Origin of the sequence: Microbacterium sp. Mcb102 (assembly GCF_024519805.1) — a bacterium.
In the GTDB taxonomy this organism is placed as follows: Bacteria; Actinomycetota; Actinomycetes; order Actinomycetales; family Microbacteriaceae; genus Microbacterium.
Genome location: NZ_JALJRG010000005.1, coordinates 165103 through 221003, shown reverse-complemented (window position 1 = coordinate 221003; position 55901 = coordinate 165103). Strand labels below are relative to the sequence as shown.

The following is a 55901-nucleotide window of genomic DNA, read 5'->3' as shown; positions in this document are numbered from 1 at the left end:
CGAAGCCGTGGAAGCCGCCGGCCCACACGTGCAGCTCGGCCTGGACTCCGGCCTCCCAGAGCTTCGTGGCGTAGGCGACATCCTCGTCGCGGAACACCTCGGCACTGCCGCAGTCGATGAACGCGGGCGGCAGTCCGCTCAGGTCGGTGGCCCTGGCCGGGGCGGCATAGATCGAGACGTCGTCGGTGCCCTTGCGGTCGCCCAGGAGCGCCGTCCAGCCAGTGATGTTCGATCCGCGGTCCCAGACGCCGATGCCGTCGATCTGACGGGTCGAGACCGACTCGTCGCGGTCATCGAGCATCGGGTAGATGAGCAGCTGCCCGATCAGCTCAGGGCCTCGCCGGTCACGGGCCAGCAGAGCGGTGCCGGCAGCCAGACCGCCGCCCGCGCTCCCGCCGCCGATCATCAGCCGCGACAGGTCGATGCCGAGCTCGCCCGCGTTCTCGGCCGCCCACAGCAGCGCGGCGTAGCAGTCCTCCACCGGGTACGGATCGGGGAACTCGGGGGCGAGCCGGTACTCGACCGTGACGATCACGCCGTTGAAGCGCTCGGCCCAGTCGAGGAAGCCGACGACACCGAGCCAGCGGTTGCCGATGATCATCCCGCCGCCATGGGTGTGGAAGAAGCCGGGACCGGTGCCGGTGCGGCCTTCCTTCTCGATCACGGAGACCACGATCTCGTCACCCCCGTGGCCGGGGATCGACACGTCGCGAAAGGTGAACCCGCGCTCGGCGAGCGCAGCGAAGATCTCCTCCTCGCCGCCGACCGGCGACTGGCGCAGGAACGGGATCATCTCCGGCGTGAGCGTGGACGGCAGTTGGTCGCCCACGAGGGCGAGAGCGGCTTCGAGTTCGGGATCGAAGGGCGGGCGCGCCAGGGTCGTGTCAGTCATCAGAACTCCTTTGTCCTCGGCCGCCATCGCGGCGGCTACCCGCCAGCCTCGTGCACGCCGCATCCGAGGGTAACCCGCCAGCCACGGCGGATCCGACGCCTCCCGTCCGCCGGGTGGCGGGGTCGCGGTTCCGCCGGTGGCGGACTCCCTTGAAGGGGCGTGTCGCCCCGGATAGCCTGGCGCCAGAGGGAAGGAATGCGCATGATCCGAGAACTCGATGAACAGCAGTCCTACGACCTGTTGAGCACCACCACGATCGGACGCATCGGCTTCGTCCATGACGGGCGGGTGCAGATCCACCCGGTGAACTTCGCGGTGTCGGGGCAGGAGCTGCTTCTGAGGACGTCGCCCGATGGCCTCCTGGCCGATCTGACGCAGGCGCCCGTCGACGTCGCGTTCGAGGTGGACTACCACGATCCGATCGGGAGCACGGCGTGGAACGTGCTGCTGCACGGCAGTCTCTCCCGTGCGTCGGAAGAAGAAGCCGCCGGCATCGCCGCTCGTGTGCACCCCTGGGCGGGTGAGGATCGGAGCCTCCCTCTGGTCCTGCACATCGACAGCATCTCCGGTCGCAACGTACGCCGAGAGCCGGCACACCCGAAGATCTGAGACACGGCGGCGGGGTCTGCCGTCGCGCGCGCTCTCACGCCAACGCGAGCCCCGCGGCGAGCGCGAAGCCCAGGACGGTCGCGAGACCCGTCGACTCCTTCGCCTTGGACTGCGCCTCGGGAACCATCGAGTCGACGAGCATCACCAGAAGCGCCCCGGCTGCGAAGCCACTCGACGCGGAACGGAAGGCGTCACCCGTCACGCTCGCCAGCGCGAAGCCCGCGACGGTCGCCGCCGCACAGATCACGGCCACCCCTGCCCACAGCAGCAGCACACGCGACTTCGCCATGCCCCCCTCGAGCAGGTCGGCGGCGGACCCGATCGACTCGGGCAGGTTCGAGACGAGGATGGCCACCACGAGCGCGATGCTCACCGGCTCCCCTGATGCCAGCCCGATGCCGAGCACGAGCTGCTCGGGGATGCCGTCGAGCAGCGCGCCCACGGCGAGCTGGCCACCGCCCGCCTGCGACTTGCTCTTCGCGGCACGGGCATCGAGGATGCGGTCGGCGATGTAATAGCTGATGGCACCGGCCGCGACGCCGACCACCAGCGGGACCGGACCGGCGAGGTCGAGCCCCTCTTCCCAGAGCTCGAAGGCGATCGAGGCCATGAGGGCGCCGGCGCCGAACCCGAGGACGATGCCGAGCCACCGCGGCGGCCACTTCCGGAGCAGAGCGAGCACCGCGCCGATGAACAGCGGCGCCGCCGCGATCACTCCCCACAGGACTGCTTCGCCCATGCCGCACCTCCGTGGGGCCTACTCTCCCACCACTGCGGCACTCTGCCTGCGCGACATCGGCGAAAGCGGAGACGTGTCGCTCGTCCATCGGCACGTCGCGCATCGGCTCCCCCGCACGCGCGCCTCGTTTCACCGCTAGCTCACACTCGACTACGCCATGAAGATGCCGTTCAGTCGGAGTAGTCGGCGTTCGGGGTGACGAACGTCGCCGTAACCGATATGAAGCACCCGCATCACCTCGCGACGCGCCATTCGAATGGTATTCTCATGGCATGAAAGCAACCATGGACAAGGCAGGGCGAATCGTCATCCCCGCTGCGCTCCGCGAGCGCGTCGGATTGATCCCTGGTCCTATCGATCTCATCCTCGACGGCAACGGCATCCGCATCGAGATCGATGCCCCGGACAACCTCATCGAGAAGGACGGGCGTCTCGTCATCGCGTCGTCCGGCATGGCGATCACACCCGACGACATCCGCGAGTTGCGCCTTGCCGACCAGCGCTGACCTCGTCCTCGATACGAGCGCAGCGCTCGCTCTCCTCGTGGAAGACAACACCGCGCACATCGCGGTCCAGAGCGCCTGCGCCGGGGCAATCCTCGGCCTCGCCGGCCACGCCTCAGCAGAGACATACTCCGTGCTGACGCGCCTGCCGGGCCCCAATCGCCTGACCCCTCTGGCAGCGGCGAACGCGATCCGGGCCGCATTCCCCCGGTCGATCTCACTCTCGGAAGAGGACGCGCGCACCGCCGTCGACGTCCTCGCCGATGCTGGAATCGCCGGTGGAGCGGTCTACGACGGCCTGGTCGCGTTGTGCGCCAGAGCCGCCGGGATGACGCTCGTCACATGCGATCGCCGCGCGATAGGAACGTACGCGGCGCTCGGAGTCGATGTGCGCGTGATCTGACGCGGCACGGGGCGACACGCCGCACGCGGATAGACTGGAAAGCATGTCCAAGGTCCTCCAGTCCCTGCCCGTCGGCGAGCGCGTCGGCATCGCCTTCTCCGGAGGACTCGACACCTCCGTCGCCGTCGCGTGGATGCGCGAGAAGGGCGCCGTGCCCTTCACCTACACCGGCGACCTCGGTCAGTACGACGAAGACGACATCGCGTCGATCCCGGGCCGTGCGTTGGAGTACGGCGCCGAGGCCTCGCGCCTGATCGACTGCAAGACCGCCCTGGTCGAAGAAGGCCTCGTCGCCCTCTCCTGCGGCGCCTTCCACATTCGCTCCGGCGGCAAGACGTACTTCAACACCACACCCCTCGGCCGCGCGGTCACGGGCACGCTGCTGGTGCGCGCCATGAAGGAAGACGGCGTCGACATCTGGGGCGACGGCTCCACCTACAAGGGCAACGACATCGAGCGGTTCTACCGCTACGGCCTGCTCGCCAACCCGCGCCTGCGCATCTACAAGCCGTGGCTCGACGCCGACTTCGTCACCGAGCTCGGCGGTCGCAAGGAGATGAGCGACTGGCTCGTCGCCCGCGACTTCCCCTACCGCGACTCCGCCGAAAAGGCCTACTCGACCGACGCGAACATCTGGGGCGCGACGCACGAGGCCAAGACCCTCGAGCACCTGAACGTCTCGCTCGAGACTGTCGACCCGATCATGGGCGTGAAGTTCTGGGACCCGTCCGTCGCGATCGAGACCGAAGACGTCACCGTCACGTTCGAGGCCGGCCGTCCCGTCGCGATCAACGGCGTCGAGTACTCCGACCCGGTCGCCCTGGTCATGGAGGCGAACACGATCGGCGGACGCCACGGCCTCGGCATGAGCGACCAGATCGAGAACCGCATCATCGAGGCGAAGTCGCGCGGCATCTACGAGGCTCCCGCCATGTCGCTGCTGTTCATCGCCTACGAGCGCCTCGTCAACGGCATCCTGAACGAGGACACCCTCGCCACCTACCACGAGCAGGGTCGCCGCCTCGGCCGCCTGATGTACGAGGGCCGCTGGCTCGAGCCGCAGTCGCTCATGCTGCGCGAGTCGATCCAGCGCTGGGTCGGCCTGACGATCTCGGGCACCGTGACGATCCGTCTGCGCCGCGGCGACGACTGGACCATCCTCGACACCATCTCGCCGAACCTGTCCTACGGTCCCGAGAAGCTGTCGATGGAGCGCGTCGGCGACGCCGCCTTCGGCCCGGTCGACCGTATCGGCCAGCTCACGATGCGCAACCTCGACATCGCCGACTCGCGTGCCCGCCTCGAGCAGTACGCGGGCCTGGGCCTCGTGGGTGGCGCGACCGGCGAGCTGGTCGGCCGCGTGACCGCCGGAGAGTCCGCCGAGATCACCGAGTCGGTCCACGGGTCGATCTCCGAAGCCGACGAGAACCTGGCGGATGCCGTCGACACGGCGTCCGAGGGCGCGGCGTTCGACTCCGGCACCGACTGACGTCGTACTGCCGGCGCTGGCAGCCCGGGCTGCCGGCGCCGGACGGGTGCACCCGCTAGGCGGGTGAGTCGCCGGCGCTGCGCCGTTCGTCAGCGGCGTCGAGCTCCTCGGCGCGGTCGATGATGCCCGGCAGCACCTCGTCGAAGAGCGTCACGATGGCAGCACGGGTTCCGGCCGCGTCGCGCTGTCGGATGGCCTCACGGATGGCGACGGTGGATCGCTCGACCGCCACCCAGTCGAACACGCCGCGCGCGTGCTGCGTGAAGCGACGGATCTGCGGGCCGAGGAACTCGATGACGGTCACCCGAGTGGTGTTGCCCTCGATGCGCGCGAACCCGGTCACGATGGCGCGCAACGCTTTACCGAACTCGACGACATCGTGGTCCACGACCGCAGCGGACATGTCCTCGGTGAGATCGACGAGATAGGCGACGTCGTCGGCCTGGATCAGCGGCATCGCGTGGCGTACCGAACCGATCCAGATGTCACCGAAGAGCGCGATCGCGTCTCGGATGCGGTCCAGATCGAGGGGTGCCACACGCGTGTAGCGGTTACGCTGCATCTCGACGAGTCCCCCCTCGGCAAGTCGCGCCAGCGCGTGCCGCACCGGCGTCTTCGACGTCCCGAGATCCGCCGCCAGCTCGTAGTCGCGGATCCGCTCGCCCGGCCGAAGCTCACCGTCGACGATCGCGTCCCGCAGCCGGTGATAGACGTCGTCACTCACCGAACGCCGTTCCAGCGCACCATCCATGCCCACCAAATCACACCCTCCTTCGACCACAGTGGTTCCCCCACCACTTGTTGCGGCCGACATGGCGGCCCGGACGCAATCGCGCCGAGCCTCCGCATCGTCCCCGTTCTGCGCAGAGCGCAACGGGTAACATAACACATTCGTCTGAATGGATGATCCACGAGCGCTCGGGCGGATATGATGCGAAGGCGCGACCCTGAAACGCGCACTGGGGCTCGGTGGGACTGAGTTCCACCTGTCTACCCGAAAGAGTTCTCGACGATGATGACCGATTCGCAGGAGTCCGCCGTATCCACGCGCCCTTCACTGGGCGCCCGGATCGGACGGATCTCCTTCCTCGTTGTGGCCGGGATCGTCGTGATCGCCGTTGCCGCCGCCTTCTTCGTGACCTGGACGATCCAGCGCTCCTTCCCGCAGACCTCGGGAACGGTCGAGCTCGACGGTCTGAAGGCCGAGGTCACGGTGCAGCGCGATGACCGCGGCATCCCGACGATCACGGCCGACTCGACCGACGATCTGTTCTATGCCGAAGGGTTCGTGCACGCGCAGGACCGTTTCTTCGAGATGGACTTCCGCCGCCACGTCACCGCAGGGCGCGTCGCCGAGATGTTCGGAGAGTCCCAGGCGGCGACCGACGCCTTTCTCCGCACACTCGGCTGGCGAACCGTCGCCGAAGCCGAGGTCGAGGCGATGGATGACACCACGCGCGGCTACTACGAGGCCTATGCCGACGGGGTCAACGCCTACCTCGCGACCCGGTCCGGCGCCGAGCTCTCGCTCGAATATGCCGTTCTCGGCATCCAGAACCCGGACTACGCTCCCGAGCCGTGGGAGCCCGCGGATTCGGTCGCCTGGCTCAAGGCGATGGCCTGGGATCTGCGCGGCAACATCGAGGATGAGACCGAGCGCTCGCTCCTGGCCGCCGAGCTGAAGGCCGGTGCGGACGAGGCGGGCGAGGCGGGCGACACCGGGGAAGTACTCGCGAAGCTCTACCCCGACTACCCGTTCGACGAGAACCCGGTGATCGTTCCGAAGATCTCGACGGTGCCCGCACTCGAGACCGGTGCGGAACCCGCCGCGTACACGCCCTCCGAATCCGACGGCGAGATCCAGCAGGCGACCACCACGATCGAGTGGCAGGAGACCTCGAGTGTGATCGAGGCCGCGAGCGAGCTCGTCGGCGATGTCGGCGAGGGCATCGGATCGAACTCCTGGGTCGTCTCGGGGGATCTCACCGAGACCGGGATGCCGCTGCTCGCGAACGACCCGCACCTCGGCGCGTCGCTGCCATCGGTCTGGTACCAGGTGCAGCTGAAGTGCTCGACCGTGAACGACGCGTGCCCGTTCGACGTCGGAGGCTTCTCGTTCTCCGGGCTTCCCGGCATCGTGATCGGTCACAACCAGCACGTCGCCTGGGGGTTCACGAACCTCACCACCGACGTCACCGACCTCTACGTGGAGCGGGTGGTCGGCGACGAGTACTGGCGCGATGGCGCGCTGGTCCCGCTCGAGCAGAGCACCGAGACCATCAAGGTCGCCGGCGGCGAGGATATCGAACTGACGATCCGCTCGACCGTGCACGGGCCCATCATCTCGGGACTCACGGACGACTTCACCGCGATCGCCGATGACCCGGAGCCGGCGCTCGCGGAAGGAACCGAGGCGCCCGCCGCTCCGCCCGTCGGTCAGGACGACGCCGAGTACGCCGTCAGCCTGCGCTGGACGGCGCTCGACCCCGGCACGACCGCGACCGCGATCTTCGCCCTCTCCACCGCGCAGGACTTCGACGACTTCCGCTACGCCGCCTCCCTCTTCGACGTGCCGGCACAGAACCTCATCTACGCCGACACCGAGGGCAACATCGGCTACCAGACACCGGGGCGCCTCCCGATCCGCGGTGCCGGCGACGGATGGATGCCGCAGCCGGGTTGGGACAGCAGTTACGACTGGACGGGCTACATCCCGTTCGACGAGCTGCCCGTCTCGTACAACCCGACCTCGGGGTACATCGTCACCGCGAACAACGCGATCGTGACCGACGACTACGCCTTCTTCCTGTCCCGCGACTGGGACTACGGGTATCGCGCGGCGCGCATCGCCCACCTGATCGAACGACGCGCGGCCGCCGCTCCGCTGACCGCACAGGACATGCGTGACATCCAGATGGACGACGAGATGTGGATCGGCACGCAGCTGGCGACCGCCATGGCCGACGTCGACGTGAGCCGCGCGGACGTCCAGTCGGCCGTGGACCTCCTGCTCCCGTGGGACGGCCAGAACACGGCCTCCTCCCCCGCCGCCGCCTACGCGAACGTGCTCTGGTCGAACCTCGTGCAGAACATCTTCGGCGAGCGCGAGCAGCCCCTGCCGATCGACGGACAGGGTCGCCTGTTCACGGTCGTCGCCGACATGCTCGACGACCCGACCGATCCGCTCTGGAGCAACCCGCAGATCGACATCGACGGGATGGAGGCAATGCTGGCGTTGTCCGCCGAAGAGGCCTATGACGAACTCGTCGCCCTGCAGGGAGACGTCCCGACCCGCTGGAACTGGGGCGACCTGCACGCGATCACCCTCACCAGCGACACCCTCGGCACCTCGGGGATCGCGCCCGTCGAGGCCCTCTTCAACCGCGGGCCGTACCCGGTGGGCGGCGGCGCATCGGTGGTCAACGCGACCGGGTGGGAGCTCGGCGTCTCGTACGCCACCACGACGGTGCCGTCGATGCGCATGGTGATCGATCTCTCCGACTTCGATGCCTCGACCTGGAACCACCTCACCGGCGCGTCGGGTCACGCCTTCCACGAGCACTACACCGACCAGACCGCCGACTGGACGGTCGGGCTGCAGAAGCCGTGGGCGTACTCCGCGAAGGCGGTGGATGCGTCGGAGGTGGACACGCTGATCCTGTCGCCGACCGGCTGATCCGTGGGCTGCGCCGACCTGAAGGGACGGTGCAGGTTGCTCCGCTACCGTGGGGAGGTGCCATCCAGTTACCTCGCCCCGAAGGGCACGACCGTCACGCTCCTCGAGTTCGAGCACGGCGGCGCCACGCTCATCGCCGAGACGTTCGGCGAAGGCCCGCACACGTATCTCCTGCTGCACGGCATCGGGATGGGTCGGAGCGTCTACCTCGACGTCGTGCAGCGGCTCGAGGGTCGGGTGATCGCCCTGGACCTGCCGGGATTCGGCGAGGCGCCGGAGCCGACGCGCACCCTCACCATGGAACGCCACGCCGACCTGGTCGCCGCCTACCTGCAGCAGGTGGATTCGGGCCCGGTCGTCGTGATCGGCCACTCGATGGGCAGCCAGATCGCCGCAGAGCTCGCCGCGCGGCATCCGTCGCTGGTGGAAGGCGTGGTGCTGGCGGGCCCCACGGTGAACAAGGCGGCGCGCAACATCGCGGCACAGGCCCGCTACCTCCTGACCGACCTCGTCGGCGAGCGGCCGTTGGTGATCTGGCGCGGCGCGCGGGAGTATCTCCGGGGCGGCCCGCACCTGATCCGCAAGATCCGTGCCACCGTCGTGCACGAGCCCGAGGACGCCTTCGTGCGCATCGAGTGCCCGGTGCTGGTGCTGCGCGGTGAGGACGACCCGCTCGCGCCGATGAGCTGGTGCCGCGAGATCCTCGACGCGATCCCCGGTGCCGCGCTCGAGGTCATCCCCGACCACGGACACGGCACACTCATCAGCGACTCCGAGCCCGCTGCCCGCCTGATCCACGAGTTCGCCGCCCGCCTCTGACGGCCGGTCGGTCTCGCGGGGGTTCGTCGCGACCGGTGTTCACAACTCCTCAAGAAAGCGCACCGACCTCGCTTTCGCCGGCATCTGGGCTCCCTTACAGCCTATCCTTGAGGAGTCATGAACGAGTCGTGGGCCGAAAGCGCGGTCCCATTACCCGGATGACCTCGGCGACTGCCTGTCGGACGGTCGGATCGTTCCGCAGAATGTCGACCGCAAGGGGCCGGATCGTCACATACCCCTGCATCGCAGCTGCCATATCCCGCCGCCGATCATCGACCTGTTTGGCCCAACCCTCGTGGAACTCCTTGCTGTCGCACTCGATGATGAGCCACCCCTCGACCAGGAAGTCGACCCGGCCGACACCCTCGATCAGCACCTGGGTCTCAAACGCGACCCCGAGCGCTCGCAGAATGAGCCTCATGAAAGTCTCGGGCCCCGACCCCGCCGAGGCATCGATCAGCGCGAGCAACGGACGGAACCGGACAGGCAGTTGAGAGAACATGAGGATCACTTCCTCCCGAGTCATCAATCCGTGGTGCAGCACGCTGTCGACGGTGGCGACAGATGCCCGCGGAGCCTGGCACCGGATGGCCTGCGCGACGGCGTCCGCGAGGGGAGCGACATGGAGAGGGCTCGGTTGCCCCGACCACGACTGCCAGTGCAGGATGGTTCGCCTCGATCGAGGAGGACGAATTCGAGACGACCCTGGAACGACGTGCACATGCAGTGCGTCGACGACATGCACGAATACACCGATCTGGCTCAGAAGCGAGATGCACGACAGGCGCCCGCCGATGCGGACCGCTTCCGCGATATCAGGATCGACGGGTTCGATTGCGTAACGGTCGCGGCGCAGCCGTCGGAGCTGGCCGGAGTCGATGGCTCGCGTGATTGCTCGTCCGGTCATTCGTCGGGCGAGGAGTTCCGCTCGGTCGAGAACGATGCTGCTGTACAGCGCGGCTGCGCGTTCGTTTACGGTCCATGGCCTCATTCGAGCGAGTCTGGGTCCTGGAGAGGACAGCTGAGGGGCGAGGCTCACGAAAGGGAAGGTTCGTCCCGAATCTCGCCTTGGGTAGGAGCAGTGTCGACCCCGTTGGCAGCCATGCGGTGTGCGCAACTCCTCAGAAATCTGGCTTCACGCCGGGATAATCCGCTTCGGTGGCAGAGTCGCGCGGATTCTTGAGGAGTTGTGCACCGACCGTTCACGGCGGCAGCGCGGTCAGCCGGACGAGCTCAGCCGACAGAGCACACCCCGGCGGGTAGCTCAGCCGGCGGCGGGCGGGGTCTGCTTCGACTCGGCGAGCTCGTCCACGACGAGGCCACGCTGTTCGATGGTGCCGTTGCGGTAGGCCTGTCGCCCGACCATGTGCGCAGACAGCGGCGCCGTCGCGAACTGCATGAGCACGACGGGCGCGACGAGCACGAATCCCAGCAGGATGCCGCCGACCGACCGCTGCGACAGGGCGATCGCGATGCAGATCAGCAGCAGCCCGAGCACCTGGGGCTTGGTCGCCGCGTGCAGCCGGGACGGCACGTCGCGGAAGCGCAGCAGCCCGACCGCCGCCGACAGGCAGAGCAGCGCCCCGAGCAGGATCAGCACCAGCACGGCCACGTCGATGACGGGGTCGGGGATCACGAGACCGAGGATGTTCATGAGGTCGTGTTGTCCCTTCTCGCGACGAACCGGGCGACGGAGATCGAGCCGAACACCCCGATCGCGGCGATGATGAGGAGCACGGGGATGTTGCGGGTGTGACCGTTGATGGCCATCTCCGCCCCGAGCACGCACATGACCTCGGTGAGGAGCACGTCGGAGGCGACGGCACGGTCGAGGATCGACGGTCCTCGAACGATGCGGACGAGGGTGAGGATCGCGGCGATACCGAAGACCACCATGATCAGCATCAGCAGGATGTTCATCGGGCACCGCCCTTCGTCGATCCGGTCAGGCCGGCGCGCTGGTCGGCCCTGAGTGCGCGGTACTGCGCGGGGTCGCCCAGCGCCCGGACGACCCGTCGCTCCCAGCGGAGCACTCCGGCGCGCTGCTTCTCGACGTCGGCGCGGTTCCTGACCCCGATCACATGCAGGTACAGGATGCGACGGTCGCGGTCGGTCTCGACCACCAGCGAACCGGGGACGAGCGACGACACGACGGCGACGTGCGTCATGACCAGGTCGTCGGCGTAGCGCAGCGGCACCGCGATGATCGCGGTGCCCGGCTGGCGGCGGAAGTCGAACACCTGCAGAGTCACCGAGATGGCTCCGCTGAGCACCGCGAACAGGAACTGCACCACGAACAGCGCGGCGTAGGCGACATTGATCCGACCCGAGAGCTCGACCGTCGGCAACCGGAACACGCGGGTCACGAAGATCGCGACGACGAGTCCGGACAGGAAAGACAGCACGGTGAACTGCGCCCACAGCAGCATCCACAGCACGACGAGCCAGGCCAGGAAGGGCAGCTGGACCCGGATGTCGCGCCAGAGGTGACGCTTGGTCTGTCGTCTCATCCGCCCACCTCCTCTTCCAGCTGGACGAGGCTGACGGGCTGCAGCAGAGCGGCGCCGATGCGGTCGCAGAGCGCGTACAGGGGTCCGGCGAAGATCGTGAGCGAGACGGTGACGGCGACCATGCCGGCCGTGGCGATCGTCATGATCTTCGGGATGCGGCGACGCTCCTGCTGCTCGTCGGCGGCCGGGGCATTGCCGAGGTACGAGATGCGGCCCTCGGTCTCGGTGGAGTCCTCCTCCTCGCGCCAGAAGGCGAGGTTCCAGGCGCGCATGAGCGCGTACAGGGTGAGCAGCGAAGTGACGATGCCGCCGAAGATCAGCACGATCATGATCGGAGTGCCGACGGAAGCCGCCGCCTCGAAGAGCGCGAACTTGCCGATGAAGCCGGAGAACGGTGGAAGGCCACCCAGGTTGATCGCGGGCACGAAGTAGAGCACGGCGATCACCGGCGCGACCTTGAGCAGCCCCTTGACCCGCAGGATCGACGTGCTGCCGGCTCGACGTTCCACGAGTCCCACCGCGAGGAACAGGGTCGTCTGCACGACGATGTGGTGGACGATGTAGTACACGGTCGCGCCGATCGCGGCCGGCGTGGCTATCGCGAGGCCGAAGATCATGTAGCCGACGTGGCTGACGAGCGTGAACGACAGGATTCGCTTGAGTTCCGCCTGCGCCACGGCGCCGAGCACGCCGACGATCATGGTCGCGAGCGCGATGATCAGCAGCACCGTGTCGATGCTGTTCGAGGCGAAGAGCTGGGTCTCGGTGCGGATCAGCGCGTAGACGCCCACCTTGGTCAGCAGGCCCGCGAACACCGCCGTGACGGGGGCGGGGGCGGTCGGGTACGAGTCGGGCAGCCAGAAGGACACCGGGAAGATGGCGGCCTTGATGCCGAAGGCCACCACCAGCATCAGGTGCAGCACCAGCTGCGTCTCTTGTGGGAGCTCCGACATGCGCTCGGCGATCTGGGCCATGTTCACGGTGCCGAGTGCGCCGTAGATCATGGCGATCGATGCGAGGAACAGGATCGATGAGACCAGCGAGACGACGATGTAGACGGCGCCGGTGCGGATGCGGGACTCGGTGCTCCCGAGGGTGATCAGCACGTACGAGGCGACGAGCAGGATCTCGAAGCCGACGTAGAGGTTGAACAGGTCGCCGGCGATGAAGGCGTTGAAGATACCGGCCGCGAGGATCAGGTACGAGGGGTTGAAGATCGAGATCGGGGTCTCGTCGGTGCCGTCGGCGGCGCCCTGACCGATGGAGAAGAGGAGGACGGCGAGGAGCACGATGCTCGAGATGAGCACGAGGAGTGCGGCGAGCCGGTCCACGTAGAGCACGATGCCGAAGGGCACCGGCCAGCCGCCGACCGAGACGGCGAGCGGGTCGCCGGAATCCACCACGACCAGGAGCACGGCGGCGATCACCGAGACCGCGGCGAGTGTGGCGACGGTCACGACGACCTGGAGCCGCGCGTTCCGGCCGAACACGAGGGTGATGGCGGCGCCGAGGAGCGGGAGCCCGACGAGGAGCGGGACCAGTGCGGTCATGGCCGGCCCTCCTCGTTCTCGTCGTGGTCGTCGGGTTCATCGGGGCGCGCCTGGTCGCCCTCGGCTGAGCGTGAGGAGGGTTCGTCGCCCCACCCCGTCGGCGCGTCGAACGGTGCATCGTCGTGGATGGCGGGGTGGTCGCGCATGTGCAGCACAGTGATCGGTGCGGTCTGCACGCCGACGAAGTCGGTGGTCGCCTCGTCCTCGTCGGTCTCGGACTCGTCGTCCATGAGATCTTCGTCGGCGTCGGTGCGCTCGCGGAGCGCGATGTCAGCCTCGTCGTCCTCGACGGTGTCGGCCTGGCCCAGCTGCCAGGAGCGATAGATCAGAGCCAGGAGGAAGGCCGAGACCGCGAACGTGATCACGATGGCGGTCAGGGTGAGCGCTTGGGGGAGCGGGTCGCTCATCTCGCCCTCGGTGCCGAAGAACGGTGCGTTGCCCGGGACGCCCATCACGATCAGCAGGAGCAGGTTCGTGGCGTTGCCGAGCAGGAGGAAGCCGATCAGCACGCGGGTGAGGCTGCGCTCCAGCATCGCGTACACGCCGCACGCGAAGAGGATGGCCATGATGACGATCAGGGTGAGCGAGACATCCATCAGCTGCTCCCCCTTCCGCGCGAGAGGAAGCCTTCAGGACCGGGGGTCGAGCGCAGAGCCGCCTGCCTGTCGACCTCGGCGCCGAGGCTGCGCAGCACGTCGAGGACGAGCCCGATCACGACCAAGTAGACACCGACGTCGAAGATGGTCGAGGTGACGAACTCCATGTGCCCGATACCGGGGATCTCCCATTCCCAGAACGTGCTCGTCAGCGGCGCGAGCCCGAAGAAGAGCGGGACGACGGCCGTGCCGACGGCGAGGATGAGGCCGGTTCCGAGCAGTCGGCCGGCATCCGTCGGTGCGGCGGCGCCGAGTTCCCAGCGGCCTCCGGCGATGTAGCGCATGACCAGCGCCATGCCGGCGACGAGCCCGCCGGCGAAACCGCCGCCGGGCAGGTTGTGCCCGGCGAAGAGCAGGAAGATCGACACCACGATGATCGTGTGGAACAGGATGCGGACGATGACCTCGAGCAGGATCGACCTGTTCTCGGGCTTCATCTTCTGACCGCCGACGAGCCATGCCCGCGGGCTGCTCTCGTTCTCGGAGTTCTGGAACCGGATGCCCTCGGTCGTCTCGACGAGCGGGCGACTGCGCGCGGCCTTGCGGGTCGCCTTCGGCAGGTTCTTGGTGGCGGCCAGCAGGTCGGCTCGATGGGTGACGAACACCAGCGAGGCCACGCCGGTCGCGGCGAGCACGAGCACCGACAGCTCGCCCATCGTGTCCCAGCCACGCAGGTCGACCAGGGCCACGTTGACGACGTTCTTGCCGTGACCGATCTCGTACGCGAGCTGCGGGAACACCTCCGAGATCGGATCCGCGATGCGGGATTGCGTGGCGACGACCGCGACGAAGGCCATGGTGACGCCGACGCCGATCGCGAGGAGCGCCCGGGGGACACGCCCCACCGAGGCGTTGTGTTCCCCCATCCGCGCGGGCAGGCGGCGAAGCACCAGAGCGAACGTCACCATCGTGACGGTCTCGACCAGGATCTGCGTGAGCGCCAGGTCGGGTGCACCGCTCGTCGCGAACAGCACGACCATCCCGAGCCCGGTGACCGAGACGAGGACGACGCCTGTGTAACGCTTCTGGGCACGCACCGCGAACACTCCGGCGATCGCCATGATCGGCGCGACGACGATCTGCGCCGGCGTGTGCCAGGCGGAGAGGTTGTAACGATCGATGTCGCTGGCGATGAGCGCGGTGACCTCAGCGGCGACGAACACCACGAAGATGGTGCCGACGTACACCGGCAGCGAGCCGCGCTGCGTGAGGGTGGTACTGAGCACGGAGAGACGGTCGATGCCGCGCATGACGAGGTAATAGACATCGGCGGCGGTGAAGCGCAGCAGGCGGGGCTTGCGGTCCCAGCCGGTCCGGCGGGTGAGCAGGAAGAGGCCGATACCCACCAGGATCGACGCGATTGAGATGCCCAGGGCGGGCTCGAGGCCGTGCCACAGCGCGAGGTGCCCCGGGCCTTCGACGGTTTCGCCCGCGTGGTCGAGCCCGGGAGTCGCGGTGACGGCGTAGCCCTGCAGGGCCACGTCGAGCGCGGGCGCCCCGATACCCGCGGCGAGCGTGACGCCGGCGAGGATGATCGGCGCCGAGAGGAACCCGACCGGCGGATCGGGCCAGGCGGTGTCGGGCAGCTGGCCCTGCTCGTCGCGCTTCTTCCAGAAGGCTCCCCAGAGGAATCGTGCTCCATATGCCGCAGTGAGCATGGAACCGAGGACGACGCCGATGAGCGCCACCAGACCCCAGGGAGAACCCCCCAGGGCGTCGTCGAGCAGAGCCGTGAGCGTGGACTCCTTGGCGACGAACCCGATGGTCGGAGCGATGCCCGCCATCGATGCCACCGAGATGAATGCCGCCGTCGCCATGACCGGAGCCTGCCGCCCGACACCGGAGAGCTCGGTGATGTCACGGGTCGACAGCTGCCGATCGATGACGCCGACGATCAGGAAGAGGGCCGACTTGAACAGGGCGTGGCCGATCACCAGCGCGAGTCCGGCCAGTGCTGCGGCCTGCGTGCCGTAGCCGACGACGATCGCGAAGAACCCGAGCTGACTGACCGTGCCGAACGCGAGGATGCGCTTGAGGTCGGTCTCGCGCAGCGCCTGGATGCCGCCGATGAGCATCGTGAGGATGCCGAGGGTGATGACGATCGGGCGCCAGGGGGCGCTGAACGCGAAGATCGGCGCGAACCGGGCGATCAGATAGATGCCGGCTTTGACCATCGCCGCGGCATGCAGATACGCGCTCACCGGGGTGGGTGCTGCCATCGCACCGGGGAGCCAGAAGTGGAACGGGAACAGGGCCGACTTGCTGATCGCGCCGATCAGGAGCATGACGATCGCTGCATCCACCGCAGGGCCCGTCGGTGCGATCTCGAGGATCTCGCGGATGCTCGACGTTCCGGTGTCGACGACGAGGATCACGACGCCGACGAACATCACGAGTCCGCCGAGGGTGGTCACGAGCAGGGCCTGCAGTGCCGCACGTCGGCTGGCGGCGCGGCGGCGGTAGTGGCCGATGAGGAGGTACGAGAGGATGCTCGTCACCTCCCAGAACATGACCAGCATGACGAGGTCGTCCGTCAGCACGAGGCCGTACATCGCGCCGGCGAATCCGAGAAGGACGCCCGCGAACTGGCCGACGCCGGCCGAGTCCTCGTAGAAGTACCACCGGCAGTAGAGGAGCACGAGGGCGCCGACGCCGGTCACGATCAGGGTGAGCACCCAGCCGAGCACGTCCATGTTCATGGACAGGTTCAGTCCGAGCTGCGGGATCCACTCGACCGACTCGTACGGGACCGGGCCGTCGAGCACCTGCGGCGTCATGACGAGCGCGTGCACGAAAGCCGCTGCGGGGACGAGTGCGGCGATGGCGAAGGCCTGAGCTCCGAGCCAGCGCACCAGAACGGGCATCAACAGCGACCCGAGCAGGAACACGGCGAGGAGCGTCAGCATATACGCGGCTCCCTCGAGGGTCGTCGGCCTTGCGGCCAGGCGGGGGGTGTCATAAGTAGTTTACCCGGGCGAAGACTCCACTCGGTCCGCAGGAGTGTGATCGTGCAAGAGTGGTCGCATGCGGCGGGTCTGGGTGCGGGAGCTGGCCGGGTGGTTCGGCGCCCTGGCGATCGCGGTGATGACCGCCGCGCAGGTCGCATCCTCGGCGCGCTCCGACCTGCTGTTCCGCGACGGGGATTCCCTGATCGTGGCCATGTTCGGGCAGTCGGCGCTTTCCGGTGAGCCGCTGGACTGGGCGATGTCGAGCGTGCTCTTCCTCCCCGAATCCGCGGTGTTCGCGGGGCTCGACCTGCTCCTTCCGGTCGATGTGAACAGCCTGCTCGCGATCAATGCCGTGATCAACATGCTCGCCCTCTACGGAGCACTTCGGCTCGTGGCCGGTCGGCGGAGAGAGGACCGTGCACCCGTCGCGTGGGCTCTTCTCGGACTCGCGGCCTTCTGCGCCCTCGCCGTGACCGAGGTCTCCGCATCGCGCGATGCGCTCGAGCTCGCGTCCCTGCAACTCACGACGACCTACTACTCGGCGACCGTGGTCGCGGTCGCGCTCTCGGTCGGTCTGGTGCGTCGCGCGCTCGACCGCGCGTCCGGGATCGTCGGTCTCCTGGTCGCGCTCGGCGCCACGGCGGCCCTGTCGACCCTGTCGAATCCGTTGTACGCGGCGTGGGCGGCGGTTCCGATCGCGGTGCTGCTCGCACTGCTGACCATCCGCTCGCGGCAGCGGTCGCGCTTGACCCTGCTCCTCGGTGTGCTCCTGATCGGCACGGCTCTCGGCTTCGTCGGACGCATTCCACTTCGGGCATGGATCGCCAACACGGGCGCCGGCTACGTGCAGCCGGCGCGATGGGCCGATTCACTCGGCTACTACGGCGGACTCGCGGCAGACCGCCTCTCGACCCCCGGCGGGGTGTTCGGCTGCCTGATCGTGCTGGTACTCATCGTGCTCGCGGTCGTCCGCACGACACGCGCCGCGAGTGAGGGTTCGCGCTTCGTCGCCGCCGTCGCCTGGCTGATGCCCGTTCTCGTCGTGATCGGCGCGATCGCGCTCGGCACCCACGCGGCCCGCTACCTGCAGCCTGTGGTGTTCGCGCCCGTTCTGGCCCTGGTCGCCCTGCCGCGCGCGGGGTGGATGCCGCTCCGCCCCCGGTCGCTCGTCGCCGCGATCGCCGCGGTGCTGCTCGCGCTCGGCGGCATCCTGAGCATCCCGCGCCTCGCTGCGGCCGCCGAGGTCGCCGACCCCGACCTCACCTGCGTGACCGACTGGGTCGACGCGTCCGGCCGCACCGGGGCCGGTCAATTCTGGACCGTACGCCTGCCGAAACTGCACCTCGACGATCCTGCGCAGCTCGTGCAGGTCGATCATGAGCTGCGCGGCTATGCCTGGTTGGTGAACCGTCGTGACTTCGACGTCGGAGAGGTGACGTTCCTCGTGGAGGATGCGCAGACGGTTCCCTGGAACCTGCCCGCACCGGCCATTCCCGACGAGGTGATCGACTGCGGCCGCTACCGCATCCTCGATCTCGGCGACACGGCGCTTCCGCTCGGCCCGCAGCGCAGCTGACTGTGGCCGCCGCCGGGGCGGAGGGCGGAGCTCAGCGTGAGGCCGGGCCGGTGGTGGTGCCGACGCGGAACCGACAGGTGAGATGCTGCGTGATCCCCGGTTCGCCTCGCAGCATGCGGGCGACCTGCTCCCCCGCCGCGCGGCCCTTCTCGACGGCCGGCTGCACGCTCGTCGTGAGGGTGAGGTCGCCGAGACCGTCCAGCGCGATACCGTCGAAACCCGCGACGGAGAGGTCTTCGGGGACGCGGAGTCCCTTCTCCTCGGCCGCGCGGATGACCCCGACGGCCAGCAGGTCGCTCTGGGCGAGCACCGCGGTCGGCCGGGTGGCGGGGTCCGCGAGCAGCATCCTGCCGACGCGCACGCCTTCGTCGATGAGGCTGCCGGATGCCGAGATCGCCGGGGCGTCGGGGAACACCTCCCGGGTGCCGGCCAACCGGTGGACCGTGACGTCGACGGTCGCGTTGGCGAGACGTTCCGGTGTGACGGCTGCACGCTCGCGGTCGCTGTCGAGCGGCAGGGTGACCAGGGCGACATCGCGGTGGCCGAGGTCGCGCACGTGCTTCGCGATGTCGGCGGAGGCCGCCGCGTTGTCGAGCGTGACGCGCGGGATCGCCTCTCCGGCGTCGCCTTCGATCACGACGACCGGGAGCCCCCGGCCGACGACCACCTCGAGGGATGCCCGTGTGCGTCCGGAGCAGCCGATCAGCACGACCGCGTCGACGGGGGCATCGGCGATCGCCGTGCCCTCCCCCGGCTCGTCGCGCATCAGCAGGATGCCGGCGCTGAGTTCGGCGAGTCCGTCGGTGAGGCCGTCCATCATGGCCGTCGTCACGGGGTCGAGGAACGCCGCACGCAGATGTCCTTCGAGCACGACGGCGACGATGCCGCTGCGACCGCGGCGCAGGGAGGCGGCGCGGGGATCCGGTCCGGCGTAGCCGAGCTCGGCGGCCGCGGCGAGTACGCGCTCGCGCGTCGCGGGGGCCACCTTGGCCTTGCCGCTGAAGACGACCGAGGCGGTGGACGTGGCCACGCCCGCCTCGCGTGCGACGTCGGCGATCGTGGGCCGACGCGGCGTCTCCTGACTGCTCATGCTTCGAGGATAGCTCGCTTCCGCTCCCCCGGGTCGAATCGATTCGATAGGCTGTCCGGCATGGAAGCAGTCCTGACCCGTTCGCAGTTCGTCCGCTGGCGCGCCGCGATCTTCGCCATCTTCCTGGCGAGCGGCCTCTCGATCGCGACCTGGGCGTCGCGCGTGCCGGGGATCAAGCAGGCGCTCGAGCTCGACAACGCGCAGGTCGGGATGCTGCTTCTCGGCATGGGTGTCGCCTCGATCATCGGCATCTCGACGAGCCCCGCGGTGATGGCGCGCACCGGCGCCCGCCGCGGCATGCTGGCGGCGATGCTCCTGTTCGCGCTGGGCATCGCACTCGTGGGCCTCGGCGCGACGGTGTTCGGCTCGGTGGCCGTCGTCCTCCTCGGCATGGCCCTGTTCGGATTCGGCAACGGCTGCGTCGACGTGATGATGAACGTCGAGGCCACCGCGATCGAGCAGCAGATGGGCCGCACGATCCTCCCCGTCTTCCACGCCTTCTTCAGCTTCGGAACCGTCCTCGGCGCCGGCATCGGCGCCCTCGCCGCCCACCTCGCGATCGATGTCGCGACACATGCGGTGACCATGGGCGTGCTGATCGCCGTGATCGCGGTGGTCTGCTTCTTCCAGGTGCCGGTGCGTGAGGCCGCCCTCGACCCGGAGGATCACGTCAAGCCGCCGTTCCGCGAGCGCATGCACACCGCGCTCGAGGCCTGGCGCGAACCCCGCACCTACCTGATCGGCGTCGTCATGCTCGGCATGTCGTTCGCCGAGGGCGGCGCCAACGACTGGATTGCGCTCGGCACCGAACAGGGTCATGGTTTCGCCGAGGGCACGGGAGCCGTGTCGCTCGCGGTGTTCTCCATCGGGATGACGACGGTGCGCCTTTTCGGCGGCCCGCTCGTCGACCGATTCGGACGCGTCGCGGTGCTGCGCATCCTCGCCGTCGCCGCGGCATCGGGGATCCTGCTGTTCATCCTCGCGCCCACCTTCCCGCTGGTGCTCGTCGGCGCGGCGCTCTGGGGCATCGGGGCCTCTCTCGGCTTCCCTCTCGGCATGTCCGCCGCCGCAGACGACCCGGCCAAGGCGGCGGCTCGCGTGAGCGCGGCCGCCACGATCGGCTACATCTCGTTCCTCGGCGGACCGCCCGTGCTCGGCGTCATCAGCGAGCACATCGGCCTGCTGAACACCCTGTTCATCCTGGTCGCCCTGGTCGTCATGTCCGGGCTGTTCTCGGGCGCCGCCCGCCCGCTGCGCGACGACGAGAAGACCCCGGCGGAGAGCACAGAGCAGCGCTGAGCGCTCAGCCCTCGCGGCTTCGCACGATCGCTGCCGCGTGCGAGCGGCTGCGCGCGCCGAGCTTGGTCAGCACGTTCGACACGTGCGTCTTCACCGTGGGCACCGAGATGCGCAGCCGTGCCGCGAGCTGCGCATTCGACCACCCCTGCAGGATGCCGTCGAGGACCTCCCGTTCGCGAACGGTCAGATCGGTCCGCTCCGCCGTACTCGCTGCCGGTGACGGCGCCGCCACGCCCTGGACCACTGCGGCGAGCGCGCGACGCGTCACCCGAGGGTCGAGCGCGCCCTCTCCGGCAGCGACGGAGCGCACCGCCTGCACGAGCGCGGGCGCATCGACCGTCTTGAGGAGGAAGCCGACCGCACCCGCGCGTATCGCCCCGAGGACGAGCTCATCCTCATCGAAGCTGGTCAGCACGAGCACGTCGCCGAGTCCGCGCGCGACGATCTCCCGGGTGGCGGACACGCCGTCTCTGCCGGGCATCCGCAGATCCATGAGCACCACGTCGGGGCGCAGCGCGGCCGCGTTGCGCACGGCGATGTCGCCGTCCGCCGCCTCGCCGACCACGGTGATCCCGTGCGCCTCGAGCATGATTCGCAACCCCGCCCTGATGGCGCCGTGATCGTCGGCGAGCAGCACGGTCGGCGCGCTCATACCCGCACCTCGAGCGGAAGCCGGCCCTCGACCGACCATCCGTCCGGGGCGGGGCCCGCCGTGAAGAATCCGCCGAGCGCTCCCACGCGCTCCCGCAGCATCTGCAGGCCCCAGCCTTCGCCTCCGTGCGCGGCCGCGGCGCTGGCCACACCTCCACGGGACCGAACGCGCACCTGGACCTCGGCGTTCCTCTCCACGATCTCGATGTCGACCTCGGCGCCGCCCGCGTGCCGGATGCAGTTCGTCAGGGCTTCCCGCACGATGCGGACCACGGCCTGTTCTGCGGCGGCTCCGAGCTCCGGCACGTCCGGGGCGTCGAAGCCGACGACGAGCCCCGCACGCTCGGCATCGCGCACGATGCCGTCGAGATCAGCCCAGCGCGGTGTGGCCACGAGGGCGCCGTCGCCGCGGCGGAGCACCGAGATCATCGACCGCAGGGCTCCATGGGCATCCAGGCCCGCATCGCGCACGGCCTGGAGCGCTTCGCGGTCCTTCGTCTGGTCGGGCGTCGTGGAGAGAGCAGCCTCCGCTCGGATCGCCATCGCCATCACATGACCGGCCACCACGTCGTGCAGCTCGCGCGCCATCGCCTCGCGCTCGCGCTGCACGGCCTCGGCGCGGTCGCGCTCGGCGACGGCCGCGGCGTCCTCCGCGCGCTGACGGTGCAGCTCGGCCAGCTCGTGCGCCTGGGAGACGGCGACCGCCCACCAGTAGTCCGTGCCGAAGATCGCGCCGAACTGCACCCCGATGAGGAAGGCGACGGCGAAGGGCATGTCGGTGAAGAGCCAGGCGACGATGAAGAGGATGACCGTCGAGGCACTGAGGAGCACCAGCAGAGTGCGACGACGTCGTGGGCCGGCGAGGAACACCGCGGTCCACAGCACGTCGAGCAGCACGAAGAGCGTCCCGATGCCGCCGACCGTGAGGAGGTCGGCGACGAAGAGGATCGTCACGATGCCGAGCACGGTCATCGGCAGGCGTCGCTTGACGAGCGCGAGCGCACAGGCCGGAAGCGCGAAGGCGAGCGCCCACCACGGCGACACCGGCCCCGACAGGAGGGAGAACGAGCCCCAGACACCGCGGAATCCGAGCGCGGCCATCACGACGGCGAGGAGCGCCATCCCGGCGGGGTCCGCCCACCCGCGGTGCCGGCGATACCAGGCACCGATGCCGCCGTCGACCTGCTCGTGCATGACCTCATGCAACCACGGCACGGCTGGGGTCGCATCCGTCGAAGGGATGAGGAGCGCACGACGAACGGTACTTTCGCCCGATCCGCCGCCGCCCCCGCCCCGGCGACAGTGGAGCCATGGAACTCTTCGGCGGGCTCCCGCTCCCCCTCTCCCTCGCGCTGCTGGCGCTGATCGACGGGCTCAGCGTCGGCACACTCCTCATCCCGGTCTTCCTCCTGCTGCACCCCGGGCGGGTGCGCGCAGGACGCATCCTCCTCTACCTCGTGACGATCGCGGCCTTCTACCTCGCCGTCGGCCTCCTCTTCCTGTGGGGGCTGGTGAACCTCGTCGATGTCGCGTCGGGCTTCCTCGCGTCACCGACCGGCCTGGTCGTCCGCCTCCTCGTCGGAGCCGCGCTCCTGATCACCGCGTTCGTGATGCCGACGGGTGATAAGCAACCGGAAGGTGCCTCCGCTGTCCCCGCGAGTCCGGCCGTCGCGCCGGCGCAGGTCTCCCCGTGGACGGGGATGCCCGTGCGCGATGCCCCTGCTCCGGCGACGCTGACACCACCTCCGCCCTCCCCGGCCGCAGACCAGGCCGGAACAGCGACCGTCCGTCCCGGCCGCATAACACGCTGGCGTGTGCGCCTGCTCGATCCGCGCACCCGCGGCACCGCCGTGATGGCCGTCGCGATCGCCGCCGGGGTGGTGGAAGTCGCCACGATGCTCCCGTACATCGTCGCGATGACGATGCTCGCGGATGCCGCCGTCGACACCCCGCTGCGCGTGCTCTCACTCGCGGGCTACTGCGCCCTGATGATCCTGCCGGCGATCGTCCTGCTCGTCCTGCGCATCGTCGCCGCTCCCCTCGTTCAGCGCCCGCTGGAGCGCTTCGCGGCGTGGATGGAGCGCACCGGCGCGGAGAACACCGCCTGGATCATCGGCATCATCGGGTTCCTCATCGCCCGCTCCGCGGCCACCGAACTCGGACTCTTCGACGCACTCGGCGGCTTTCTCGGCAACTGATCGCCACGCAGCCCGACGCGGCGACCAGAAGGACTTCGACGAAGTAGGCTCGACGGGTGCGTCTCGTCATCGCCCGCTGCTCGGTCGACTACACCGGTCGGCTCAATGCCCATCTCCCGCTCGCCACGCGTCTGCTCGTGCACAAGGGAGACGGGAGTCTGCTCGTGCACTCCGACGGCGGCAGCTACAAGCCGCTGAACTGGATGAGCCCGCCGTGCTCGCTGTCGAGCGAGGAACCGGGCGAGGAGGAGGCGAGCGCCGGCGTCGTCGAGGTCTGGCGCGTCACCCACAAGAAGACGGGCGATGCGCTGCGGGTGCAGATCTACGAGATCATCCACGACACCTCCCACGAGCTGGGCCTCGATCCGGGACTCCAGAAGGACGGCGTCGAGGCCGACCTGCAGCGGCTGCTCGCCGAGCAGGTGGAGCGCATCTCCGAGGGCGCGACCCTCGTGCGCCGCGAGTATCCGACGGCCATCGGCCCGGTCGACCTGCTGGTGCGCGATGCCGACGGCGCCGCGATCGCGGTGGAGATCAAGCGCCGCGGCGACATCGACGGCGTCGAGCAGCTGACCCGCTACCTCGAGCTTCTCGGCCGCGACCCGCACCTCTCCCCCGTGCAGGGCGTCTTCGCGGCACAGGAGATCAAGCCCCAGGCCCGTGTGCTCGCCGAGGACCGCGGCATCCGCTGCCTGGTGCTCGACTACGACGACATGAAGGGCATCGAGTCGGGCATCCCCCGCCTGTTCTGAGCCTCTGCCGTCTGACCCCCGCACGGATCAGCGAGCCGCCATCAGGCGCGGCGTCGGTCCCTCGAGCCGAGCGACCGCGATCTTCACCTCGGTCATCTCGAGCTCGACAAGACGGAGCCGCTGATCGACCCGGTCGAACCGTTCATCGATCCGCTCGAACCGTTCATCGACCCGTTCGAAGCGGCGGTCGATGCGATCGAACCGCAGTTCGAGCTTCACATCCTGCGCTTCGAAGCGCGCGTCCATCCGAGTGATCATCCAGCCGAACCCGCTGACGATCGCGACCAGAGTCGCCGCTGCTGTCGCCAGCATCGTGATGACTTCCACCGACACGTACATTCCCCCATTCTGACCTGCAACTCCGCTCTTGTCACGACCTTATATGCGGACATTGCGCTCTCACATAAGGTGTGAACAAGCTTTTTCGGAGCACAGCTGTGCAGGAGGAATGGCCCTCGCCGCCGGGCCCATAGGCTGGAGGCATGCCCCACTCCCCCTATTCCTGCGTGCTGTGGGACGTCGACGGCACGATCATCGATGCGTCCGTCGGCATCCTCCGCCGACTGAACGTCGCCCTCACCCATTTCGGACGGCCGGCGCCGACGCGTGAGGAACTGGTGCACTGGATCGGGCCACCCATGTTCCAGTCGTTCCAGGACCAGGCGGGCATGACCCCCGAGGAGTCCCGCGAGGCGGTCACGTTCTATCGCACGCTCGGCAAGGCCGACGGCTACACCACCGATGTGGCCACGTACCCCGGCGTCACGGACCTCATCCACGAACTTGCGGCGGCGGGCATCCCGCAGGCGACGGCCAGCTCGAAGCCGGAGCACCAGGTCGACGCACTCGTCGACCACTTCGGCCTCCGCCCGTCGTTCCTGACGACCGTCGGCGCCACACCCGATGAGGCGACGCTCGCCTCGAAGACCGACATCGTCGCCGAGGCGCTGCGCCGGCTCCGCGAGCTCGGTGCCGACACGTCACGACCGGTGCTCATCGGCGACCGGCACCACGATGTCGATGGCGGCAAGGCCAACGGCGTCCCCGTGATCTTCGTCGGGTGGGGATTCAGCGACGCACACGAGGGCGACGAGGCCGAGTTCCGTGTGACGAGCGTGGCCGAGCTGCGCGCTCTCCTGATCGACTGACGCCGGCACCGGCGACCCGCGCGCATCCGGCGGTTGCCGTGCCGGCACATCGGAGCGACCCATCAGAAGCACAGAACTCCCCGCCGGATGACGCCATCATGGCGCTCCGGTCGGGGAGTACGTGTTCCCGGCCCGTCTCAGACGGGGCGGATGTTCTCTGCCTGCAGGCCCTTCGGACCCTGTGCCACATCGAACTCGACTCGCTGGTTCTCTTCGAGAGACCGGTAGCCGGATGACTGGATGGCGGAGTAGTGCGCGAAGACGTCAGCGCCTCCGTCGTCGGGGGAGATGAAGCCGAAGCCCTTCTCCGAGTTGAACCACTTGACCGTGCCCTGGGTGCTCATGTACTGCCTGTTCTGCTGATGAAGAAGCCGACGCAGGGGTGCCCCGACATCGCTAACGCTAGTGGAGGAGCCCCCGAGCGGAATAGCCGCTGCAAGAAGGTAATCCAAATGTTGCACGAGCGGCACACGGCCGTCATCCGGCGGATTCCCGGGGCGCGCGAACGCACGACGCCCAGAAAATGGTGTGGCCCTCACCGCGGGGGGAGCGATGAGGGCCGAAGACGACCGGAGGGTGCGTCAAGAACAGCCTAACTCCTTTTCGGAGCGCTTGTCCCCCTTTTGGGGGACAAATCCGAAAATCAGTGCGCGGAGGGCGATAGCGACCCCCTCGAGCGGTCCATTGGGGACTGAACCACTCGAGGGGGCCCAATCGCATGCACGGATCGTCTTGCCCCTGGGGTGGGCCGTTCGTCTCCTGGGGAGAGACGAAGACGATCAATCCCCGTGTGCATGCACTTTCACCATAGGGGAGGACGCACCGTCTCGTCACGGACCTCGTCCTGGTGAGATCGCGAGGTCAGCCGCCGCTCGCCCGGCGCCGAGACGACGCGGAGGTAGCCTGATGCGGTGACGCTGCTCAACAAAGACATGACGCTCTGCATCTCGCTGTCGGCGCGGCCGAGCAACAACGGGACGCGCTTCCACAACCACCTCTACGAGGCGCTCGGACTCAACTGGATCTACAAGGCCTTCGCTCCGATCGACCTCGCCCAGGCCATCGCCGGCGTGCGCGGACTCGGCATCCGCGGCTGCGCGATCTCCATGCCGTACAAAGAAGACGTGATCGCGCTGGTAGACCGGATGGACCCCTCGGCGACCGCGATCGATTCGGTCAACACGATCGTGAACGATGCGGGCGTGCTCACGGCGTACAACACCGACTACTCCGCGATCGCGCAGCTGATCGCGCGCAACGAGCTGGATCCTGCTGCCTCCGTGTTGCTGCGGGGCTCGGGCGGCATGGCCAAGGCGACCGCAGCCGCCTTCCGCGACGCCGGCTTCGCGAATGTCACCATCGTCGCCCGGAACGAATCGAACGGGCGCGCGCTGTCCGACCTGTATGGATTCCACTGGCGAGCGGACGCGTCCGATTCGACGGCGGACATCCTCGTCAACGTCACCCCGATCGGCATGGCCGGCGGTTCGGAGGAGCACGCCCTGTCGTTCTCGGAGGCGGCGATCGCTGCGGCATCCGTCGTCTTCGACGTCGTCGCACTGCCCGCGGAGACACCCCTGATCATCGCGGGTCGCGCCGCCGGCACGACCCTGATCACCGGTGCCGAAGTCGCGACCCTGCAGGCGCTCGAGCAGTTCGTGCTCTACACCGGAATCCGTCCGAGCGCGGCGCAGGTGCAGGCGGCCGAGGAGTTCATGCGCGCCGGAACCGCGTGATCGGGAGCCCGATACATCGGTACCCTTGGCGCATGAGCGCGCCTCGCACCGCACGAAGGACCACCATCCGCCGCACACCTGCCGCCCTGGCCACGGCGGCGATCGTCGCACTGGTGCTGGCAGCCTGCACGGGTGGGGGAGAAGAGCCCGCCCCCGACGGCAGCCAGGGCTTTCCCGACGACGGCTGCACGCACATCACCGTGGCGACCTCGTCGGAGAAGGTCAACATGCTCGACGAGCTGGCGGCCGCGTTCAAGGACTCCCCGGAGCACGAGTCGCTCGACACCTGCGCCACCGTGCGGCCGACGAACGTCTCGTCCGGCAACGCCGCCCGCTACCTGACATCCGGCGAGGACTGGCCGAGCGACGACCGCGCACTGTGGCCCACCCTGTGGTCGCCCGCCTCCACGGTCTGGACCGACCGCGTCGCGGCGGCCGCCTCGCAGAACCTCGTCGGCACACCCGCATCCTTCACGCGGACTCCCGTCGTGTTCGGTATGCCCGAGCCGATGGCCAAGGCGCTCGGGTGGCCGGACAAGCCGATCAGCATCACCGACCTCGAAGGCCTGTGCCAGGACCCCGACGGCTGGGGGAGCGTGGGCAAGGACATCTGGGGCGACTTCAAGATCTCGAAGACGAACCCGAACACCTCGACCACCGGGCTGTCGACCATCCTGATGCAGTCGTACGAAGCGTCGGGCAAGGCGGAGGGGCTGACCTCGGCCGATGTGGATGCCGCGGCCGACTTCTCCCGCGTGTTCGAGGAGTGCGTGATCCACTACGGCGACACCACGGGCAACGTGCTGTCGACCCTGTACGACGAGACGCAGAACGGCGCCAACGGTTCGGCCTACGTCTCGGCAGTCGCGCTCGAGGAGACCTCGCTGCTCAACTACAACAAGGGCAACCCCGACTCGCACACCGTGCAGCCGGGAGAGACCCTGGTCCCACCGAAGACCAAGCTGGTCGCGGTGTACCCCGCGGGCGGGTCGATGTGGTCGGACAACCCCGTCACCGTGCTCGGTGCCGACTGGGTGACGCCGGAGCAGCGCACGGCGGGTGAGGCCTTCGCCGCGTTCCTGCAGACCGAGGCCGCGCAGACGATCCTTCCCGAGTACGGCTTCCGTCCGCTCGACGAATCGGTCCCCCTGGGCGACCTGTTCACCGCGAACTTCGGTGTCGATCCCGCACAGCCCGCCGTGACGCTGCCGAAGCCCGAGGTCGACGTGATCTCCACCGCGATCGACCAGTGGACGCAGGTTCGCAAGCCCTCATCGGTGCTCGAGCTCATCGACATCTCCGGCTCGATGGACGAGCCGATCGGCGACGGCCGCTCCCGGCTCGACGGGGCGATCCAGGGCGCCCAGACGACGCTCGACCATTTCCGCTCCACCGACGAGGTCGGCGTCTGGGCGTTCACCACCGGCGTCTCGTCCGACGAGGGCGAGAACATCGAGGTGCTCCGTGGGGTCACCCCGCTGGGCGCCGACGGCGAGAAGCTCGACTCCTCCCTCGACGACCTCCGCTACGCCGAGCGCAACGGCACACCGCTGTACGACGCGGTGCTCACGGCGTACGAGGCCATGAGCGAGCGCGCCGAGCCCGGACGGATCAACGCGATCGTGGTGCTGTCGGACGGCGAGGACACCGACTCGACGACATCCCTCGACTCGCTGATCGCGAAGATCGGCAAGAGCACGAAGGAGGGCGGAACCGATGCCCCGGTGCGGATCTTCCCCATCGCGTACAGCTCGGCCGCCGACACCTCGGTGCTGCAGCGGATCGCCGATGCCACCGGCGGCCAGATGTTCGACGCGTCGGACGCCGAGCGCATCGACCTCGTCTTCGCCTCCGTGATCAACAACTTCTGAGGTGGGAATGATCAGCTCCACGGCATCCGACCCGAGCGGGGTCACCGACGCGATCGCCGCCCTGCAGTCCGGCGACGTCTACGTCGCCCCCGGCGTGCAGGGGCAGTCGGCGATGACCGATGCCCTGTCGGCCGCCGTGCCGGGGGACCGGACGATCGCCGTCGTGGTGCTGCCGGAGGATGCCGACCTGGGCACCGTCTACCCGCTGGAACTGCTCGACCGGCTCAGCGAGCGAGTGCCGCAGACGACCGTCGTGCTCGCCGTGGGCGACGACCTGCAGGCGGGCTCCACCGTGATCGACAGCAACGACGTGCTCCGGATCGCCAACGAGAACGAGGCGGCGGCAGGCGGCAACACCCAGACCGCTCTCGTCGAGACCGTGCAGCAGATCGTCGAGGAGAATCCGTCCTCCCCGGGTGTTGAAGCCGGGGGAGGAACCGACTGGCTGCTGCCCGTCGTGATCGGCGGAGCCGTCCTGCTCGCAGCCGGCGGCACGGCGATCGGACTGCTCGCCCGTCGCCGTCGCACGCCGAAGACCGCGGTGGATCCTGTTCCTCCCGGCATCCGCCTGCGGGTGGACCGGCTGCGCGAGCTGCGGGTCGATTATGCGAACCTCCCGGGCAACCCTGTGGCCGCGGAGACGGCCGCGGGCATCGAGGCGCTCGCCTCCCACGTCGAGCAGCTGTTCGTACGACTCGACGCCAAGGCGGAGACCGACCAGGTCGCGCTGGCCGAGGCGGAGTACTCCGACAAGCTCGCCCGCCTCGTCGCCGCGCTGGAACGCGACTATCTGCTCGACCTGCTCACGCGGCCCGACCTGTGGGATGCACCGGAGGAGCGCGTCGCCGAGGTGCGCGAGGCACTGGCGGCCGTCACGACGCAGATCATCGACAACATCAAGCAGGTCAATGCCCGAAAGGGCCTGCTGTTCCAGGTGTCGCTCGACTCGCTCATCGGCCGCTCGGAGCTGCGCGACTGGGAGCGGCAGTTCAAGAAGAACTCGGGGGAGTGACCTCGCCCGACGCCCTGCCGTCGCCTCCCGCTCGGCCCTCGGCGAGGTAGGCGAGCCGGTGCAGCGTCTCGGCGTTGCGCCAGCGCAGCATCGGCGTCGTGAGGAAGCGGGGGATGAGTGCCGCCGGCCCCTTCACGGGTTCCTCGTCGATGCGCACCTGACAGCCCGACGCCGTCGTGCGCGCGTGCAGAGTGACTTTGGCCTCGCCCATCGGCCAGCCCCGGGCGATGAGCACCATCCGGCGCGGCGGCTCCCACTCCCGCACCTCGGTCCTGTCGTCGAGCAGCGCCGGCCACACGCCGAAGGAGTGGTGCAACTGCGCGCCGACCGCCGGCCAGGAGGCATCGACGTCGCGCATCCGCGAGGCACCGACCACCCATCCGGGATACAGCCAGCCGTTCGCGAGCACCCGGAACACGTCATCCGTGGTGCAGGCCAGGTCACGAGTGTTCGTCGCCATGGTTCCTCCGTCCGCGATCATCCTGCACGCCCGCGGCCGACCGCAGAAGACGCTTGACACGGAGCGCGGTACTTCTGTCAACCCGGTTGGCGGCGGCGCATCGTTCGACGAGCGTGGGCCGACACGGACCGATGATCGGAGGACACCATGAAGGCACTCACCTGGCAGGGGAAGCGGAGCGTGACGGTCGAGGAGGTCGCCGATCCGGTCATCCAGGAGCCCACGGACGCCATCATCCGTGTCACCTCCTCCGCGATCTGCGGATCGGATCTGCACCTGTACGAGCTGCTCGGCCCCTTCCTCGACCGCGGAGACATCCTCGGCCATGAGCCGATGGGCGTCGTCGTCGAGGTCGGCGCGGGCGTCACGAAGCTGTCGGTCGGCGACCGCGTGGTGATCCCGTTCAACATCTCGTGCGGCGAGTGCTTCCTCTGCCGGCGCGGACTGCAGTCCCAGTGCGAGACCACGCAGGTGCGGGAGTACGGCAGCGGGGCGGCGCTGTTCGGCTACACGAAGCTCTACGGCCAGGTGCCGGGCGGACAGGCCGAGTACCTGCGGGTGCCGCTCGCCGACTACAACCACATCCCCGTGGCGCCCGACCTGCCTGACGAGCGCTACCTCTTCCTCAGCGACATCCTCCCCACGGCCTGGCAGGGGGTCGAGTACGCGCAGGTGCCGGAGGGCGGGACGCTCGCCGTGATGGGCCTCGGGCCGGTCGGCCAGTTCGTGTCCCGCGTCGGACGGCACCGCGGGTATCGAGTGCTCGCGGTCGACCCGGTACCGGAGCGGCGGGCGATGGCGGAGCGTCACGGCATCGAGACGTTCGACCTGACCGACACCGTGGTCGAGGAGCTGCGGGACCTGACCGAGGGGCGTGGTGCCGACTCGGTGGTGGATGCCGTGGGGCTCGAGGCGCACGGCAACTCGGGAGTCGAGTTCCTGCAGAAGGCGGTCGGCCTCCTTCCCGACCCCGCTGCTCGCCAAGTGTTCGACAAGGCGGGCGTCGACCGGCTCGCCGCCGTCTACGCCTCGATCGACGTCGTGCGCCGCGGCGGAACCGTGTCGCTGAGCGGTGTGTATGCAGGGGACGCCGACATCATGCCGATGAAGACCCTGTTCGATAAGCAGATCACCCTGCGGATGGGGCAGTGCAACGTGAAGAACTGGGTCGACGACCTGCTGCCGCTCGTGGAGGATCCCGCTGATCCGCTCGGCGTCATGGACCTGACGACGCATCACGCACCCCTCGAGGACGCGCCCGACCTCTACCGCACGTTCCAGAAGAAGGAGGACGGCTGCATCAAGGTCGTCCTGCATCCGTCGACCGTCTGAGGGCGGAGGGGCTCAGGCTCGGCTGCCGGGGTCCCCGTCGTCGCGGTTCGCCTCGTCGACGTCGGCACGGCGGGGGCCGATGCCGGGTTCGTCATTGTGAGTCGACTCGTCCGGGACCGACGAGCGCGACTCGGGGTCGACACGCACCGCCTCCACAGCCCCGGAGTCGGCGCCGGCGCCCCCCGCCGGCACGCCGTCGGCCGGAGCGGAGTCGCCGGTCCCGCGTTCGGCCAGGTGCGCGGCGATGCTGTCGCGGGCAGCATCTGGCATGTCGTCGTGCTCGTGGGCAGGTGGCTGATCAGGATTCGACATCGTGGTCTCCTCTCTCGGAACGACCACGATCCGCCGCTTCCGGCCGCAGCACACGCCCGTTGACAGCGGTGCCGGCGCTGGCGTATCACTCTCCGCTCCCAGGTTCGGCATCTATAATGTTAGGCGGTGTTGTCGGGACGCAGTCCCGAAGACCGACAGGGGGAGAATCATGGCCGAACGAACCGCGCTGGCGGGCGCACCCGCCTCCAGAAGACTCAGGCGCGGGTGGATCGCACTCATCGTGGTGGTCATCCTCGTGGTTGTCGGCGCGGCCGTGGTGTGGTTCGGCGTCAAGAAGCTCCCCGGCACGCACTATGCAGAGCTCGACGACACCGATCAGCGCATGTTCACGTCTTTGAGCACCCTCTACAAGCAGTTCCAGGCCGACCCTGCGGCGATCTGGTCGACGGGCTACCGTTTCGACGAACAGCCCCTGACACTGATCCGCCGCGACGAGGTGGGCGGTGTCATCTGGCACTATGCCTACCTCATCAACATGTCGGACGTGATCGACACCACGGGAATGCAGAAGATCGACTTTCCCGACGGCGCCTTGCCGGAGGATGTGCGCGTGACCAAGACCCTCGGGACAGCATCATTGCCGTTCTGGGCGCCTTTCAATTTCACCATCGAGACGCTCGGGGACACTCCCGTGCTGACCTTCAAGTACTCCGCCGACGTCCTGGACGGAGCCGGCGACCCTGCCCACGAATTCGGGACTTTCCTGCTCCATGAAGCCTTCCACGTGGGCAAGCAGCAGGAATGGACGTACGACCGCGGGGCGGAGGGCGACCGCATCTTCGACTACCCGACGTCAGCCGAGCAGCTGGCAATGCTGCGCACCGAGTTCGCGATCCTCGATTCCGCCACTGGCGTCACAGATCCCGCCCGCATGGAGATCGCCGCCCACGACCTCGCGCAGATCCGCGTCGCACGTTATGAGAAGTGGCCGGAATTGCGCGTGCAGGACAACACCGAGGCGATCGAAGGCACGGCGAAGTATGTCGAACGACGCATGTCCGACCTCACGCATGGCGATATCAACATCCTTACGACCCAGCCCGGCGGGACCGCGACCTTCGTGTCTGTTCTGGACTACATCGAGGAAAACGAGCAGTTCGAGATCCTGGAACGCGACATCGCTTACGAAACAGGTGCCCAGCTGGGCTACATGCTCGACGTGATCGAGCCGACCTGGAAGCAGAAGATCGAACCCGCGCCGACCGGTGAGGGCTTGACGCCGTTCCAGACGCTCCAGCGCCGTGTCTCGGTCGAAACCGCGCCCACGCCGCAGGAGATTCTCCAGATCCAGGCTCGGTACCCGTGATCATCGGCCGAGGGACACTTCACGTCGTGACAATCTAAGCAACTCGGGTTGACATTCTTGCGTCGAGCAACGTAGGTTGACAGCATGGAATCCCTCGATGTCGCACAGGTCGCGGCCGATACGACCGACCCGCGCGCGGGACTGCGGGCGGTCGCCTCGCTGCGCACCCTCGCCGATGCCCTCGAGCTACGCCAGGTCGAAGCCGGATTGCGCTCCGGCATGAGCTGGCAGGCCATCGCCGATGCCCTGGGCGTCACGAGACAGGCGGTGCACAAGAAGCACTCGAAGCGGATCGACCCCACCATCACCGTCCCTCGGAGGAACTCATGAGCCGGCTCACGCACGCCGCCGCCACGATGCACACCCTCTCGCTCGCGGCGATGGAAGAGGCTTCGCGCTTCGGCGTCCGCGACACCGACATCGATCACCTCCTCCTCGCGCTGACGATCGATTCCGAGACCGGCGGCCAGACCCTCCGCGGAATGGGCGTCAGCCTGGAGGCAGCGCGCGCAGCCGTCGCGGCGCAGCACGCGTCTCAACTCGGGCTCGTGGGCATCGCCACCGATCCGGACAGTCCGGGTCGCATCGTCTTCCACGAGACCAGCGGCTATGAATGGACGGATCGCGCGATCACGGTGCTGAAAGACGCGTCGAGCGGCGAGCGGCGCGGTGACTCGGCAGCCGTGCTCCGTGCTCTGGTCGACGAGCCGAGCGGGCTCATCGACCAGATCCTGAGACGACTCGACACCGATCCCGACACTCTGCGAACCCGGCTGGACGAGGTGCAGCGGCTTCGCCTCATCGCCCCCTCCCCGGCGGGCGATCAGAATCTCTCCGGTTCCCGCTCGGTCTTCGTGCCCGCGCCGATCGAGGATGTGTGGGCGCTGCTGTCCGCTCCCGCCCGCATCCCCGAGTGGGACCAGGGCATCGCCGCGGTCGATGCGGACGACGAGACGAGCGGGTCGTGGGAGGCGGAGACCGCGACGACCCTGCCCGACGGCAAGCCGATGCAGGTCAAGGATGAGTTCCGGCGCCAGCGCGTGCACCTCGCCCAGCGCGAGGAGCCGACGAGCATCCAGTGGCTCTTCACTCACCCCGATGCAGCGCGCTCGAATCCGCGGTCGGTGGCGTTCGCGCTCGAACATGCCGCCGGCGGAATGCAACTCCGCGTGACCCTGACATGGCTGACCCCTCCGAGCCGCGGCGGCCGTCGCATCGTCCGCGTGCTGATGAAGCCGCTCTTTCGCTTCGTGCTCTTCATCCAGCTCACGCAGCTCGAAAGCGGCATCACCCGCGTCTTCCGCTGACGCCCGAACGCCGGCGGCGCATCACCCGCATCCGGGACGATGCGCCGCCGGCCGGGCCGGATCCCCGTCAGCCCTTCGCGCCCTTGCGGGGCTTGATGAACTCGGCTGGTGCGTTCTTCTCCCGCTTCGCAGCTCGCTTCTCCTTGAGCGAGAGCTGCGGCGCCTTCTTGCTGTCGCGACCCTGGATGGACTTTCCGGACATGGTTACTCGCTTCCCCTTCGGTGGCTGGCGTAACCTCCGACCATAGCCAGCGCCCAGCGGAAGTCAAATTTCCTCCTGATCGGGAAATTTTTGCTAAGCTTGTGGAGTCAGAAAGTGCGTTGACACAACGCTGCGACCGGGACGACCCGCTCGCGGTCATCAGTCGGGGACGGCCCCACCTCGAAGGAGTCCGGCGATGTCACGCACGGAGCTTAAGCAGTTGATCGGCGTCACGGATATCGTCCGAGTCGCCCTCGGATGGGGCGCTTTCGCGGCTCTCCTCCTCCTCCACCCGGTGCTGGCGCCGCCTGTGCCGGGACCTGTCCTCGTGATCGCTCTCCTCGGGATCATCGCCGTGATCCTCGTCTGCGCATTCGGCGTGGTGAAGCAGGCCGAGGCCCTCGCACATCGACTCGGCGACCCCTACGGATCCCTCGTCCTGACGCTCTCGATCGTGCTGATCGAGGTCATCCTGATCTCGGCCGTCATGCTCGGACCGGGCGAGCATACGACCATCGCCCGCGACTCGGTCATGGCCGTCGCGATGATCATCATGAACCTCGTGATCGGTCTGGCACTCCTCCTCGGCGGGCTCCGCCACCGCGGCATGGCCCACAACCGCACCGGCACCTCGGCCTACCTGTCGATGCTGGTGGTGCTGGTCGCCCTCGCGTTCGGACTCCCTGCCCTGATCGGCGCGGACGGTTCGTACACGACGGGGCAGGAGATCCCCATCATCGTGCTCACCCTCGTGCTCTACGCGTTCTTCCTCTACCGGCAGATGGGCGCACAGGCGAGCGACTTCACCGAGGTCGATCCCCGGCTGCTGCAGAGCGCCGAGCGTCAGGAGAAGGCGGAGGACACCGGCGGGATCCGGCAGGTGCTGGCCGAGCACCGCACGGAGGTCCTCGTGCGCCTCGGGCTCCTGGTGGTCACCGTCATCCCGATCGTGCTCCTGTCGCACGACATGGCGGCGCTGCTCGACGACGGTCTGGGCCGGCTCGGCGCTCCGGTCGCTCTCGCCGGCGTGGTCATCGCGGGCATCGTGTTCCTGCCGGAGTCGATCACCGCGGTGCGCGCCGCTCTCGGCGGTGAGGCCCAGCGCGTCAACAATCTGTGCCACGGAGCACTGGTGTCGACGGTGGGCCTCACCATCCCCGCGGTTCTCATCATCGGGATGCTCACCGGCCAGACGGTCGTCCTGGCGGAGTCTCCGGCGAACCTGCTCATGCTCGGGGTCACGCTGCTGCTCTCCGTCACGACGTTCGCGGCGAAGCGGGTGACCGCGATGCACGGCGCCGCGCACCTGGTGACGTTCGCGGTCTACGTGATCGTCCTCTTCAGCTGAGGCGTGCGGCGGGGCATACTCAGGCGATGTCCCGCCGCAGCGGCACCGCCAGGGCGACCAGAGCGCCCACGGCCGTGTATCCGAGCAGGATGAGCGCGCCGAGCATCGGCGACACCAGCGGGGCGGCGGCGAGCGGCGTCTGTTCGGAGATCGCATCGGTCAGGAACGTGAAGCGCGTGAGCGACGCCGTCGCGCCGCCGGGCAGGTACGAGTAGAGGGCGTTGACTCCGGGGACGATCATGATCACGTTCTCGAGGAAGTAGAAGTACCCGAGCACGATGCCGATGGCGACGATCTGGTTGCGTGCTAGCGCACCGATCGCCACCCCCAGCAGCACGTACACCGCCGAGGCGACCGCCAGCTTGCCGAGAGACAGGAGCAGGTCATCGACGCCGATCGCGAGAGGGACACCGCGCACAGCCGCGGCCGACACGAGGACGAGCCCCGTCGTGAGCGAGGACAGCACCCCGTAGACGAGGCCGACCAGCGCGAACACCACGAGCTTCGCGCCCAGCACCCGCCCGCGGCGCGGAACGGCCAAGAAGGTCGTCCCGATGGTGCGATGCCGATACTCGCCGGTCACGGCCACCGTGCCGATCAGCGCCGGGATGAACAGGGTGACGGTGGAGAGGCCGAGGATCAGGCCCGCACCCTCGGCGGTGTCGATGCCCGGCATGGGCGGGTTGGCGTTCTCCGGCCCGACGATCGCGAGCACCCCGGAGAGGAAGGCGGCGACCACGACGGCCGTGACCGCTGTCCACAGCAGCAACCGGGTCGAGGTGACGCGGATCAGCTCTCCGCGCAGCACGCTCACGCCGCCACCTCCTGGGTGATCTGCAGGAAGGCCGCCTCGAGCGACTCGCGCCCGGAGATCGTCTCGGCGAGCGTCCCGGACCAGCGGACGCGGCCCCGGTCGAGCACCACGACGTCGTCGACCGTGTGCTCGAGCTCGTTCAGCACGTGCGAGGACAGCAGAACCGTCCCCCCGGCGTCGGCGAAGTCGCGGAGGAAGGAGCGGAGCCAGGCGATACCCGCGGGGTCGAGTCCGTTGAGCGGCTCATCGAGCACGAGGATCTCGGGCTCTCCGAGGAGGGCGGTCGCCAGCCCGAGGCGCTGGCGCATCCCGGTCGAGAACGTCCCGATGCGTCGGTCGGCGTACTCGAGAGCGCCGACTTCGGCGAGAGCCTGCTCGACACGCGTCTTCGGCAGCCGACTGAGAGCGGCGTACGTGCGCAGGTGCGCGCGGGCGGTCATCCTCGGGTTCGCGCCGGCGATGTCGATCAGCGCACCCACCGTGCGCGCGGGCGCGTACAGCGCTCGGTAGGGGACGCCGTCGATGAGCGCGGACCCGGCATCGGGGCGGGCCAGTCCGAGCAGCACCCGCAGTGTCGTCGACTTGCCCGCGCCGTTCGCACCGAGAAGACCCGTGATGCGACCTTTCTCGGCGGCGAAGTCGGCGTCGCACACCGCCTCGACCGTGCCGTAGCGCTTGGTCACACCCGTGACCTCGATGGCTGCCATATCTGATCCCTCCCCGTAAACTGACTACAGAACGAGAACATTATCATAGTGATAATAATGGAGGCGTCCCGTGACCCCAGAGACTTCGATCGCCGACGTCATCCTGCACCCCGTACGCATCCGCATCGTCCAGCAGCTCGGCGGACGCGACCTGACGACCGCCGAGCTCCGCGACGCAATCCCCGACGTGTCGCAGCCCACGCTCTACCGGCATGTCGCCGCCCTCATCGACGCCGGCGTCCTCGCCGTGGCGAAAGAGCGGAAAGTGCGGGGCACGACCGAGCGCACGCTCACCCTCGGCGACCGTATGGCGCACGTGCCGGAGGCCGAGCTGCAGGCGATGAGCGACCTGCAGCTCCGTTCCGCATTCCTCACGTTTCTCGGCGATCTCGCCGGCCGATTCGACCGCTTCGCCGACCAGGAGGCTCCGGGCGCGCGTGGCTTCCTCGGCTTCGGCTCCGTCCCGCTCTATGTGGACGAGGCCGCGCTGGAGCAACTGCAAGCCGGACTGGCCACGCTGATCGCTCCCTACACGACAGAGCAGGGCGAGGGGCGGCGCCGGGTCGGCCTCAGCATGATCGTCATTCCTGAGGACTGAGCCCCCGACCGACCAGATCGCCCCGTCGCCGGCGGATCAGGACAGCTCCCGCCAAGAGGAGGAGTGCTCCGAGCGCGGCGTACAACGACGCGGAGGACCCGTCCAGCCCGGTCGCCGGCATCGCGCCGCCGTCATCGCCGCCGCCATCCGGAGTCGGATCCGGAGGCAGCACCGGGTGCACGTTCGTGATCGCGGCGACCTGAGAGGTCGGTGGTTCGGCTCCCTCGCTCGCGGGCGTGGTGATCGTCACGCTGATCACACCGTCATTCGGGAGCACCAGGGAAGGTCGCCCGCCACTCCCGGATGCGCGGCATCAACAGTTGCCTCACGCAACTGAGCTGATATTGTCGAACCATGGCGGTCGACAGAGAGATCGAGAGCATCCGCGACTCGCTCGTGCGGGTGGTGGCCGAATGGAGTCGCAACGACCTGCAGGCCTCGGTCGCCGCGGAGCTCGACGCCCCTCTGGATGCCACCGAGGTCCGCGCGCTGTACACGGTCGGTGCGGGCGGCGGCTCCCTCGGATTCAGCGAGCTCGCCGAACGAGCGTCTCTGTCGCGCCCGACCGCTTCGAAGCTCGTCTCCCGCATGTCCGCCCAGGGGCTCTTCGATCGAATCCGCTCCGGGCGCACGGTCGTGGTCCGGCTGACGGATGACGGCATCGAATCATATGCGCGACTCGTGGCCGCTGGGCAGCAGATGGTGGGCGAGGCCCTCGCGGGCTGGGCTCCGCACGAGATCGCGGACTTCCAGACCAGGCTCAGTCGTTTCGTCGTCGCACTCCCGGGAGCGTCTCGAGCGACGGTCTCCCCCGTTCCACCCGACACCGTCCCATCAACTCAGGAGGAAACATGACACGCACCTACGTCATCACGGGCGCCGCATCCGGCATCGGCGCCGCCACTGCTCAGCTGCTCCGCGCGCAGGGACACACCGTCATCGGCGTGGACCTCGCCGGCGTCGAGGTCTCCGGCGATCTGTCGACCCCCGACGGCCGCCGGGCGGCGGCGGAAGCGGTCATCACGGCTGCCGGCGGCATGATCGACGCGGTGATCGCGTGTGCCGGCATCGCCGCGCCGATCTCGAAGACGATGGCCATCAACTACTTCGGCGTGACCGAGTTCCTGGAAGCGCTTCAGCCGACGTTGAGCCTGGCGGACCAGCCGCGCGCCGCCGTGGTCTCGTCGATGGCCTCGCTGCAGCCGGTATCGGCCGAACTCGTCGACGCCGCGCTGAGCGGCGACGAGGCGCTGGCGCTGTCGATCGGCGACCAGCTCGCGACCACCCCGGAGGCCGGATTCCTGAACTACTCGTCGAGCAAGCGCGCACTGTCACGCTGGGTCCGCCGCGAATCCGTGACACCGGCATGGGCCGGCGCCGGGATTCCGCTGAACGCCGTCGCCCCCGGCACCGTCACCACGCCGATGACGGCAGGGCTGCTCGGGAACCCGGAGGGTCTGGCGCAGGTCGACGCCGCGGTGCCGATGCCGCTCAACTACCATCAGCCGGCGTCGTCCATCGCCGAACTGCTGGTGTGGCTGACGAGCCCGGCCAACACCCACATGGCCGGCCAGACCATCTATTGCGACGGGGGCGCCGACGCGGTGCTCCGCGGCGATGACATCTGGTCGTGGAACGACGCCCCTCGCCGCTGACGCGCAGGGGATGACCGGGCCCGATCCGCAGCGGATCGGGCCCCTTTCGCATTTCATCGTCTCCGTTATTTTGAATGACTCAAAATAACGTGATACGGTCGGAGGGAACCGGACGGCCAGATCGTCCTTCCCGCGTCGACATCCGACAGTCTTCGGGAAGGCCCCTGGCCGCAGGACCGCGCGCCGTCCACCGAGGCACCTCGCCCCAGGGCTATTCGGCGTGCCCGCGCACGAGACCGAGTGCACCCGCATTCGACGGCGTCCGGTGAGACGAGAGGAACCACTGATGGAGGAGACCCGAACCGGCTGGAAGCCGAACCCGGTGTTCAGTTCGATGCCGCACTCGATGGGCCGCGGCTCACGCGAAGACATCGTGTGGGAGGCGCTCGAACGCGTGAACGGCAAGCCGACGCCCACGATGGGCGCGATGCAGGCCGCCATGGGAAACGAGTCGCAGATCCGCATCGTCCAGGACACGATCCGCGCCTATCTCGACGCGCACGGCCTCCGCGATCTCGCCGAGCTGGGCGCCCGTGCCGGGGGTGCCGCGTGAAGGCCCGGCCGGCGCAGGCGGACCTGACCCTGCGCATCCGCCCGACGGACCTGTGCCGCACGCCGCCGAAGAGCCCGGCTGCCGATCAGTTCGTCGCGCACCTCTGCTCGACCGGGCTCGGCAGCGTCTCCTACATCGTCGGTCGACGTGATCCCGAGGCGCCCCAATGGATCGTCCTCGACTACGCCACCGGCGGTCACGAGCGAGTGTGGCGCCGGACGCGAGCGCACGGAGACGGCGTGCTGTCGTACACCCTCGTCGAGGACGACTCCTCGAGCGGGTACCTCACTGTCGCCTGAGGGGAGCGCCCTGGGATCCGGATCGGAAGGGGTGCCGGAACCCCGCGGAAGGCGGACCGTCGCGTCGTCAGCGGCGTCTCCGCCGATCCGACCACATCGAGCGGAGTGCGTCCGCGGCCCGTGAAGCGGCGTCTCCGAGAGGGTTGTCGCTCACCATGTACGTCCATGTCGCTGAGGGCCTGCGCTGTCGTGCCGCGGCGAGCGCCGCGTCGATGTCCACGACTCCCGCACGGACGATGAGCCGAATGGCTTCGCCGTAGGCGTGCGTGAAGAATCCTTCGAACTCAGCCAGCGCCAGGCGATGGAACTCATCCAGGGGATTCTGGCCGCCGAGTGCGCGGAGGTGGATGCCGTCGCGCACAGACTGGAGCATCAGCAGGTGCTCGCACCACGCGTCATCGAGACTGAGGACGGCGATCTCGCGCACGGCATCCGTCACGACGGAGTCGGTCGGATCGAGCCCCGCGCCCACGCTCCCCATCTGCTCCCACAAGTGAGCATCGGAGGCCAGGAGACGCTTCCGCTCGGCCAAGACGGTATCGCGCTGTCGCGTGATCGCGCGGTTGTATCCCCACGTGGCCCGGTGCGCATCGGCGCGCACTGCCTCGGAGATGTCCTGCGCCGTGGCAACGATCTGCCCTCGCCGCTTCGGTGAAACCGATCGGGGCGAAGCGATCTGGTCTCGGATCGTGCGCGTGGCCGTGGTCTCGATCAGCTCATCGTGGATGCTGCAGATGCGCATCGCGACACCGGGGTCGCCCTGCCGACCCGAGCGCCCCCGCAGCTGCGCGTCCAGTCGCCGCGAGGGGTAGAGCCCGACCTGAATCACGGCGAGACCGCCCACCGCGGCGACGGCGTCGTGGTCGACGGCAGCCGCACCCCCGAGGAGGATGTCGGTGCCGCGTCCGGAGATCTGCGTAGAGATCGTCACGGCGTTCCGCTCGCCTGCTCGAGCGACGGTGTCGGCTTCGGTCTCGTCGTTCTTCGCGTTCAGCACCCGCAGCTCCAGACCACGCGCCGCGAGTTCCTGCGCGATGTTCTCTGACTGCGCGATGCTCTGCGTGCCGACGAGGACCGGTTGCCCGATCGCATGCCGGCGCTCCACCTCGGCGGCCACCGCGGCAGACACCTCTTCCTCGGAGTCGAGGACGAGGTCGGGCTCATCCACCCGCGCCTGAGGCAAGCGCCGTTCGACACGGCCGCATTCCACCTCGTAGAACTCAATCAGCTCCTCGGCCACGGCCAGCATGGTTCCGCTCATGCCGATGAGGGAGTCGTACCGCATGAGCAGATCCTGCACAGTCAGCGTGTCCAGGATGATTCCGGAACCGCTGGCCGGAAGACCCTCCTTCGCCTCGACGGCCGCGTGCAAACCGTCCGGCCAGCGCTGCCCGTCTGCGATGCGTCCACGACTCGTGTTCACGAGGCGCAGTTCCCCGTCTTCGATCACATAGTCGACGTCGCTGTGCATCAGCACCTTGGCATGCAGTGCGAGATTGAGCCCGGTGAGGAGGGGGATGTTCTCCGCGGCGTACAGGTTCACCCCGCCGAGCTCCGACTCGAGGGCGTCGAGAGCATCATCCGTGAACGAGACGGTTGCCGCATCCCCGTCGACGACGTAGTCCGTGCCCTCGGTGAGTGCACGGACGAAGGCGGCCGCCTGGGCGGGATCGTCCTCGGTCGTGTGTGCGCTCCCCGCGAGAACGAGGGGCACGAGCGCCTCATCGATCATGACCGCGTCGGCTTCGTCGACGATCGCCACATCCATCCGCGGAGCGACACGTTCCGCATCGTGCACGCAGAACCGGTCCCGGAGCACGTCGTATCCGACCTCGCTGACGCTCACGTACGTGACATCGGCGAGATACGCTTCGCGGCGCTCTTCGGAGGTGCTGGATTCCTCGACCGCCGACACGCATATGCCGAGCGCGGCATAGAGCGGACGCATCCACTCCGCATCCCGACGGGCCAGGTAGTCGTTGACGGAGACGACATGCACCGAGTGTCCGGCCAGCACATGTGCAGCAGCCGCGAGTGCGCCGGCCAGGGTCTTCCCCTCTCCGGTGTCCATCTCCACTGCGAAGCCGGCGAGCATCGCGGCGGCCGCCCGTACCTGCTCCCGGAAAGGATCTACTCCGAGAGTGCGACGCGCGGCGGCGACGGCAAGGGCGAGCGCATCGGCGCGCGTTCCCGAGAACGCCTGTGCTCGATCGAGGAGCTCCTGCGAAGAGAGGGCGTCCAACTCCGGCTGGAACGAGAGAGCGTTCGCCACCGTGGGCTCCATCGCCGAGAACGAGATCGTCCCCGGCAAGCCGACGGCGCTGCGCAACCACTTCGGTGCCTTCATGCGACCCTCGGTCATCCCCCGAACACGACCACTGAACCGGCCCGCGACCTGGCGGCCCGGAGCGCCACGGCGCCCAGCGCTCCGGTGGCGAGGATGCGCGCCAAGGTCAGCACGTTCGAGACGAGGATCATCGCGCCTTGGTCGGTCACACTGCCGGACAGGAAGGCGCCCTGGAGCAGCGACCCGAAGACCACGGCGGCGAGCGCAATCGCCGGAATGAACCTCCAGGGTTTCGGCAGCGGACTGCGGAGGACTCCGGCGACGATCGCACCGCTCAGCCCCAGCTCGACGAGAGCGTTCAGGTAGAGCGGTGCCGCCGAGGCGATTCCGAATGAAGCGGTCAGCGCCGGCGGAGCCACGGGAAGCCAGACGGCGAGGAGGAAGAGCGAGATGATCGCTGCCCTCGGCAGGCGGAGGGTGTCGTCGTGGCGCGCAGCTCCGACGCCGGCGGCGACGAGCGCGAGACTGAAGGTCAGTGTCACCGCGGTCGAGACCCCGCTGAGAGCACCCAGGTCAAGTGAACCCGGAAGACTGCGGAACGCGGCCAGCAGGGCCGAGGCGATGAACAGCGCTCCGGATGCCAGCCACCATGGCGACCACCGCGACGGTGCGTGGTCGACCCCGATCACCGGGGAATCAGGTCCACTCATCGTTCACCGCTTCATCGTCCAGGGGCAGGTCCTGCGTTCCACCCTGTCAGAAACCGCAGAGCAGCGCCCTAAAGCCCGGACCCAGGGTCCTACCGGGCCGACTTCGTCGCGAAGGCAGGACGCACTCACCTCACGACGCGGGTGTTGCCACTGGTCAGCGGCGCACCGTCAGCGCCGAGGGGCGCAGATGCGACCACCCGCTCACCCGCCGCATCGACGAGAGTCGAATGAGCTTCCCCGGCAGCGAAGGCATGGCGCTCTCCCCAGCCCCGCAGGGCGAGGATCACCGGGAAGAGCTCCTCTCCGGCAGCGGTCAGTTCATAGTGCTTCCGCTTGGCCGGGGGAGCATCGACCTGCTCGACGAGCCCGTACGCGGCGAGGCGGCGGAGCCTGTCGGCGAGGATGTTGCGCGCGATCCCCGTGCGCTGCTGGAAGTCGGTGAACGTGCGGGCGCCGTCCATGGCATCGCGGATGATCAGCATGCTCCAGCGGTCGCCGACCAGGTCGACGGTGCGCGCGACGGGACAGGTCGGATCGGTCCACTGCGGACGATCGGGGGCATCGCTCATGAGATCTCCAAGAGTTGCAATCTGCAACCATTATGCCCTACGGTCACTTTGGTAGCAATTTGAAACCAAAGGATTTATGTGGATCTCCGGAAGAAGACACTGCTGGCCGCCATCTGCGCCGTCGCCGTCGCGACGGTCTATGCCGCGCAGCCCGTGCTCGCGCAGATGGGGCGAGACCTTCAGCTGCCGACCGATGCGCTCGGCTGGCTGGTGTCGGTGGGGCAGCTGGGCTACCTCGTCGGGCTCGTCCTGCTCGTTCCCCTCGGCGACCGCTTCGACAGGCGGAGGCTGATCGCCCTCCATCTCGGCCTCGTGGCCGTCGGGATGCTCGCGGTCGCACTCGCTCCGGCCGCGGGCGTCGCGTTCGCCGGCCTCACACTCACGGGGATCTTCGCCGTCGTCGTGCAGACGACCGTGGCCTACGCCGCAGCGGTGTCGGATCCCGGCGAGCGCGGACGGAACCTGGGCTTCGTGACGTCGGGCGTCGTCGTCGGCATCCTCGGCTCGCGGCTGATCGCCGGCGTGCTGGCCGATCTCTGGGGGTGGCGCAGCATCTACGTCGTCCTCGCGGCCCTCTCGATCGTGCTGGGGGTCGCAGCACTACGCCTGCTGCCCACCGATGTGCGCCCGCCATCCCGCCACCACAGCGTCCTCGTCGGAGGCATCGGCCGCCTGCTCACCGAACCCGTCTTCCTCAGCCGCGGCGCGATCGCCTTCTTCCTCTTCGCCTCGTTCGGAACGCTCTGGAGCGGGATGGCGCTGCCCCTGTCGGAGGCGCCCTGGGAGCTCTCCGAGACGCAGATCGGGCTCTTCGGCCTCGCCGGCCTGACGGGTGCTCTGGGCGCCGTTCGCGCGGGCCACTGGGCGGACGGCGGTAAGGCGAATCGCGTGACCGGTCTGGCACTGGTCGCACTGGTCGCCTCCTGGGTGCTGATCGCACAGCTCACGTGGTCACTGACGCTGCTGATCGTCGGCATCGTCGTGCTCGACTTCGCGGTTCAGGCCGTGCACGTCAGCAACCAGCACACTCTCACCACGCTGCATCCGGATCGGGTCTCCACGACCATCGGCGGGTACATGATCTTCTACTCGCTGGGATCTGCCGTCGGCGCCGTCACCACGACCGTCTCCTTCAGCGCGTGGGGATGGGCCGGATCCTCGATCCTGGGCGCGGTGTTCGCCGCCGCGGCTCTCGTCGCGTGGGGACTCGGACTTCTCTTCGTCGGGAAGCCCCGGAGTGGCGAGCCGGACTCAGCACGCCACTCCGGCCCAATCACGCAGCGGGGATGATCGGCGACATCAGTGCGCCAGGTTGGTCCAGACCGTGCGCGTCTCCAGGTACGACTCCAGGTTGGCGTGACCCATGTCCCTGCCGTAGCCCGACATCTTGAATCCGCCGAAGGGGGCGGCCGCATCGGTCGCACCATACATGTTGATGTAGACGGTTCCCGCCTGCAGGAGTCGTGCGAGTCGGTTCGCCTTGCTGATGTCGCGCGTCCAGATGCCCGCCGCGAGGCCGTAGGGCGAGTCGTTCGCCCGGCGCGCGATCTCGTCGATGTCGTCGAAGGGCTGCGCCACCACGACGGGGCCGAAGATCTCTTCACGCACGGCGGTGAAGGTGTCGTCCACGTCGGTCAGTACGGTCGGACGGATGTAGAAGCCCCCGGGGATCGCGGCATCGGGGAAGGCGGATCCTCCCGCGGCGACCGTGGCCCCCTGTTCCTGAGCGCCGTCGATGTACCCGAGGACGCGCTCGTGCTGGCGGGTGGAGATGACCGGTCCGATCTGCGCCGACGGGTCGAAGCCGTGGCCGACCGTCATCGACGAGGCGATGTCGGCGAGCCGACCGACCACATCGTCGTACGAGCGCTTCTGCACGTACAGCCGCGAGCCCGCCGCACAGGCCTGACCGGCGTTGAAGAAGATCGCGCTGGCCGCAGCGGCCGCCGCCTCTTCGACCGGGCTGTCGTCGAAGATGATGTTCGGGCTCTTGCCGCCGAGCTCCAGTGTCACTCTCTTCACCATCGGAGCGGCACGCTGGGCGATGCGCGTACCCACAGCCGTCGATCCGGTGAAGGCCACCTTGTCGACGTCGGGGTGGTCGACGAGCGCCTCACCGGCCTCGGCACCGTATCCGGTGAGGATGTTGAGGACGCCCTTCGGCATGCCCGCTTCGAGCGCGAGCTGCCCGAGGCGCAGCAGAGACAGCGGGGTGTTCTCGGCGGGCTTCATGACGATCGTGCAGCCCGCGGCGAGCGCGGGAGCGATCTTCCACACACCCATGAGCAGCGGGTAGTTCCAGGGCACGATCTGCGCGACGACTCCGACCGGGACACGTTCGGTGCGCACCATCGCATCCGTCACGGACACGGGGATCGTGTTGCCCTCGATCTTCGACGGCCAGCCGCCGAAGTACTCGAAGTGGTTGATCGCGAGCGGCAGGTCGACGCTTGCGGCCGCGCCCTTGAGCTTGCCGCCGTCGAGCACCTCGAGCTCCACGAATTCGTCGGCGCGCTCCTCGAGCAGGCGGGCGAGACGCAGGATGATCCGTCCGCGATCGAGCGCGCTCATCTTCCGCCAGGGCGCATCCGGTGCGAAGGCCCGACGCGCAGCCTGCACCGCGCGGTCGGCGTCCACCGCATCCGCCGCCGCCGACCGGGCGATGACGGCACCGGTGCCCGGATCGACGATGTCGATGGTGCGTCCGGAGTGGGCTTCGACGAGCTCCCCGTCGATGAGCAGGCGAGGAGGCTGGGCGAGGAAGCGCTTCGTCGCCTCGCTGATGTCGGGATCGATGCTGATGTGCGTGGGGACGGTCGTCATCGCGGCTCCTGTTCAGGCGTGGTGCAGGGCGGCGAGCGCCTCGGCGGGGAAGGCGGACTCGGTGTCGCCGAGGAGCAGCGCGCGGTAGGTCGCGGTGGCCGCCTCCTCGAGGTTGAGCGCGCGGCGGAAGGCCATGCTCACGGAGTCGCCGAGGGCGGAGCAGCCGTGGTGGCCCATGATGATGCAGTCGTGGTGCGCGGCCTGCTCGGCGGCGGAGTCGGCGAGCTCGTCCGATCCGTTCGGGTAGTACGGAGTGGTCCCGACCGAGCGCACGTAGTAGGCGTGGTCGAGGGTGATCAGGCGCACGTCGTGACCCAGGGCGTTCAGGAGCACCGCGTGCTGCGGGTGCACATGCACCACGGCGTTGACGTCGGACCGTGTGGCGTAGCTGCGCTGGTGCAGCTTCCACTCGCTCGAGGGGCTCGGGGAGCCGCTGACGACCTCACCCGACAGGCTCATGACCGAGAAGTCCTCGGGCGTGAGCCTGTCGAGCCAGGTGCCGGAGCCGGTGACCACGAAGGTGTCCTCATCGATGCGCGCCGAGATGTTGCCTCCGGAGGCGAGGGCGAGCCCGCGGGCGACGATGTCGACGCCGACGGCCGAGAGTTCTTCGATGAGTGATTCCACACGCGTGGTCATGGGTGACTCCTTGTCAGGGTGGGGGATTCAGGCGGTGACGGCGCTCGGGGCGGGGTTCGCCGAGACGACGTCATCCGCCTCCTTGGGCGCCTTCAGCAGGAACGTCAGGCCGAAGCCGACGAGGTAGAGCACGGCGATGATCCAGACGGTGCCCTCGACGCCGACGGGAGCGGCGAGGCCCGCGATGACCGGCCCGATGAACTGGCTGAGGCCGGCGCCGAGGTTCAGGATGGCGACCGCGGCAGCCTTGTTCTTGGGGGCGAGCAGCGGGACGATCGCCGACAGCGGCACGAACATGCCGAGGGCCAGGCCGTAGACGATGGCGATCGCGATCGTGACCAAGAAGTTGGGTCCGATCAGGGTGGGCACGTAGAAGAGGGCGAGCACGGTGACGAAGCATCCGATGCCACCGGCCCAGGCGACCACGTTCACGCGACCGATCCAGTCGGCGAGGTAGCCGGAGAGGAGGTTCGCGGCCACGTTCGCGGCGAGCATCGTGCCCCAGATGATCTGCCACTGCGCCAGGTCGAAGCCCACGTCGCGGACCATGTAGGTCGTGAGGAACACGACGAACGCATAGAAGGAGAGCGTGTTGATGATGCGGATCACGCCGCCGACGCCGACCTTCGGGTTGGTCGCGACGATGGTGAGGGAGCTGACGACACCCTTCACGCTGCTGGCGACGGTGACCTTCTTGGTCACGGGATTGCGCAGCAGCACGAGCACCATCACTCCGCCGACGACCACGAAGGCGAGCGCCATCCACAGCGTCGCGAGCTCGCCGATGATCGGGATGACGGCCCCGGCGAAGTAGGAGCTGAGCACGCCGAGTCCGAGCGTGGAGAAGAACCAGTACCAGCCGACGGCGCGACCCATCACCTGCTCGTCGGTGTCGATCGTGACCCAGACCAGGAACCCGTAGGCGAACATCGGGTAGCCGAGCCCGCGGATCCCGAAGGCGAGGAGCATGATCTCGAAGTTGCCGGCCATGACGCCGAACACGAGGAAGAGCACCTCGAAGACGACCCAGATGCCGAAGCCGAGCATCATGACGCGCTTGGGGCCCCAGGCTTCGGCCAGGGCGCCGCTCAACCAGGCGGCCACCGCGACGACGATGCCGTAGACCGACCAGAGGAGGGCGATCTGACCGCCGTCGAAGCCGCGCTCGTCGAGGTACGGCGAGAGGAAGCCGGCCTCGATGCCGTCGCCGATCATGAAGATCGTCAGGGCGACGAAGCCCCAGGCGATGGGCCGCGAGATGCCCTGAGAGCTGAGGAGGCGCGCGAAGCGGCCCTCGGCGGGAGGTGATGCGGGGGTGACCATGGGTGTCTCCTCGTTGAGCGCGTAGAGATTTCGGGATGTGGTGTACATTTGTTCAGCATCGTGAACGAATGCCCATGGACATCTTGGGCACGTGCCGCGGAATTGTCAAGCAGGACCGGAGGAGTCGGCGTGGGAGGATGTTCAGCATGCTGATGGGTCGCGTGGCGCGCATGTACTACGAGCTGGGGCTCACGCACCAGGAGATCGCCGACGCACTCGGCCTGTCCCGCGTCCGCGTCACGAGACTGCTCGCCGAGGCCCGCGACAGCGGCATGGTCGAGATCATCGTGCACGTCGAGGAATCGCTGTTCGCCGCCGAGGAGCAGGCGCTGCTCAGCCGCTACGGACTGCGCCAGGCCTGGATCGCCCCGAGCGTGGACGACCCCGCGAAGGCGTCCCGCGCGATGGCGACGGTCGGCGCCGAAGCGCTCGCGAGCGTCATCGACAAGGACACCACGGTCGCCATGGGTCTCTCCACGGCGGTCGCCGCGGTGGTCGACGCCTTCCCGGCCCGCTCGCTCGGGGCGCGTTTCGTGCCGCTCACCGGATCGAGCAGCGGTCTCGCGAACGGCGCCAACCCGCACGAGCTGACCCTCGCCCTGGCCCGCCGCACCGACGGCTCGGCCTTCCACCTCCCCGCCCCCCTGGTCGCCGCGACACCTCAGGCCGCGGAGAGCGCGTACGCCGACCCTGGAGTGCGCGACGTGCTCGCTCGGGCGGCCGAGGCCAGCACCCTGATCGCGGGCATCGGCAGCACGCACGACAGCCGCGGACTGCTCTTCGGGTCGCTGAGCGAGCGTGAACGAGCCGCGCTCCACGAAGCCGGAGCGATCGGCGACATCGGCGGGCGCTTCTTCGATGCGAACGGAGCACCGGTCCGCGGCGAGCTCGACTCGCGCGTCGTCGGGCTCGACCTCGATCAGCTTCGCGCCATCCCGCACCGCCTCGCGATCGCGGCGGGCGCGGCGAAGCTCGATGCCGTGCGCACCGCGCTCTCGAGCGGCATGGTGAACATGCTCGTCACCGACTCGAACACCGTCACGGCGCTGCTCGACTGACGCGCCCAGAAACGGACCGCGCGACGCACGATCCGCTCCCCGCGTTCAGGCGCTCAGCCGACGGCGGCGAGAGCCTTCTCGTTCGCGGTTCCGGGAACGCGCTGCCCGGCGAGCCAGCCCCGCAGCGCCGCCGCAGCGATGCGCGAGTGCTCGACGATGACGTCATCCGAGGCGCCCGCGATGTGCGGCGTCAGCGTGACGTTGTCGAAGGTGAAGAGCTCGTGATCCTGCGGGAGCGGCTCCTGGTAGTAGACGTCGAAGCCGGCGCCGGCGATCCGGCCGTCGCGCAGGACGGCCATCAGTGCCTCCTCATCGATGATCGCGGCGCGGCCGGCGTTGATCAGATAGGCGTCCGGGCGGAGGAGCGCGAGCTCGCGCTCACCGAGAAGCCCCTCGGTCTCGGGCATCAGCGGCACGTGCACGGTGACGATGTCGGAGGTCGAGAGCACCTCGTCGAGGGGCACGACGCTGGCCTCGTCGCCGAACGCATCGGGGGCGAGGAACGGGTCGTACACCTTGACGGTCATGCCGAATCCGCGGGCGCGGGTGACCATCCGACGGCCGATCGCGCCGCCGCCCAGGATGCCGAGGGTGCGCCCACCGAGCCCGATCGAGCGGAAGACCTCGTAGGGCTCGAACACGTCGTCCTCGGTCCAGTTGCCGGCACGCAGCCAGCGCTCCGACTGGCTCACCTTGCGGACGGTGGCCAGGAGCAGGGCGAAGCTCAGATCGGCCGTGACCTCGGCGTTGCGACCGGGGGTCGTGAAGACGGGGATGCCGCGGGCCGTGCAGGCGTCGAGGTCGACGTTCGCCGGCTTGGCGCGGCAGGAGACGACGGCCTTGAGCGCCGGAGCCTTCGCGAGCGCGCTCTCGTCGACCACGTCGAGCTCGGCGATCACGACATCCGCTGCGGCGAGCGCGTCGTCGACTCCACGGTCGGCGAGGGATCCGCCGTCCATGGTCGGGTCGATCAGGGTGACGTCGAAGGCGTCGGCGAGGGAATCGGCGATGCCGGCGTCGAACGGAGCGGTGATGAGCACCTTCGGGCGGGACGTTTCAGTCATGTGTCTTCTTTCAGGTGGTGGTCAGTGAGCCGAGGACTCGGGAGCGGGATGCTGCTCGGCGCTCTCGCGGAGGCGGCGGAGTCCGCCCCAGTGCGGGCGCAGAGCATCGCGCGTCGCGAGGAAGAGCGCATACGCGTCGTCGTACAGCGCGGTGCGGGCGGCGTCCGGAGAGAAGGTCGTGGTCGACGGCGTCAGTCGGCGCGACGCGTCGTGCAGGTCGTCAGCCAGGCCGACCGCGGCCATCGCGAGCATGGCGACGCCGCGGGCGCCCACCTCCGGTTGGTCTTGACGCACGATGTCGCGAGCCAGGACGTCGGCCAGGATCGTGCACAGGAGGTCGGAATCGGAGCCTCCTCCGCAGACGAGCAGGGGGCCTTCCAGCCCCAGCGCGTCGGTGGACTCGCGCAGGCTGAAGGCCAGGCCCTCGTAGACGCTCCGCAGCAGCTGACCCGGTGTCGTGGTGACGCTCATCCCGAGCCAGGATGCCGAGGCGTCGGGGGCGAAGAACGGAGCTCGCTCGCCACTCGGGGCGCCGTAGGGGAGGTAGATCACGCCCCCGCTGCCCGGCGCGACCGCAACGGCCTGCTTCTCGACGACGACCCAGTCCTCGTCCGCCAGACCGAGCGTGGCGCGCACCCAATCGAGGTTGGGGGTACCGGTCATCGGGGCCATGGACTCCAGAACCTGGGTCCCTCGACCGGTGGCGAGCACGATGCTCGATTCGCTGCGCACATCGGCGCGCGAGGCGTGGTTGATGCCGACGAGGCTCGTGGTGCCGAGGATGGCGTAGCCGCGGCCATCGTCGAGCACGCCGAGTCCGACGCCGGCAGCCGCGGTGTCGACGACTCCGACGACGACGGGCAGCCCCTCGGGGAGCCCCAGCGCCGTGGCCACTCTCGGCTCGACCCGGCCGGCGATCTGCTGGGGGTCCAGCACCTCCGGTAGGTATTCGCGCACGTGCTCCTGTCCGAGTGCGGTGAACAGCTTTTCGGCGTAGGCCCCCGTCGCGGTGTCGAGGTAGGTGCGCGAGGCCTCGCTGGGATCCGTCGCGCGGCGGCCGGTGAGCTTGAAGCGCAGCCAGTCCTTGCAGTTCAACTGGGTCACAGCCCGCTCCCGCAGGGTCGGATCCGCCGCCATCAGCTCGTCGACGAGGATCGGCAGCGCGCCGGAGAAGAGGGGAGAGCCGGTGGCTTCATGGACGGCTGCTGCGCGCCCGTCATCCAGCCACTCATCGAGGCGCTCGTGACCGCGCCCGTCCAACCAGAGGGCCGCGGGGCCGACGGGTCGACCGTCGGCATCCACCAGCCAGGCGCCGTCGCCCTGGCCGGTCACACCGATCGCGACGATCTCCGCGTCGCCGATGTCATCGACCACGGCAGCGATCGTGGACGCCGCGGCATCCCAGATGTGGTTCATGTCGGCTTCGGCGCGCCCGTCTTCGGCCCGCTGCACGCGCACGCTCGAACGGGAGACGCTCGCGATGCGACCGTCGAGATCGAAGGCGACGGTCTTCACCGATGTGGTGCCGGCGTCGACGCCGAGGATGATGCGAGTGCGGCTCTGCACACTGAACTCCGAACAATAGTGCGGGCTGGTGATCTATTGTTCAGTATAGCTCGGTGTCGGGGGAGCGCAACGGTGGGTCGTCGGCCGGGCCGCGGACACGGGGGCGGCACACGCAAACCCGGGTGCCGGCCGGAAGGCGGGCACCCGGGTTCGCGGCGCTGACCTACTCGATCGCCTGACGCCGACGGCGGATCGCCACCAGGAGCCCGCCCGCGAGGAGCAGAACGACACCGGCAGCCAGTGCACCGACGGCCACCTGGCCTCCGGTCACCGCGAGTGGATCCGGCTCACCCAGCGGATGCGTGGTGCACAGGCCGTTCCCCTCGACGCAGATCGGTTCCTCGCCGGTCACCGCGATCACGTTGCCGAGACTGTGGTTCCCCTGGTCCGCCCATGGCTGCACAGTGACCACGTATGTCACGGTGACCGTGCTTCCGGATGCGACCGAGCCCGTGATGCGGATGGTCCGCCCCTCGACCGCCGTGGCCAGCGCGCCCGTCGACGCCTGGGGTCCGCGGGTCAGTGTCGCATCGTCGAGGACATCGGTCAGGTGATCGGTGTAGTCCACGTCTGCACCCGCCGCATCCGGGTCGGTCGAGACGTTGCGGAACGTCACGGTGTACTCCACCTGCTGCCCTTCCTCCACCTCGGTCCCCGACGCGGGGTCGGCCGACTTCACGACCACCACGCTGCTGACGTGATCCACGGTGCAGTCGGGGAACTCCTCGCCCTCGGCGACGACGCACTCGGCCGGTGGGGCCGCGTCGGGGTCGAGGAGGTAGTTCGACAGGCGGTCGTCGCCGCGCTCACCGTCCGGGTTGACCGTCGCCTGGTAGGTGACGGTCACGGCATCTCCGGGTTCGAGCGAGCCGGTGATCCCGAAACGCCCGTCGACGATCCCGGAGACGGCGAGCGCGGCATCCGAGCTCACCGGATCCGACGTGACGGTCGCATCATCGAGGACGGTCGTGAGATCGTCCTCGCGGTCGACCGTGACGGGCCCGGTGCCCACGCTCTCGAAGTGCAGCGTGTAGGTCACGACCTGCCCAGGCACGACCGTGCCTCCGGAGGCCGGGTCGACCGTCTTCCAATCGCGCAGCTCGCCGATGAAGTGGTCGGTGCCGGGCGGCACGAACGGGTCGCAGTCGGGGTCGCCGTCGGCGCACACGTACGGCGGGACGTCCGGGGTGAGGACGTTGGCGAGGATGTTGTCGCCGCGGTCGCCGTCCGGCAGCACCGTCACCTGGTAGGTCACCGTGACGACGGTGCCGGCGGGAAGCGAGCCCTCGATGCGGATCTGCTCCGCGTCCGCATCGAATATCGGCGTGATGCCGGCGACATCCGCGGTCGGGCCTGCTGTGAGCGCGGCATCGTCGAGCACCTGCGACATGTCATCCGACGATGCCACGTCGCCGGCGCCCTGGCCGCTGTTGGTGAACGTCAGCGTGTAGGTGACGATCTGGCCCGCCTCCACGGTCGTCCCGGCGACCGGGTCCGATGACTTCTCGGGAGTGATCCGTGGCAGATCGATGTCCACCGGCGGGGTCACCGGGTCGCAGGCCACATCCGGCGCGCACACCGGCGTGGCCGTGTTGACCAGATCCGTATCTCCAGCGTTCGTCACGGTCACGGAGTAGGAGATCGACACCGATTCGCCGACGGCGACCGGACCCGACCAGGCGAGCACCGAACCCTCCAGGGTCGGAGCCGGCACCAGCGACTCATCTGACGCCACCGCTGCGGCGTCGCCGTTGTACGAGGCGTCGTCGATCACATCGATCAGATCGTCCGTGAAGCCCGCCGGGACGAACGACGTGTACGCGCTCTCCCCGTCGTTGGTCACGGTGACCGTGTACGTCACGACATCACCGGTCCGTACGCCCGCCGTCGCATCCGCGTCCTTCTCTACCGAGAAGTGGCGGATCGGATTCGATGTGTCCGGGCATTCTTCTGCACCGCACGAGCCGTCCGGGTTCTGCAGGACGTTCGCGAGGACATGGTTCTCCTGATCGGCGAACGCGCTCACCGTCACCGAATAGGTGACCGTGTACGTCGCTCCAGCGGGGATCGATCCGGTGACCACCAGATCGGTTCCCTGCAGTTCTGCGGTCAGCGCCGCGTTCGATGGCGTGATCGAGCCCGCGACCAGCGCCGCGTCGTCCAGCACGTCGGACAGGTCGTCGACCTTGTCCACCGTCGATGCCGCAGCCCCCACACTCTCGAACGTCAGGGTGTAGGTCACGACCTGCCCGACATCCACAGCTGTGCCGGACTCCGGGTCCACGGTCTTGTCCACCGCGAGCTGGCCGACCGGGTGCTCCGTGCTCGGCGGCACGAACGGGTCGCAGTCCGGGTCGGTGTCGCCGCACACGTAGGGCGGCACATCCGGGGTCAACACATTGGTGAGGACGTTGTCCCCCCGTTCCCCGTCGGGCAGCACCGTCACCTGGTACGTCACCGTGACGACCGCGCCCGCAGGGAGCGACCCCCCGATGCGGATCTGCTCGGCACCCGCGTCGAGCGTCGCCGTGATGCCGGCGACGTCCGCGATCGGGTCCGTCGTGACCTCCGCGTCGTCGAGCACCGCGGAGAGGTCGTCGGTCGAATCCACATCACCGGCGGCCTGGCCGCTGTTGGTGAACGTCAGCGAGTAAGTGATGACGTCACCGGCGACCACACCCGAGCCCGAGACCGGATCGGATGACTTCTCGGGGGTGATGCGCGGCAGGTCGATGTCCACCGGCGGCGTCACCGGGTCGCAGATGACGCCCGGTGCGCACACGGGCGTCGCCGCATTGATCAGGTCGGCGTCGCCGGCGTT

Annotated in this window: 56 protein-coding genes (1 of these 56 running past the window's edge); 26 read left to right on the top strand and 30 right to left on the bottom strand. The window is 68.7% G+C overall.

The window, feature by feature from the left end; genetic code table 11:
- A protein-coding gene (locus OC372_RS14415) for an alpha/beta hydrolase (protein WP_105711425.1) crosses the window boundary here: on the bottom strand, window positions 1-892 show its 5' portion. Its footprint begins 80 nt before the window's first position; the window shows 892 of its 972 coding nt (coding positions 1-892); the start codon lies at window positions 890-892; its stop codon lies off the left edge, out of view.
- Window positions 893-1093: 201 nt separating this feature from the next.
- Here OC372_RS14415 and OC372_RS14410 point away from each other — a divergent pair, with 201 nt between their 5' ends.
- Window positions 1094-1501, top strand: a complete 408-nt coding sequence (locus OC372_RS14410; RefSeq protein WP_105711426.1) for a pyridoxamine 5'-phosphate oxidase family protein — start codon at window positions 1094-1096, stop codon at window positions 1499-1501.
- A gap of 34 nt (window positions 1502-1535) precedes the next feature.
- Here OC372_RS14410 and OC372_RS14405 read toward each other — a convergent pair whose 3' ends face one another.
- Window positions 1536-2240 carry a ZIP family metal transporter gene (locus tag OC372_RS14405; protein WP_105711427.1) on the bottom strand — a complete coding sequence of 235 codons (705 nt, stop codon included), beginning with the start codon at window positions 2238-2240 and terminating at the stop codon, window positions 1536-1538.
- Window positions 2241-2512: 272 nt separating this feature from the next.
- Here OC372_RS14405 and OC372_RS14400 point away from each other — a divergent pair, with 272 nt between their 5' ends.
- From OC372_RS14400 to argG, 3 genes are read left to right on the top strand one after another with little or no spacing between them, the layout of a single operon-like run.
- Window positions 2513-2746, top strand: coding sequence for an AbrB/MazE/SpoVT family DNA-binding domain-containing protein (locus tag OC372_RS14400; protein WP_258134212.1), 234 nt, complete (start codon window positions 2513-2515; stop codon window positions 2744-2746).
- The gene (locus OC372_RS14395; RefSeq protein ID WP_105711429.1) at window positions 2730-3146 is read left to right on the top strand and encodes a PIN domain-containing protein; all 417 of its coding nucleotides are present in this window, start codon (window positions 2730-2732) and stop codon (window positions 3144-3146) included. Before OC372_RS14400 ends, OC372_RS14395 begins: the two co-directional genes overlap by 17 nt.
- Window positions 3147-3189: 43 nt before the next feature.
- Window positions 3190-4635, top strand: a complete 1446-nt coding sequence (gene argG / locus OC372_RS14390) for an argininosuccinate synthase (protein ID WP_262002472.1) — start codon at window positions 3190-3192, stop codon at window positions 4633-4635.
- A 55-nt stretch (window positions 4636-4690) separates the two neighbouring features.
- Here the strand turns inward: argG and OC372_RS14385 are convergent, their stop codons facing one another.
- Window positions 4691-5359, bottom strand: a complete 669-nt coding sequence (locus tag OC372_RS14385; protein WP_262002471.1) for a GntR family transcriptional regulator — start codon at window positions 5357-5359, stop codon at window positions 4691-4693.
- Between the two features lie 288 nt (window positions 5360-5647).
- Between OC372_RS14385 and OC372_RS14380 the strand changes: the two genes are divergently transcribed.
- Both OC372_RS14380 and OC372_RS14375 read left to right on the top strand, forming a co-directional pair.
- Entirely contained in the window at window positions 5648-8311 is a 2664-nt protein-coding gene (locus OC372_RS14380; RefSeq protein WP_262002470.1) for a penicillin acylase family protein, read from the top strand.
- A gap of 57 nt (window positions 8312-8368) precedes the next feature.
- Window positions 8369-9130: an alpha/beta fold hydrolase gene (locus OC372_RS14375; RefSeq protein ID WP_051662649.1), complete on the top strand. Its 762-nt coding sequence runs from the start codon at window positions 8369-8371 to the stop codon at window positions 9128-9130.
- 115 nt (window positions 9131-9245) lie between these two features.
- Here OC372_RS14375 and OC372_RS14370 read toward each other — a convergent pair whose 3' ends face one another.
- The 7 genes from OC372_RS14370 to OC372_RS14340 all read right to left on the bottom strand — a co-directional run bounded on the left by OC372_RS14370 (window position 9246) and on the right by OC372_RS14340 (window position 16752).
- Window positions 9246-10121, bottom strand: a complete 876-nt coding sequence (locus OC372_RS14370; RefSeq protein WP_146114845.1) for an endonuclease domain-containing protein — start codon at window positions 10119-10121, stop codon at window positions 9246-9248.
- A 273-nt stretch (window positions 10122-10394) separates the two neighbouring features.
- Window positions 10395-10784 carry a monovalent cation/H(+) antiporter subunit G gene (gene mnhG / locus OC372_RS14365; protein WP_029264125.1) on the bottom strand — a complete coding sequence of 130 codons (390 nt, stop codon included), beginning with the start codon at window positions 10782-10784 and terminating at the stop codon, window positions 10395-10397.
- Window positions 10781-11050, bottom strand: coding sequence for a monovalent cation/H+ antiporter complex subunit F (locus OC372_RS14360; protein WP_262002469.1), 270 nt, complete (start codon window positions 11048-11050; stop codon window positions 10781-10783). Before OC372_RS14360 ends, mnhG begins: the two co-directional genes overlap by 4 nt.
- Complete coding sequence (locus OC372_RS14355) at window positions 11047-11640, bottom strand: Na+/H+ antiporter subunit E (protein WP_262002468.1); 594 nt, start codon at window positions 11638-11640, stop codon at window positions 11047-11049. The genes OC372_RS14360 and OC372_RS14355 overlap by 4 nt, the downstream gene beginning before the upstream one ends.
- The gene (locus OC372_RS14350; RefSeq protein WP_029264128.1) at window positions 11637-13190 is read right to left on the bottom strand and encodes a Na+/H+ antiporter subunit D; all 1554 of its coding nucleotides are present in this window, start codon (window positions 13188-13190) and stop codon (window positions 11637-11639) included. Before OC372_RS14350 ends, OC372_RS14355 begins: the two co-directional genes overlap by 4 nt.
- The gene (locus OC372_RS14345) at window positions 13187-13786 is read right to left on the bottom strand and encodes a Na(+)/H(+) antiporter subunit C (protein ID WP_105711432.1); all 600 of its coding nucleotides are present in this window, start codon (window positions 13784-13786) and stop codon (window positions 13187-13189) included. Before OC372_RS14345 ends, OC372_RS14350 begins: the two co-directional genes overlap by 4 nt.
- Entirely contained in the window at window positions 13786-16752 is a 2967-nt protein-coding gene (locus OC372_RS14340; RefSeq protein WP_262002467.1) for a Na+/H+ antiporter subunit A, read from the bottom strand. Before OC372_RS14340 ends, OC372_RS14345 begins: the two co-directional genes overlap by 1 nt.
- 118 nt (window positions 16753-16870) lie before the next feature.
- On the opposite strand from OC372_RS14340, the gene OC372_RS14335 reads away from it, so the two are divergent.
- Window positions 16871-18370 (top strand): hypothetical protein, encoded by a 1500-nt coding sequence (locus OC372_RS14335; RefSeq protein ID WP_262002466.1) that lies wholly within the window; start codon window positions 16871-16873, stop codon window positions 18368-18370.
- Between the two features lie 31 nt (window positions 18371-18401).
- On the opposite strand, the gene OC372_RS14330 is transcribed toward OC372_RS14335, so the two are convergent.
- On the bottom strand, window positions 18402-19460 hold the full coding sequence (locus OC372_RS14330) for a LacI family DNA-binding transcriptional regulator (RefSeq protein ID WP_029264132.1): 1059 nt from the start codon (window positions 19458-19460) through the stop codon (window positions 18402-18404).
- Between the two features lie 60 nt (window positions 19461-19520).
- Here OC372_RS14330 and OC372_RS14325 point away from each other — a divergent pair, with 60 nt between their 5' ends.
- Window positions 19521-20759, top strand: a complete 1239-nt coding sequence (locus OC372_RS14325; protein ID WP_262002465.1) for an MFS transporter — start codon at window positions 19521-19523, stop codon at window positions 20757-20759.
- Window positions 20760-20763: 4 nt separating this feature from the next.
- On the opposite strand, the gene OC372_RS14320 is transcribed toward OC372_RS14325, so the two are convergent.
- Both OC372_RS14320 and OC372_RS14315 read right to left on the bottom strand, forming a co-directional pair.
- Window positions 20764-21411, bottom strand: coding sequence for a response regulator (locus OC372_RS14320; protein ID WP_262002464.1), 648 nt, complete (start codon window positions 21409-21411; stop codon window positions 20764-20766).
- Entirely contained in the window at window positions 21408-22604 is a 1197-nt protein-coding gene (locus OC372_RS14315) for a sensor histidine kinase (protein ID WP_262002463.1), read from the bottom strand. Before OC372_RS14315 ends, OC372_RS14320 begins: the two co-directional genes overlap by 4 nt.
- 116 nt (window positions 22605-22720) lie before the next feature.
- On the opposite strand from OC372_RS14315, the gene OC372_RS14310 reads away from it, so the two are divergent.
- Together OC372_RS14310 and nucS are read left to right on the top strand one after the other, a co-directional pair.
- A complete protein-coding gene (locus OC372_RS14310; RefSeq protein ID WP_105711438.1) occupies window positions 22721-23608 on the top strand; it encodes a GAP family protein in 888 nt (295 codons plus the stop codon).
- 56 nt (window positions 23609-23664) lie between these two features.
- Window positions 23665-24360 carry an endonuclease NucS gene (gene nucS / locus OC372_RS14305; RefSeq protein ID WP_029264137.1) on the top strand — a complete coding sequence of 232 codons (696 nt, stop codon included), beginning with the start codon at window positions 23665-23667 and terminating at the stop codon, window positions 24358-24360.
- Window positions 24361-24387: 27 nt separating this feature from the next.
- Here nucS and OC372_RS14300 read toward each other — a convergent pair whose 3' ends face one another.
- Window positions 24388-24699, bottom strand: a complete 312-nt coding sequence (locus OC372_RS14300; RefSeq protein WP_029264138.1) for a hypothetical protein — start codon at window positions 24697-24699, stop codon at window positions 24388-24390.
- Window positions 24700-24842: 143 nt separating this feature from the next.
- Here OC372_RS14300 and OC372_RS14295 point away from each other — a divergent pair, with 143 nt between their 5' ends.
- A complete protein-coding gene (locus tag OC372_RS14295) occupies window positions 24843-25508 on the top strand; it encodes an HAD hydrolase-like protein (RefSeq protein WP_105711439.1) in 666 nt (221 codons plus the stop codon).
- A gap of 137 nt (window positions 25509-25645) precedes the next feature.
- Here the strand turns inward: OC372_RS14295 and OC372_RS14290 are convergent, their stop codons facing one another.
- A complete protein-coding gene (locus OC372_RS14290; protein ID WP_017203899.1) occupies window positions 25646-25852 on the bottom strand; it encodes a cold-shock protein in 207 nt (68 codons plus the stop codon).
- 567 nt (window positions 25853-26419) lie between these two features.
- Here OC372_RS14290 and OC372_RS14285 point away from each other — a divergent pair.
- The 3 genes from OC372_RS14285 to OC372_RS14275 are packed head-to-tail and all read left to right on the top strand — an operon-like array spanning window position 26420 to window position 30127.
- Window positions 26420-27244: a shikimate 5-dehydrogenase gene (locus tag OC372_RS14285; RefSeq protein ID WP_258134216.1), complete on the top strand. Its 825-nt coding sequence runs from the start codon at window positions 26420-26422 to the stop codon at window positions 27242-27244.
- A gap of 32 nt (window positions 27245-27276) precedes the next feature.
- Complete coding sequence (locus tag OC372_RS14280; protein ID WP_262002462.1) at window positions 27277-29115, top strand: substrate-binding and vWA domain-containing protein; 1839 nt, start codon at window positions 27277-27279, stop codon at window positions 29113-29115.
- A gap of 7 nt (window positions 29116-29122) precedes the next feature.
- Window positions 29123-30127 (top strand): hypothetical protein, encoded by a 1005-nt coding sequence (locus OC372_RS14275; protein ID WP_105711441.1) that lies wholly within the window; start codon window positions 29123-29125, stop codon window positions 30125-30127.
- Here OC372_RS14275 and OC372_RS14270 read toward each other — a convergent pair.
- Window positions 30105-30587: an SRPBCC family protein gene (locus OC372_RS14270; RefSeq protein ID WP_262002461.1), complete on the bottom strand. Its 483-nt coding sequence runs from the start codon at window positions 30585-30587 to the stop codon at window positions 30105-30107. The two genes, OC372_RS14275 and OC372_RS14270, sit on opposite strands and share 23 nt — an antisense overlap.
- Before the next feature lie 147 nt (window positions 30588-30734).
- On the opposite strand from OC372_RS14270, the gene OC372_RS14265 reads away from it, so the two are divergent.
- Entirely contained in the window at window positions 30735-31919 is a 1185-nt protein-coding gene (locus tag OC372_RS14265) for an alcohol dehydrogenase catalytic domain-containing protein (protein WP_262002460.1), read from the top strand.
- A 12-nt stretch (window positions 31920-31931) separates the two neighbouring features.
- Here the strand turns inward: OC372_RS14265 and OC372_RS14260 are convergent, their stop codons facing one another.
- Window positions 31932-32231: a hypothetical protein gene (locus OC372_RS14260; protein WP_262002459.1), complete on the bottom strand. Its 300-nt coding sequence runs from the start codon at window positions 32229-32231 to the stop codon at window positions 31932-31934.
- 1 nt (window position 32232) lies between these two features.
- Between OC372_RS14260 and OC372_RS14255 the strand changes: the two genes are divergently transcribed.
- From OC372_RS14255 to OC372_RS14245, 3 genes are all read left to right on the top strand, one after another.
- Entirely contained in the window at window positions 32233-33558 is a 1326-nt protein-coding gene (locus tag OC372_RS14255) for a hypothetical protein (protein ID WP_262002458.1), read from the top strand.
- Between the two features lie 84 nt (window positions 33559-33642).
- Complete coding sequence (locus OC372_RS14250; RefSeq protein WP_105711446.1) at window positions 33643-33888, top strand: hypothetical protein; 246 nt, start codon at window positions 33643-33645, stop codon at window positions 33886-33888.
- A complete protein-coding gene (locus OC372_RS14245; protein WP_262002457.1) occupies window positions 33885-34865 on the top strand; it encodes an SRPBCC family protein in 981 nt (326 codons plus the stop codon). The genes OC372_RS14250 and OC372_RS14245 overlap by 4 nt, the downstream gene beginning before the upstream one ends.
- A gap of 67 nt (window positions 34866-34932) precedes the next feature.
- Here the strand turns inward: OC372_RS14245 and OC372_RS14240 are convergent, their stop codons facing one another.
- Complete coding sequence (locus OC372_RS14240) at window positions 34933-35067, bottom strand: hypothetical protein (protein WP_017829963.1); 135 nt, start codon at window positions 35065-35067, stop codon at window positions 34933-34935.
- A gap of 196 nt (window positions 35068-35263) precedes the next feature.
- On the opposite strand from OC372_RS14240, the gene OC372_RS14235 reads away from it, so the two are divergent.
- The gene (locus OC372_RS14235) at window positions 35264-36415 is read left to right on the top strand and encodes a calcium:proton antiporter (protein ID WP_262002456.1); all 1152 of its coding nucleotides are present in this window, start codon (window positions 35264-35266) and stop codon (window positions 36413-36415) included.
- A gap of 19 nt (window positions 36416-36434) precedes the next feature.
- Here the strand turns inward: OC372_RS14235 and OC372_RS14230 are convergent, their stop codons facing one another.
- On the bottom strand, window positions 36435-37229 hold the full coding sequence (locus tag OC372_RS14230) for an ABC transporter permease (RefSeq protein WP_029264150.1): 795 nt from the start codon (window positions 37227-37229) through the stop codon (window positions 36435-36437).
- On the bottom strand, window positions 37226-37936 hold the full coding sequence (locus OC372_RS14225) for an ABC transporter ATP-binding protein (RefSeq protein WP_262002455.1): 711 nt from the start codon (window positions 37934-37936) through the stop codon (window positions 37226-37228). The genes OC372_RS14230 and OC372_RS14225 overlap by 4 nt, the downstream gene beginning before the upstream one ends.
- A 70-nt stretch (window positions 37937-38006) precedes the next feature.
- Between OC372_RS14225 and OC372_RS14220 the strand changes: the two genes are divergently transcribed.
- Window positions 38007-38534 carry a helix-turn-helix domain-containing protein gene (locus OC372_RS14220; RefSeq protein WP_029264152.1) on the top strand — a complete coding sequence of 176 codons (528 nt, stop codon included), beginning with the start codon at window positions 38007-38009 and terminating at the stop codon, window positions 38532-38534.
- Here the strand turns inward: OC372_RS14220 and OC372_RS14215 are convergent.
- Window positions 38518-38784, bottom strand: coding sequence for an LPXTG cell wall anchor domain-containing protein (locus OC372_RS14215; RefSeq protein ID WP_262002454.1), 267 nt, complete (start codon window positions 38782-38784; stop codon window positions 38518-38520). The two genes, OC372_RS14220 and OC372_RS14215, sit on opposite strands and share 17 nt — an antisense overlap.
- A 104-nt stretch (window positions 38785-38888) precedes the next feature.
- Here OC372_RS14215 and OC372_RS14210 point away from each other — a divergent pair, with 104 nt between their 5' ends.
- The 4 genes from OC372_RS14210 (at window position 38889) to OC372_RS14195 (ending at window position 41041) form a co-directional block, all read left to right on the top strand.
- Window positions 38889-39389, top strand: a complete 501-nt coding sequence (locus tag OC372_RS14210; RefSeq protein WP_262002453.1) for a MarR family winged helix-turn-helix transcriptional regulator — start codon at window positions 38889-38891, stop codon at window positions 39387-39389.
- A complete protein-coding gene (locus OC372_RS14205; RefSeq protein WP_262002452.1) occupies window positions 39386-40189 on the top strand; it encodes an SDR family oxidoreductase in 804 nt (267 codons plus the stop codon). The genes OC372_RS14210 and OC372_RS14205 overlap by 4 nt, the downstream gene beginning before the upstream one ends.
- Before the next feature lie 286 nt (window positions 40190-40475).
- The gene (locus tag OC372_RS14200) at window positions 40476-40742 is read left to right on the top strand and encodes a hypothetical protein (protein ID WP_029264156.1); all 267 of its coding nucleotides are present in this window, start codon (window positions 40476-40478) and stop codon (window positions 40740-40742) included.
- Window positions 40739-41041, top strand: coding sequence for a hypothetical protein (locus OC372_RS14195; protein WP_105711454.1), 303 nt, complete (start codon window positions 40739-40741; stop codon window positions 41039-41041). Before OC372_RS14200 ends, OC372_RS14195 begins: the two co-directional genes overlap by 4 nt.
- Before the next feature lie 67 nt (window positions 41042-41108).
- On the opposite strand, the gene secA2 is transcribed toward OC372_RS14195, so the two are convergent.
- From secA2 to OC372_RS14180, 3 genes are all read right to left on the bottom strand, one after another.
- Window positions 41109-43388 carry an accessory Sec system translocase SecA2 gene (gene secA2, locus OC372_RS14190; protein ID WP_262002451.1) on the bottom strand — a complete coding sequence of 760 codons (2280 nt, stop codon included), beginning with the start codon at window positions 43386-43388 and terminating at the stop codon, window positions 41109-41111.
- Window positions 43389-43399: 11 nt separating this feature from the next.
- A complete protein-coding gene (locus OC372_RS14185; protein WP_146114848.1) occupies window positions 43400-44038 on the bottom strand; it encodes a hypothetical protein in 639 nt (212 codons plus the stop codon).
- 125 nt (window positions 44039-44163) lie between these two features.
- A complete protein-coding gene (locus OC372_RS14180; RefSeq protein WP_105711457.1) occupies window positions 44164-44607 on the bottom strand; it encodes a winged helix-turn-helix transcriptional regulator in 444 nt (147 codons plus the stop codon).
- Between the two features lie 78 nt (window positions 44608-44685).
- Here OC372_RS14180 and OC372_RS14175 point away from each other — a divergent pair, with 78 nt between their 5' ends.
- Complete coding sequence (locus OC372_RS14175) at window positions 44686-45897, top strand: MFS transporter (protein WP_262002450.1); 1212 nt, start codon at window positions 44686-44688, stop codon at window positions 45895-45897.
- Between the two features lie 9 nt (window positions 45898-45906).
- Here the strand turns inward: OC372_RS14175 and OC372_RS14170 are convergent, their stop codons facing one another.
- The 3 genes from OC372_RS14170 to OC372_RS14160 are packed head-to-tail and all read right to left on the bottom strand — an operon-like array spanning window position 45907 to window position 49440.
- Window positions 45907-47430: an aldehyde dehydrogenase family protein gene (locus OC372_RS14170; RefSeq protein ID WP_262002449.1), complete on the bottom strand. Its 1524-nt coding sequence runs from the start codon at window positions 47428-47430 to the stop codon at window positions 45907-45909.
- Window positions 47431-47442: 12 nt separating this feature from the next.
- Window positions 47443-48069: a class II aldolase/adducin family protein gene (locus tag OC372_RS14165; protein WP_262002448.1), complete on the bottom strand. Its 627-nt coding sequence runs from the start codon at window positions 48067-48069 to the stop codon at window positions 47443-47445.
- A gap of 27 nt (window positions 48070-48096) precedes the next feature.
- A complete protein-coding gene (locus OC372_RS14160) occupies window positions 48097-49440 on the bottom strand; it encodes an MFS transporter (RefSeq protein ID WP_262002447.1) in 1344 nt (447 codons plus the stop codon).
- A gap of 98 nt (window positions 49441-49538) precedes the next feature.
- Here OC372_RS14160 and OC372_RS14155 point away from each other — a divergent pair, with 98 nt between their 5' ends.
- Window positions 49539-50450, top strand: a complete 912-nt coding sequence (locus OC372_RS14155) for a sugar-binding transcriptional regulator (RefSeq protein WP_168380822.1) — start codon at window positions 49539-49541, stop codon at window positions 50448-50450.
- Between the two features lie 53 nt (window positions 50451-50503).
- Here OC372_RS14155 and OC372_RS14150 read toward each other — a convergent pair whose 3' ends face one another.
- The 3 genes from OC372_RS14150 to OC372_RS14140 form a co-directional block, all read right to left on the bottom strand.
- Window positions 50504-51514 carry an NAD(P)-dependent oxidoreductase gene (locus tag OC372_RS14150; protein ID WP_262002446.1) on the bottom strand — a complete coding sequence of 337 codons (1011 nt, stop codon included), beginning with the start codon at window positions 51512-51514 and terminating at the stop codon, window positions 50504-50506.
- Window positions 51515-51535: 21 nt separating this feature from the next.
- The gene (locus OC372_RS14145; protein WP_262002445.1) at window positions 51536-53080 is read right to left on the bottom strand and encodes an FGGY-family carbohydrate kinase; all 1545 of its coding nucleotides are present in this window, start codon (window positions 53078-53080) and stop codon (window positions 51536-51538) included.
- A 163-nt stretch (window positions 53081-53243) separates the two neighbouring features.
- Window positions 53244-55901: LPXTG cell wall anchor domain-containing protein (locus OC372_RS14140; RefSeq protein ID WP_262002444.1), on the bottom strand; the 2658-nt coding region annotated here is incomplete at its 5' end.

Excerpts from the sequence above, each read along its gene's own strand:
- OC372_RS14410 (WP_105711426.1), top strand. The coding sequence starts at position 1,094 with ATGATCCGAGAACTCGATGAACAGCAGTCCTACGACCTGTTGAGCACC.
- OC372_RS14405 (WP_105711427.1), bottom strand. The coding sequence starts at position 2,240 with ATGGGCGAAGCAGTCCTGTGGGGAGTGATCGCGGCGGCGCCGCTGTTC.
- OC372_RS14400 (WP_258134212.1), top strand. The coding sequence starts at position 2,513 with ATGAAAGCAACCATGGACAAGGCAGGGCGAATCGTCATCCCCGCTGCG.
- argG (WP_262002472.1), top strand. The coding sequence starts at position 3,190 with ATGTCCAAGGTCCTCCAGTCCCTGCCCGTCGGCGAGCGCGTCGGCATC.
- OC372_RS14380 (WP_262002470.1), top strand. The coding sequence starts at position 5,648 with ATGATGACCGATTCGCAGGAGTCCGCCGTATCCACGCGCCCTTCACTG.
- OC372_RS14370 (WP_146114845.1), bottom strand. The coding sequence starts at position 10,121 with ATGAGGCCATGGACCGTAAACGAACGCGCAGCCGCGCTGTACAGCAGC.
- mnhG (WP_029264125.1), bottom strand. The coding sequence starts at position 10,784 with ATGAACATCCTCGGTCTCGTGATCCCCGACCCCGTCATCGACGTGGCC.
- OC372_RS14360 (WP_262002469.1), bottom strand. The coding sequence starts at position 11,050 with ATGAACATCCTGCTGATGCTGATCATGGTGGTCTTCGGTATCGCCGCG.
- OC372_RS14355 (WP_262002468.1), bottom strand. The coding sequence starts at position 11,640 with ATGAGACGACAGACCAAGCGTCACCTCTGGCGCGACATCCGGGTCCAG.
- OC372_RS14350 (WP_029264128.1), bottom strand. The coding sequence starts at position 13,190 with ATGACCGCACTGGTCCCGCTCCTCGTCGGGCTCCCGCTCCTCGGCGCC.
- OC372_RS14345 (WP_105711432.1), bottom strand. The coding sequence starts at position 13,786 with ATGGATGTCTCGCTCACCCTGATCGTCATCATGGCCATCCTCTTCGCG.
- OC372_RS14340 (WP_262002467.1), bottom strand. The coding sequence starts at position 16,752 with ATGCTGACGCTCCTCGCCGTGTTCCTGCTCGGGTCGCTGTTGATGCCC.
- OC372_RS14335 (WP_262002466.1), top strand. The coding sequence starts at position 16,871 with ATGCGGCGGGTCTGGGTGCGGGAGCTGGCCGGGTGGTTCGGCGCCCTG.
- OC372_RS14330 (WP_029264132.1), bottom strand. The coding sequence starts at position 19,460 with ATGAGCAGTCAGGAGACGCCGCGTCGGCCCACGATCGCCGACGTCGCA.
- OC372_RS14325 (WP_262002465.1), top strand. The coding sequence starts at position 19,521 with ATGGAAGCAGTCCTGACCCGTTCGCAGTTCGTCCGCTGGCGCGCCGCG.
- OC372_RS14320 (WP_262002464.1), bottom strand. The coding sequence starts at position 21,411 with ATGAGCGCGCCGACCGTGCTGCTCGCCGACGATCACGGCGCCATCAGG.
- OC372_RS14315 (WP_262002463.1), bottom strand. The coding sequence starts at position 22,604 with ATGCACGAGCAGGTCGACGGCGGCATCGGTGCCTGGTATCGCCGGCAC.
- OC372_RS14310 (WP_105711438.1), top strand. The coding sequence starts at position 22,721 with ATGGAACTCTTCGGCGGGCTCCCGCTCCCCCTCTCCCTCGCGCTGCTG.
- OC372_RS14300 (WP_029264138.1), bottom strand. The coding sequence starts at position 24,699 with ATGTACGTGTCGGTGGAAGTCATCACGATGCTGGCGACAGCAGCGGCG.
- OC372_RS14295 (WP_105711439.1), top strand. The coding sequence starts at position 24,843 with ATGCCCCACTCCCCCTATTCCTGCGTGCTGTGGGACGTCGACGGCACG.
- OC372_RS14290 (WP_017203899.1), bottom strand. The coding sequence starts at position 25,852 with ATGAGCACCCAGGGCACGGTCAAGTGGTTCAACTCGGAGAAGGGCTTC.
- OC372_RS14280 (WP_262002462.1), top strand. The coding sequence starts at position 27,277 with ATGAGCGCGCCTCGCACCGCACGAAGGACCACCATCCGCCGCACACCT.
- OC372_RS14275 (WP_105711441.1), top strand. The coding sequence starts at position 29,123 with ATGATCAGCTCCACGGCATCCGACCCGAGCGGGGTCACCGACGCGATC.
- OC372_RS14270 (WP_262002461.1), bottom strand. The coding sequence starts at position 30,587 with ATGGCGACGAACACTCGTGACCTGGCCTGCACCACGGATGACGTGTTC.
- OC372_RS14265 (WP_262002460.1), top strand. The coding sequence starts at position 30,735 with ATGAAGGCACTCACCTGGCAGGGGAAGCGGAGCGTGACGGTCGAGGAG.
- OC372_RS14260 (WP_262002459.1), bottom strand. The coding sequence starts at position 32,231 with ATGTCGAATCCTGATCAGCCACCTGCCCACGAGCACGACGACATGCCA.
- OC372_RS14250 (WP_105711446.1), top strand. The coding sequence starts at position 33,643 with ATGGAATCCCTCGATGTCGCACAGGTCGCGGCCGATACGACCGACCCG.
- OC372_RS14245 (WP_262002457.1), top strand. The coding sequence starts at position 33,885 with ATGAGCCGGCTCACGCACGCCGCCGCCACGATGCACACCCTCTCGCTC.
- OC372_RS14240 (WP_017829963.1), bottom strand. The coding sequence starts at position 35,067 with ATGTCCGGAAAGTCCATCCAGGGTCGCGACAGCAAGAAGGCGCCGCAG.
- OC372_RS14235 (WP_262002456.1), top strand. The coding sequence starts at position 35,264 with ATGTCACGCACGGAGCTTAAGCAGTTGATCGGCGTCACGGATATCGTC.
- OC372_RS14225 (WP_262002455.1), bottom strand. The coding sequence starts at position 37,936 with ATGGCAGCCATCGAGGTCACGGGTGTGACCAAGCGCTACGGCACGGTC.
- OC372_RS14210 (WP_262002453.1), top strand. The coding sequence starts at position 38,889 with ATGGCGGTCGACAGAGAGATCGAGAGCATCCGCGACTCGCTCGTGCGG.
- OC372_RS14205 (WP_262002452.1), top strand. The coding sequence starts at position 39,386 with ATGACACGCACCTACGTCATCACGGGCGCCGCATCCGGCATCGGCGCC.
- OC372_RS14200 (WP_029264156.1), top strand. The coding sequence starts at position 40,476 with ATGGAGGAGACCCGAACCGGCTGGAAGCCGAACCCGGTGTTCAGTTCG.
- secA2 (WP_262002451.1), bottom strand. The coding sequence starts at position 43,388 with ATGAAGGCACCGAAGTGGTTGCGCAGCGCCGTCGGCTTGCCGGGGACG.
- OC372_RS14185 (WP_146114848.1), bottom strand. The coding sequence starts at position 44,038 with ATGAGTGGACCTGATTCCCCGGTGATCGGGGTCGACCACGCACCGTCG.
- OC372_RS14180 (WP_105711457.1), bottom strand. The coding sequence starts at position 44,607 with ATGAGCGATGCCCCCGATCGTCCGCAGTGGACCGATCCGACCTGTCCC.
- OC372_RS14170 (WP_262002449.1), bottom strand. The coding sequence starts at position 47,430 with ATGACGACCGTCCCCACGCACATCAGCATCGATCCCGACATCAGCGAG.
- OC372_RS14165 (WP_262002448.1), bottom strand. The coding sequence starts at position 48,069 with ATGACCACGCGTGTGGAATCACTCATCGAAGAACTCTCGGCCGTCGGC.
- OC372_RS14160 (WP_262002447.1), bottom strand. The coding sequence starts at position 49,440 with ATGTACACCACATCCCGAAATCTCTACGCGCTCAACGAGGAGACACCC.
- OC372_RS14155 (WP_168380822.1), top strand. The coding sequence starts at position 49,539 with ATGCTGATGGGTCGCGTGGCGCGCATGTACTACGAGCTGGGGCTCACG.
- OC372_RS14150 (WP_262002446.1), bottom strand. The coding sequence starts at position 51,514 with ATGACTGAAACGTCCCGCCCGAAGGTGCTCATCACCGCTCCGTTCGAC.